This window comes from Phaeobacter sp. CC-HEC084 (genome assembly GCF_059429255.1).
In genome coordinates this window covers 731231-787435 of record NZ_JCAIJQ010000009.1, presented here as the reverse complement: position 1 = coordinate 787435, position 56205 = coordinate 731231, and the positions used below count along the sequence as shown (strand labels likewise).

Genomic DNA, 56205 nt, shown 5'->3' with positions numbered 1-56205 from the left:
GATTTTGGTCAGTCATTTCTGAGATTCCTTCAGTGCGTGATAGAGTGATTCGGCGAGCCCGATGCCGCCGGCTTTTGCAATTTGTTCTGCCTGGGCACGGACCAGAAAGCTGGAAAACTGTTCTTCTCCAGCACCGCCGCCGCCAAGTCCTTCGCGTGATTCACCAAGCCCCGCAGATTTCAACATTTCCGCCAAAAATGAAGCTTCTAGCTCGAGCGCGGCCTTGCGCAGAGGGTCATCTTGCGGGGGCTGTTGCACGGGCTGGGGCTTGGCCTGCGGCAGGGCCTGTGACAGGGGGGATATGGTTGCATTCGGCATTTTGGCCTCGGTCTGACAGAAACTACGAATTGCTTCGATTTTTCTGAGACTGCGACATAACCGGTTAAAATTGCCGTAACCGCTTTGAGGTAGAAGGGGGTATCGAGATAGAACGTCTGGAAACCCATGCATACCACATCACTCATAGGTCAGGCCCTTGGCGGAGCCACAGGCAGCAAGACCTCCCCAGCGCAGGATGCTCCGAAAAAGACTCAGGATCGTTCGTTCGCAGATCATGTAAATGACGCAGCCTCCAAGCAGGAGGCGGCACAGTCCCAAACATCAGAAACAATCGATAGCGGCATAGCGGATCAGGCTGATTCTCAGGCTGCTGTTGAGGCGGATAGCGCGTCCGCCAGCTCAGAGGACGCGGTTGCCGATCAGGCGACGGGAGAATCGACCGGGAGCGCAGCGGGAGAGGATGTTGAAACGCCGAGCGAAGCGGCCATTTCGGCAGGACATGCGGCTCTGGATGCGGAAAAACGGTCTGCCAGGTCTGCAGATCTGCCTGAAGGTGCGCGCGTGGGGCAGAAGATAGGTCAGGGAGCTGTCGCCGGATCGGCGGTGGCAGAAGACGGCGAAGCAGCCGGTAACACGACAGCTCAGACGGCAGGCGAGGAAAAAGCGCAAGGTCCGGCTGCCGCAGGCGCAGCCTTTGCCGGACGAGAGACGATTGAAAACCAGGCCCCGGCGCGGGCGGCACAGTCAGGTGGTAAAGCCACCGCGGGCGGTGGCGATGTGAAGGTTGGCGAACAGTCGGCCATGACGGTCAATACCGAAGCGGCCCAGGAAGAGGGAGCAAGCCCCGCCAGAACGCAGACCGGAGCCGCAGATCAGGCCGTCGCCAGAGTGGCTCAGGACAAGCCAGGCGCTGCGGCGGCAACCCCGGCCAGCCCTGCAACCGCGGCTGACGCGACCAAATCCGCGACACCGGCTAGTCCGGCAGAGGCGAAAGCATCGTTGAAAGCAGAAGAAAAGGCGGCTGACGCCCGGATGGCTGCAGCAGACAAGGCGACGCCCGCTGCCGCTGCCGCCGCGAGCAAGACATCTTCCGCCGACAGCCTGCCGAAGTCTGTGTTCCAGATGCAGGTCGAAAACGCAGAAGCCGGGGATTCCCGCAAGGCGCGCTATCGCACCCGCAATGGTGATGCGCAGGCAGCTGCCGAAGTGGCCAAGGCATCCACTGCTGCTGCGGGTGTCCAAACAAACGCGGCCACTGCAGTCAACGCAACCACCAATTCCGCCATTGCAATGATGCAGGCGTTGCAGGCAAACACCATGAAACTGTCGCAGGCGCCGGGGTTGCTGGGGGATTCATCCGGTAGCGGGTTGAGCATGACAGCAGATCTTCCGGGATTGCCGCAGCTTCTGACCGAAGCGGTGTTCCAGCCCGGAATCACGCACCGACCGGAAACCCCGCGTATGATCGCTTCGCAAATGGCCGAAGCATTCGTGGCGAAAGGCGACCGGAACGTGGATGTCTCACTGAACCCCGAAGAGCTGGGCAAGGTGAAGATGCGCGTTGCGACCAGTGAAAACGGCATCACCATGATCATCCAGACAGAACGCCCGGAAACCGGCGATCTGATGCGCCGCCATATCAATGAGTTGGCCGAGGAATTCCGTCGCATGGGGTTCCAGGACATCTCGTTCGAATTCAGCAGCGGTGATTCTGCGGGCGGGCAGGCTCAGCAGGGGCTGGGCGATGGCACTGGCACAGGTGCCGGGACCGGGCATGGCGGCTCGACTGGGGCCACCGATATGAGCGCGACCGATGAGGTCGCTGAAACACAGATACAGAACCTCCGGATGGGCACCACCGGCGTTGATATGAGAGTTTGAACCATGACAGATGCTGTAAGCGCGGCCAGTGCCGCGACAACGACCCAGGCCAGCGCCGCGAAAGCCACGCGTCCTACCGGACTGGCTTCGGACTTTGAAACCTTCCTGAAAATGCTGACCGCCCAGGCGCGTTATCAGGATCCGCTGGAACCGCTCGATTCGACAGAATATGCATCGCAGCTGGCGCAGTTCTCGATGGTGGAACAGCAGGTTCAGGGCAATGATCTGCTGCTGGCCATGCAGAATCAGCTGGGCCTGTCCAATATGGCGGCGATGTCCGGCTGGGTGGGCATGGAGGCCCGCGTTGCGGCGCCGGGGTATTTTGACGGCTCCTCTCCGGTGGTGGTGGCCCCCAATCCGGCGGCTGCTGCGGATCAGGTCACAATGGTCGTCACCGATGCTGAAGGTACCGAAGTCGCGCGTATCAACCTGCCTGTTTCGGCGGAGCCCTATTCCTGGGATGGCACCGATCAGGAGGGCAATACGCTCGAACCCGGCAGCTATGCCTTCACCATCGAAAGCAGCCGGGACGGTGAGGTGCTGCTAACGGATCTGGCCGAGGTTTATACCAAGGTGACGGAAACCCAGATGCAGGGCGGCGATGTGGTCTTGATCACCGAAGGCGGCTCGGCGATCTTGGCCTCCACTGTGACGGGGCTTCGCGACGCTCCGGCCGAGACCTGACAATAGGGCAGGGACCGCCGGAACATCGGGGGGCATCGTCCCCTGATACCCTCGCATTTCGCCGGGGGATGAAGACTGGAGTGGACCCTGTCAGCCCAATCGCCTGAATTTCACAGCAGATTTTTTGCGTATCTGAACGCCTCGGGATTTGAGGCGCGCGCCCCCCGGATCCTGACCGGGGGGCGTTCGAATCATGTCTGGCGCATGGGCGATTTGGTGGTGAAATTGTTCGAGCCGGGACGAAAAAATCCGCTGTTTGCCAATGATCCCTTGCGGGAAATTGCAGCGCTTTCGGCCTTGTCTGGGACCGGAATGGTGCCGCATCTGGTCACTTCGGGTCATTTCGAGGGGCGCCATTGGTTGGCCTATTCCCATATTGAGGGCGCTCCCTGGCAGCGCGGTGCTGCCGAAGTGGCCCGGCTGCTTGGCCGGTTGCATGATCAGCCGGTTTTCGCAGGCGTTCCCGCAGGCGTGAATGGCAGCGCGATGCTGACGGCGCAGACCGAAAGCATCCTGTCCCAAACCCAAGGTGGCGCGGATCTGCGCGCGTTGCGCCCCGCAGGACAGGTGCCGCCCGCCTACCGCACCAGCCTCATCCATGGTGATCCGGTGCCGGGCAATCTGGTGGCGCATGACGGAACACTGACCCTGATCGACTGGCAATGCCCGCAGCGAGGCGACCCGGCCGAGGATCTGGCACTTTTTCTGTCGCCCGCAATGCAATTCCTGTACCGCGGCAAAGTCTTGAGCCGCGCCGAGGAGGCCGCCTTTCTTGCGGCCTATCCGGATCGGCTGGTCGCCGAGCGTACAGAGGCCCTGAAGCCCTGGTTCCATTGGCGTATGGCAGCCTATTGTCTGTGGAAAGCGGAGCAAGGCGGGGCGCAGGACCGGGCCGCAATGCAGCTGGAGATCGCTGCGCTTCAGTCCATCATCCCCAGCACCGCATAGGCGGGCGGCATTACCACCCGGCGGGCGCGGCCAAAGGGGAATTTCCCCATGCTCTGAACAACGGGTGAATAGGGCAGGCCGGGCTGTTTGCCCTGCACCAGATCGGCCAGCAACCGACCGGAATAGCTGCCCATGGCAACCCCATTGCCGTGATAGCACAGGCCCGCGAACATCCCTTTTTCACCGGGAACCGGCCCGACAAAGGGAACCAGATTGCGCGCCATGGAGACCATGCCAGACCAGAAATGCGTGCCTTCCACTGCGCGCCATTCGGGGAACATGGTGTCAAAATGCTGACGCAGTGCACGGCGAATCGCTGCTTCGGAACGCGGCGAGGCAAAAAGCCCACCTCGCATGCCAAACAGGAACCGCCGGTCCGGCATCAGCCGGAAATAATGCAGCAGGTTGCGGGTATCAAAGGCCATCTGATCGCTGAACCAGCCCTGCGCCTGAAGCTCCTCATCGCTGAGTGGGCGGGTCACCATCACTGTGGATTGCGCCGGGATATAGCGGCCTGACAGCCAGTCCGGAAGCCCGTCCCAGGAATAGCCGTTCGTGGCCACGATCACCTGATCGGCGCGCAGATTGCCGTCCGGTGTTGTCAGGATATGCCCACCGCCTGATGCGCGGCTGAGGCGGGTGACCGGGCTGTTCTGAAACAGGCGGGCCCCGGCAGATTGTGCGGCGCGGGCGATCCCGAACAGATATTTGCGCGGGTTGAGGCCGAATCCCACCGGGGTTGTCAGAGCACCAAAAAAGCCGCCGTTCATTCCGTTCGCGGCCAGTTCACGCTGTTCCAGCAACTGCGGTGAGCCGCCCGCAGCGGCAATCTCATCGGCCTGTCGGCGCAGCGCCTTCATGGCGCGCGGGCTGTGGGCCATCTGGGTTTCGCCATCCGAGTGGGTATCGGCGTCGATCTGGTGACGGTCCAGCAGCTGGCGCACCAGATCCACGGCTGCGACCTCTCCGGCATCATAGACGTCGGTGGCCTCGGCGCCGAATTTGCGTCGCATGGCAGCGCCCGACAGCTTGGCACCGCCGATACAGCAAAAACCGCCGTTGCGCCCGGAGGCACCCCAACCGGGCGTTTCGGCCTCAAGTAGGGCGACCTTTGCGCCGGCCTCTGCCAGATGCAGGGCGGCGGACATGCCGGTGAAACCGCCGCCGATTATTGCGACATCGGCTGTCACCTCACCGGACAACCTGGGCCAGTCGGGGGCAGCGATGGTTTCATCCCACCAGCAGCCGTCCCGCGGGCCCGGGCCATAGGCGTAGTCAGAGAAGATCCGCCGCATCAGGTCCGCGCCGCCGCCTGTTCGTCCCGTTTCTGTCGCACCATCTGGTGTTTCGTCACCAACGAGGCCGAAATCACGCCGATGGTGACAATGGCAATCATGATGGTCGACAGCGCGTTGATCTCTGGGGAAACCCCAAGGCGCACTGCCGAAAAGATCTTGATCGGCAGGGTGGTGGCCGCTGGTCCCGAGGTGAAAGAGGCAATGACCAGATCATCGAGCGACAGGGTAAAGGCCAGCAGCCAGCCCGAGATCACCGCAGGTGCGATGATGGGCAGGGTCACCAGACGGAATGCCTCGGCCGGGGAACAGCCCAAATCCAGCGCGGCCTCTTCCAGCGACCGGTCGAATGTCACCAATCGCGAGGAGACCACCACCGAGACGTAGCACATGGAGAAGGTGGTATGCGCCAGAACGATGGTCAGAATCCCCCGGTCCAGCCCAATGCCGATGAACAGCAGGAGCAGCGACAGACCGGTGATTACCTCGGGCATCACGAGGGGTGCGTAGATCATCCCGGAAAACAGGGTGCGGCCAAAGAACCGGCCACCCCGCACCATCACATAGGCGGCCATGGTGCCAAGAACCGTCGCGATGGTCGAGGAGAAGACTGCGACCTTGATGGTGACCCAGGCGGCGTTGAGGAAGGCCTCGTTCTGCATCAGCTCGCCGTACCATTTGGTCGAAAAGCCCGCCCAGACGGTGACCAGCTTGCTTTCATTGAAGCTGAAGATCACCAGAATCACCATCGGCACATAAAGAAAGGCAAAGCCAAGCGTCAGCGAAACGGTATTGAACCAGCTCATCCTGTTCATTGTTCGGCCTCCTGCTGTTTCTGCTGGTTGCGTTGGAACAGCACGATGGGAACGATCAAGAGGAGCAGCAGCACCACCGCCACGGCCGAGGCAACCGGCCAGTCCCGGTTCGAGAAGAACTCTTCCCACAGAACCTTGCCGATCATCAGCGTGTCGGATCCGCCGAGCAGAGACGGGATCACGAATTCGCCCAAGGTCGGGATGAAGACGAGGAAACAGCCCGCGATAATGCCGGGTTTCGACAGCGGGATGGTCACCAACCAAAAAGCGGAGAGACGCGAACAACCCAGATCCTCGGCCGCTTCGATCAGCGATTCATCCATCCGCTCTAGCGCGGAATAGATCGGCAGGATCATGAAGGGCAGGTAGGTATAGACCACGCCGATATAGACGGCGGTATTGGTGTTGAGGATGGTCAGCGGCTCGTTGATGATCCCCAGCAACAACAGCAACTGGTTGAGGAACCCTTCGTTCGACAGGATGCCCATCCAGGCGTAGACGCGGATCAGGAAGCTGGTCCAGAACGGCAGGATCACCAGCATCATCAGCGTCGCGCGCCATTCGGACGGCGCCCGCGCCATGCCGTAGGCGATCGGATAACCCGCCAGCAGCGTCAGCACAGTCGAGAAGAAGGCGATCTGCAGCGAGCTGAGATAGGCTTTCCAGTATAGATCGTCCTGTGTCAGCCAGACAAAGTTTTCAAAGTCCAGCTCGGACAGGAAGGTCCAGATGCCCGTCGCCCAGTCGAATTGCGGCATATAGGGCGGGCGCGCCAGCGCCACATCCGAAAGCGAGATTTTCAGGACGATGGCAAAAGGCACCAGAAACAGCGCAAAGAGCCACAGGTAGGGGACAATGATCAGGGCAAAGCGGCGCATCAGTTCGCCAGCAGGACGCCTGCCGTGGCGGTCCAGGACAGCCAGACAGTGTCTTCCCATGTAAAGGCCCGGCGCGAGATGCGGCGGGTATTGGCGGCCTGCGCCTTGATCACCGCGCCAGAGGGCAGTTCAACGTGATAGGTCGAGATATTACCGAGATAGGCAATGTCGAGGATCTTGCCCTGCACCGCGTTATCGGCGCCTTCGGGACGGTCTGCGGTGATGGTGACCTTTTCCGGGCGGATGGCCAGATGTGCGGTCTGCCCGTCCGAGAACGTGTTGGGGGTTTTGACCGTCAGCGGTTCCTGCCCTTCTTTCCAGTTCAGGGCATAGCTGTCTTCGCCGGTGGGCGTGACGGTGCCGTCGATGATGTTCACATCACCGATGAAATCGGCGACGTAAACGGAATTGGGGGTCTCGTAGATGCGATCCGGGGTGGCGACCTGCATGATCTTGCCGTTGTCCATCACCGCAACGCGGCTGGCGACGGTCATCGCCTCTTCCTGGTCGTGGGTGACGATGACAAAGGTGGTGCCAGTCTTCTCCTGAATGTCCATCAGCTCGAACTGGGTGTCCTGGCGCAGCTTCTTGTCGAGCGCACCAAGGGGTTCGTCCAGCAGCAACAGTTTTGGGGCCTTGGCCAGCGACCGCGCCAGTGCCACCCGCTGCCTCTGTCCACCCGAGATCTGGTGCGGTTTGCGGCGGGCGAATTTTTCCAGCCGGGTCAGGCGCAGCATGTTCTCCACCCGCTCGGCGATGTCGTCCTTGGGCATGCCTTCGCGTTTGAGCCCGAAGGCGATATTGTCCCAGATGCTGAGATGCGGGAACAGCGCGTAGGACTGGAACATCATGTTCACCGCGCGCTTGTTCGGCGGCACCGGGGCGATATCCTGACCGGCGAGATAGATCTTACCTTCGGTCGCGGTTTCAAACCCGGCGAGCATCCGCATCAGCGTGGTCTTGCCGCAGCCCGAGGGGCCAAGAAGCGCGAAGAACTCCCGCTCGTATATACCGATTGTCAGATCGTCGATTGCGGTGAACTCACCAAAGCGTTTGGTGACATTTTGGAACTCGATCAGAGGCTTGGCCTCGGGGTCGTTCCAGGGTTCAAAAACGGGAAGTGTCAATCCGGCCCCCTGCGCGGTCCAGGTCCAAAGCGGCACTGGCCCCTTTGGAAGGTGTATTGGCATAGCCCGGCAGGGCACAGGGTGCGCCCTGCCGGATCAGGCGATATCGGATCAGGTGCCCGACTTGATCTTGGTCCACAGACGGGTCACGACGCGCTGCACCTTGGGGGCATAGGGCGTGGTGGTGAACAGGTTGGCCAGGGTGGCTTCATCCGGGTAGATCGCCGGATCGCCGATCACGTCCTCAACCAGGAATTCCTGCGATGCCTTGTTGCCGTTGGCGTAGTAGACGTAGTTTGATGCCGCCGCCATGTTCTGCGGGTCCATGATGAAGTTCAGGAACACATGCGCCGCATCCGGGTTCGGGGCGTCGACCGGAATGGCCATCTGGTCGAACCACATCTGGGCGCCTTCGACGGCCGCGTGATAGGCGATTTCGACGCCATTGTCGGCTTCGGCGGCGCGGTCGCGGGCCTGCAGCACGTCACCGGACCAGCCCACTGCCACGCAGATGTCACCATTCGCCAGCGCGTTGATGTATTCGGAGGAATGGAATTTCTGGATATAGGGGCGCACCGCCATGAAGACGCCTTCGGCCTTGGCGATCACGTCCGGGTCATGGCTGTCGGGATCTTCGCCGATGTATTTCAGTGCAGCGGGGATCATTTCTGCCGGGGCATCCAGGAAATGCACGCCGCACTCGGCCAGTTTTTCCATGTTGTCGGGGTTGAAGACCAGCTCAAGCGAGTTGATCGGGGCATCCTCGCCCAGCAGTTCCTTGACCTTGCCAACGTTCACACCGATGCCGGTGGTGCCCCACATGTAGTTGATGGAATAGGCGTTGTCCGGGTCGTATTGCTCGGTGCGGTTTTCGACCACATCCCACATGTTCTTGTGGTTGGGCAGCTTGGACATGTCCAGTTTCTGGAAAGAGCCTGCCATGATCTGGCGCTGCAGGAAGGTGCCGCTGGGCACCACCACGTCATAGCCCGACCCGCCGGCCAGCATTTTGGTTTCCAGAAGTTCGTTGCTGTCGAATACATCGTAGATCAGATCGATCCCGGTCTCTGCCTCGAACTTCTCCAGAAGGGCTTCGTCGATGTAGTCGGACCAGTTATAAACGCGCACCTCTTCCGCGATGGCGGCCGTGCTGCTAAGGGCAACGACGGCGGTCAGTGTCATCGTCTTGAGTGTCATGAGTATCTCCCTGTGCCTGCCGGTTTCATTGCCCGGCTGGGGTGGATTTGATCAAGTTTTGCCTCGTGGGGCAATACTGTTTATGTTTTCACCGGGTGGTTCTTGGTGCAAGCTGCCCAAAAACTAGGAGGATACCCCAAGGTGACAGAGATCACATCTTCGGCCCAGAATGCAGAAGACGGCGCGGCGAAAACGCCGGCCCATGAGGCCGTGTATCAAAAGCTGCGCGCGCAGATCCTGTTCGGTGAACTGGCGCCGGGGCAGGCGGTAACGATCCAAGGGCTGACCGCGGCTTTGGGGGTTGGGATGACACCGGTCCGCGAGGCGATCCGTCGACTTATCTCGGATGGGGCGCTGGTGTTTCAGGGTAACCGGCGTGTTTCCGTTCCCCTGCTGCGGACATCGGATGTCAAAGAGCTTATTTTTGCAAGAAAAACAATTGAGTGTGAGCTTGTCAGGCTCGCAACAACACAGGTTTCGGACGCCGATATCGCTGAGCTGGAGCGCATCGACACGGCGCTGGATCAGGCGATTTCCGCAGGCGATGTGCCGGGATATCTGGCGCAGAACTACAGTTTCCACACCGCATTATACAGTCGCGCCGCCGCTCCGATCCTGACCGATCTTGCGGATCGCCTGTGGCTGCGCTTTGGCCCGTCCTTGCGGGTGGTCTGTGGCCGCTTTGGCACCCAGAGTTTTCCGGACCGTCACAAGGACATCCTTGAGGCCTTGCGTCGCAGGGATCCCGAAATGGCTGCTTTGGCGATGGAGCGGGACGTTTGTCAGGGCATGGATCAGGTCAGCATGGGGTTGGATCCGGACAACTGATTCGATTGACACCGTGAAATTTGATCATATTCTGGGGCCAATCTCTTATTTTTGGAGCGACTCCCATGAATGCGATCACCAACCACATGCCGACGGCCGAATTGCAGGCCCTGGACGCCGCGCACCACATGCATCCCTTCACCGCCAACGGTGAACTGGCGGAAAAAGGCGCCCGGATCATCACCCGCGCGAGCGGTGTCACGCTGACCGATAGTGAAGGCAACGAGATCCTCGACGCGATGGCGGGCCTGTGGTGCGTCAACATCGGCTATGGCCGTGACGAGCTGGCCGATGTCGCCGCGCGCCAGATGCGCGAGCTGCCTTATTACAATACCTTCTTCCAGACCTCGCATGTGCCGGTCATCGCTCTGGCCAACAAGATTGCGGAACTGGCGCCCGGTGATCTGAACCATGTATTCTTTGCCGGGTCGGGATCTGAGGCGAATGACACCAACATCCGCATGGTGCGTCACTACTGGGCGCTGAAGGGCAAACCGACCAAATCCATCATCATCAGCCGCAAGAACGCCTATCACGGCTCTTCGGTTGGCAGCGGCAGCCTGGGCGGGATGTCGGCGATGCATGAACAGGGCGGCCTGCCGATCCCGGATATTCACCATATCAACCAGCCGCATTGGTGGGCCGAGGGTGGTGACACCTCCCCCGAAGAGTTCGGCCTGCAGCGCGCGCAGGAACTGGAACAGGCGATTCTGGAACTGGGCGAAGACCGCGTCGCAGCCTTTATCGCAGAACCAGTTCAGGGTGCGGGCGGCGTTATTGTGCCCCCGGAAACCTACTGGCCGGAAATTCAGCGCATCTGCGATAAATACGAGATCCTGCTGATCGCGGATGAGGTGATCTGTGGCTTTGGCCGCACCGGCAACTGGTTTGGCAGCCAGACCATGGGCATCCGCCCGGACATCATGACCATCGCCAAGGGGCTGAGTTCGGGCTATGCGCCGATCGGCGGCTCGGTGGTGTCAGATGAGGTCGCCGCCGTGATCGCGAGCGACGAATTCAACCACGGCTATACCTATTCCGGGCACCCGGTGTCCTCGGCGGTGGCGCTGGAAAACCTGCGCATTCTCGAAGAGGAAAACGTGGTTGGTCACGTGCAGGATGTGGCTGCGCCCTATCTGAAAGAGAAGTGGGAGGCGCTGATTGATCACCCGCTGGTGGGTGAGGCCAAGATCGTTGGCATGATGGGCTCAATCGCGCTGACACCGAACAAAGAAGCGCGGGCTGCCTTTGCTGCACCTGCCGGAACGGTGGGCTATATCTGCCGCGAACGGTGCTTTGCCAATAATTTGATCATGCGCCATGTGGGCGACCGGATGATTATCTCTCCTCCGCTGGTCATGACCCCGGCCGAGATCGATACCCTGATCGAACGAGCTCGCCTGTCGCTGGACGAATGCTATGCCGCACTGAAAGAGCAGGACCTGCTGCACAGCGCCTGAACTTAAGCGCAAACACCGAATTTCGGCAGGAAAGCGGTGTTTGGCATGCATTATTTGCCTGAAAAACAGGCCCTGCGCCGGAATCAAAGGATCTTCCCGGCGCAGGGCCTTTTCTTGCACATTTTCGTGAAAGGGAGCCCGTGGCAGAGGATTCTCCTGTATGATCATTTAAAATATGCCGCAAATTCTGCTTTTGCGGTCGCAATCGGTCCGATCCGCTGAAAGCTAGTCCCTAAGCTAGTTTCAAGCACTGAAAGGACGATCCGGTTGCATCCACCATGGTGGGTATGTTTACATCAGTGCAACGAGTGCAGACCAAACTGCCAAATTAACACGGGGAGCCTGTTTTGGCTGATGCGTCAAACAGTGATGCGTTCGTTGAATTCGAACGTGTCCAAAAGAGTTATGATGGCGAAACGCTCGTCGTCAAAGACCTTAACCTGGTGATGCCTAAAGGTGAGTTTCTGACAATGCTTGGGCCGTCTGGCTCTGGCAAGACAACTTGCCTTATGATGCTTGCCGGATTTGAAACCGCCACCCACGGGGATATCCGTCTGGGCGGTGTTTCGATCAACAACATTCCGCCGCACAAGCGTGGCATCGGCATGGTGTTCCAGAACTATGCGCTGTTCCCGCATATGACCATCGCCGAGAACCTCAGCTTTCCGCTGGAAGTCCGCAAGATGGGCAAGTCCGAGCGTGAAGAGAAGGTCAAGCGCGCGCTGGACATGGTGGAAATGGGCGCCTTTGGCGGCCGCCGCCCTGCGCAGCTTTCGGGTGGTCAGCAGCAGCGGGTCGCTCTGGCACGCGCGCTGGTGTTCGAACCCGAACTGGTTCTGATGGACGAACCGCTGGGCGCGTTGGACAAACAGCTGCGCGAAAAGATGCAGTTCGAGATCACCGATCTTGCCCACCGTCTGGGCATTACCGTGGTCTATGTGACCCACGACCAGACCGAAGCGCTGACCATGTCGGACCGCGTTGCTGTGTTCGACGATGGCCGTATTCAGCAGCTGGCGCCGCCGGATCAGCTTTATGAAGAGCCGGAAAACAGCTTCGTCGCGCAGTTCATCGGTGAGAACAACACCCTTGAAGGCACCGTGAAAGAGATCAACAACGGTCTTGCTCTGGTGCAGCTGGATGGTGGCGAATTGATCGACTGTAAGCCGATCAACGTGTCCCAGCCCGGCGAGCGCACCCGCGTTTCCATCCGCCCCGAGCGGGTCGAATACAACAAGGAACGCCTGCAGGAAGGCGCCCACACCCTGAAGGCCGAAGTGCTGGAATTCATCTACATGGGTGACATCTTCCGTACCCGTCTGCGGGTGGCGGGAAATGACGAATTCATTATCAAGACACGGAACGCACCGGACCAGGTTCGCCTGAAGCCGGGCCAGCAGATTGAAATCGGCTGGCTGCCCGAAGACTGCCGCGCGCTGGACGCCTGACGACGGCGCGCGCTTTGAAACCCCCGGCGGCCAAGTGACCGGGGGATCACAGTTAAATTCAAGATCAACAAGGAGAGAGTGTTTATGAAACTCACCAAACTGACAGCCCTTGCCGCCACGACGGCGCTCTGCGCGCCGATGGCGTTCGCAGAAATGGCAGACGAGATGACCATCGTGTCCTGGGGTGGCGCATATTCGAACTCCCAGCTGAAGGCTTATCACGAGCCCTATGCTGAAAAGACTGGCGTCAAGATCATCAACGACGAAAGCTCGGCCGAAGCGGTTGCGAAGCTGCGCGCGATGAACGAAGCGGGCAACGTGACCTGGGACGTGGTTGACGTGGTTGCTGCGGACGCGATGCGTCTGTGCGACGAAGGTCTGGCGATGGAAATCGACGCGGACGAGCAGTTGGCTGCGGCACCCGATGGCACCCCGGCCTCCGAAGACTTCGGCGAACTGCTGGTCTCCGACTGCTTCATCCCGCAGATCGTTTACTCGACCACCTTCGGCTACCGCACCGACATGGTAGGCGATACGCCTCCGGATGACATCTGCGACGTCTTCGACCTGGAAGCCTATCCGGGCAAGCGCGCGCTGGAGAAGCGTCCGATCAACAACATGGAATGGGCTCTGCTCTGCGACGGCGTTGCAAAGGATGAAGTCTATGACGTGCTGGAGACCGAAGAAGGTCAAGAGCAGGCTCTGGCCAAGCTCGACACCATCAAGGACAGCGTAATCTGGTGGTCTGCTGGCGCCGACACTCCGCAACTGCTGGCTGACGGCGAAGTCGTGATGGGCTCCACCTACAACGGTCGTCTGTTCTCGGTCATCGAAGAGCAGAAGCAGCCCGTCGCCATGATGTGGGACGCGCAGGTGTTCGACCTGGACGGTTGGATCATTCCGGCAGGTCTGTCCGACGAGCGTAAAGCCCGCGCGCTGGACTACATCATGTTCGCAACCGACACCCAGCGTCTGGCGGACCAGGCCAAGTACATCTCCTACGGTCCGGCCCGTGCGTCCTCCGCTCCGCTGGTTGGCAAGCACGCCGAACTGGGCATCGACATGGCGCCGCACATGCCGACCGATCCGGCAAACGCTAAGAACACGTTCCTCTACAACTACGAGTTCTGGGCTGACTACCGCGACGACATCGACGCCAAATTCCAGGCGTGGCTGGCCAAGTAAGCCGGTCTGATGATCTAGCCAGAGAGCGCCCGGCGCTCTCTGGCACCCACTCTTCGTATCAGGTCGCATCTGAACGACCGGAAGAGCAAAACCCGCGGGCGATACAGCGGGCAAAACACAGGGATAGATATGAGCGACACCACCCAATCCGGCCCGGTTCTGGCGGCTGACGGCACGCCATTGAAGCGCAGCCTGGCCCGCGCCCTGAGAATGCAAAAGATGCGTGCGCTGATGCTGATCGCACCGCTTCTGCTCTTCATCCTTCTGACCTTCATTCTCCCGATCGGCGACATGCTGTTCCGCTCGGTCGAGAACCGGATCGTTTCGGACACGCTTCCCAAGACCGTGGTCACCCTTGCCGACTGGGACGCCAAAAGCGGTGAAGCCCCCGGCGACGCGGTATATGAAGAGCTATATTACGATCTATTTGTGGCGGCAGAGGCCAAGGAGCATACCAAGCTCGGCACCCGCCTGAACTATGAACAGACCGGTATTTCCTCCCTGTTCCGCAGCAGCGGCCGCAAGGTCGACGACATTGGCAAGGACCACGTCAAAGCCATCGAACGCGCTGCCGATCGCGCCCTCAAGGATGAGGCGCTCTGGTTCGAAATCATGACCGGCGGCAGTGGCGCGGCGGGCAATTCCGATCTGCTGACCGCACAGCGCGAAAAGATGCGCAATCTCACGGATGAGGTTTTCCCGGCCGATATCGGCTTTGTGCCCGGTGCCGAGATTTCCGAACTCTTCCCGCGCATGGCGACCGCCTATACCGATTTCGCGCTGTTCACGGCGATCATCGATCAGGATGTCGTGGCCGAAGAAGATCCCTGGGAAAGCGTTTTCGTGGCCTTTGCCACCGAAGTGCAGGCCCCCGGTGGCGCAGAAAAACTGGCCAGCTACAGCGGCCCCGGCGCGGCTGAACTTCAGGCCGCGGGCGCAGCACTGGCCGATTTGGAGCCGATTTCCTTCAAGGCAGCCTTCCTCGACATCGACGAAGACTGGGGCGACGTCGACAACTGGCGCACGATCCAGACCTACAGCCCGAAATATACCAGCGGCTATTTCCTGAACTCCATCGACATGCAGAAAGGCCCGGATGGCGCCGAAGCGCGCCCCGAGAACCAGCAGATCTATATCACGCTGCTCAAGCGTACGATGTTCATGTCTCTGGTGATCACGGGTTCCTGTATTCTGCTAGGGTACCCGGTGGCCTGGATCCTTGCGAACCTGCCGACACGCTCGGCTAACTTGCTGATGATCCTGGTGCTGCTGCCTTTCTGGACCTCGCTTCTGGTGCGGACATCGGCGTGGAAGGTGATGCTGCAGCAACAGGGCGTCATCAACGACGTGCTGGTCTGGCTGGGGCTTGTGGCGGATGACGCCCGGCTGGTGATGATCAACAACCAGTTCGGTACCATCGTGGCGATGACCCACATTCTGCTGCCCTTCATGATCCTGCCGATGTATTCGGTGATGCAGACGATCAACCCATCCTACCTGCGCGCGGCGAAGTCGCTGGGCGCCACCAACTGGACAGCCTTCTGGCGGGTCTATTTCCCGCAGTCGGTGCCCGGTATCGGCGCGGGGTCGATCCTCGTCTTCATTCTGGCCATCGGCTACTACATCACCCCGGAAATCGTCGGCGGCACCAAGGGTGTCTTCATCTCGAACCGGATCGCCTATCACATCTCGTCTTCGCTGAACTGGGGCCTCGCGGCTGCACTTGGCGCGATCCTTCTGGTCGTCGTTCTGGTGCTCTACTGGGCCTATGACAAGATCGTCGGCATCGACAACGTGAAACTGGGATAATCGACATGGCATTGACTCCTGTTACAAATCAAACCCCCGGTTTCACCGCTGCCGTGGCAGCTGGCGCCGGAGCCTTCTTTGGTCTCTTCGTGGGCACCGCTCAGGCTACCGGCCTGATCGGGATCCTCGTCGGTGGCGCCATCCTGGGTGCACTTGGATTTGTCTTTGCCGGTATGACCGACAAGGAAAAACCGCTGCGCTGGGCGACCTTTGCGCTGTTCCTGGTGCTGGGCTACCTGTTCGGCGGGCTGCCCGCCGCGGTGGTGGGCGGCTTGTTCGGCTGGTTCGCGGGCTGGTTCATCTTCTGGCTGGCGACCTCGCGCTACCGGGCGCATCTGCCGCCCTATCTGACCCCCGGTCAGGTGCTGTGGCATTACAGTTTCCGGGTGATCTGCGGCGTTATCTTCGTCTTCCTGATCACGCCGATCCTGGTGGTGATGCCGCTCAGCTTCAATGCCGAGAACTTCTTCACCTTCACGCCGGAAATGCTGCGCTTTGATCCGGCTGGCTATTCGTTGAAGCACTACAAGGACTTCTTCAGCAATGATGACTGGCAGCAGGCGCTGTGGAACTCGATCAAGATCGCGCCGATGGCGACGATCCTGTCGGTCAGCTTCGGCACCCTGGCGGCGATTGGTCTAAGCCAGCCGCACGTGCCCTTCCGCCGCGCGATCATGGCGATCCTGATCTCTCCGATGATTGTGCCGCTGATCATTTCGGCTGCGGGCATGTATTTCTTCTATAGCCGCATCGGGATGCAGGGCACCTACTTCGGCGTGGTTCTGGCCCACGCGGCGCTTGGCATTCCCTTCGTGATCATCACCGTGACCGCGACACTGGTCGGCTTTGACCGCTCGCTGACGCGCGCTGCGGCGAACATGGGCGCCGATCCGGTGACCACCTTCTTCCGGGTGCAGATGCCGCTGATTTTGCCCGGTGTGATTTCCGGTGGTCTCTTTGCCTTCATCACCTCCTTTGACGAGGTGGTCGTGGTGCTCTTTGTCGGCTCCGCCGGTCAGAAGACTCTGCCGTGGCAGATGTTTACCGGCCTGCGCGAGCAGATCTCGCCCACCATTCTGGCGGTTGCGACCATCCTTGTGGGGATCTCAATCTGTCTGCTGACGGTGCTGGAACTGCTGCGTCGCCGCTCCGAACGTCTGCGCGGCATGAGCCCAGGCTGATACGCCACAGAACGCTGATATAAAGAAGGCCCCGCAGAGGATGCGGGGCCTTTTCTTTTGCTTGTCGTGAGGTGCGGCTCAGCGCAGGCGGCGCAGCAGTTTGAGCGAGGCATAACCATCCGGGATCAGACCTTTGGAGGCCTGATAGCTGCGGATCGCGGCCAGCGTCTTGGGGCCGATCTTCCCATCAACGCCGCCGGTGTTGAAACCGGCCCGCGACAGGCGCTGCTGCAGCTCCTTGCGTTCCCGGAAATTCAGCGACCGGTCCCCGCGCGGCCATTTCGCCTGGATCGCCGGTCCGCCTGCGATGCGGTCGGACAGGTGCCCCACCCCGATCACATAGGCATCGGCGGCGTTATAGCGCTCGATGACCGAGAAGTTCTTGAAGATCATGAAGGCGGCGCCATTCCCGCCGGCGGGCAGCAGGATCGAGGCTGTGCCATGGTTGGGAACGGCGCGCCCGTTGGTTCCAACGACACCCAGCCGGGCCCATTCCGCGGGAGATTTCTTCACCGACCGGCTGGCCAGACCATAGTTGAACCCGCGCGGTAGCTGCACTTCGACGCCCCAGGGCTGGCCTTTGACCCAGCCGAACCGCTTCAGATAAGCGGCGGTCGAGGCCAGCGCATCAGAGGGGTCTTCCGACCAGATGTCGCGTTTGCCATCGCCAGTGAAATCCACAGCATAGGCCAGATAGGAGGTGGGTATGAACTGGGTGTGCCCCATGGCCCCGGCCCAGCTGCCGGTCATCTTGCGCGGGGCGACGTCGCCCGATTGCAGGATCTTCAGCGCCGCGATCAGCTGCTTTTCAAAGAACCGCCCGCGGCGACCGTCATAGGCCAGCGTCGCCAGCGATTGAATCACGTTCATATTGCCGCGGTGGTTGCCATAGTTGCTTTCCATACCCCAGACGGCGACCACGACCTCCTTGTCGACGCCATAGGTGGCTTCGATCCGGTTCAGGCGCCGCCGCTGTTCACGCAGGGCCTTTTTGCCGTTCTTGACCCGAGAGTCCGAGACGGCACTGTCTAGGTATTCCCAGATCGTCTTGGTGAATTCGGATTGGTTGCGGTCACGGCGAATGACGTCGTTGTCATATTCCACGCCGCGAAAGGCGCGGTTCAGTGTTGAGGAGGAGATCCCCTGCGCCATAGCCCGGCGTCGGAAGCCGTTGATCCAGGCCTGAAAGCCACTGTTGGCGGCGACCGGTTCGACCTGATCGTCCTGGGCAATTCCCGGTGCCAGCCCGTTCGGGCGGCTCAGGGGGCGCAGTGAGATCGCGGCCGCCAGCTGGTAAGAGCCGTCGGGCGCCGTGGCGCCGCGTTCGACAGGGCGCTCAGGGGGGCGCAGCGATTCGTCGGGTCCGGCCTGTGCTGCAACTGCGCCGGTCGCGGCAAGGGCTGCCGCCTTCATCCAGATCCGCATGGGAATACTACCTTGGTTCAGTGTCTGCTCAGCTTGAATGTAATCATTGCCGGTCCATCGCAAAAGGGTGCAATCGGCAGGCGCGCAAGGCGCCGCCGAACCGGCGTAGCAGGCCGGATCTATTGGCTGTTTTACTTGCGGCGTTTGCGTTCGACCTTGCGCTTGGTCTTGGCGGCCTTGTGTTTGGATTTTGCCGCCTTGCGTTTGACGGTGCGGCCCGCCGGGCTGCGTCGTCCGCGCCCACTGCCACCTTTGGGCAGGGCCTGATCCTCAATCGACAGCAGCTCCAGCTCCAAACCGCCGGTGACCGGCGCGGCCTGTGTCAGCCTGACGGTGACGCGCTGACCGATGGCAAGCGTGAGACCGGTATCGGCCCCCATCAGCGTCCCGGCATCAGCATCGAAATGGAAGAACTCGCGTCCGATAGTGCGCACGGGCACCAGCCCGTCGGCATGGGTTTCATCCAGTTTCACGAAGGCGCCGAACCGAGCAATGCCGCTGATCCGGCCGGTAAATTCATTGCCGACCCGTTCCGACAGGTAGGCCGCCAGATAGCGGTCCGTGGTGTCACGTTCCGCGATCATCGAGCGGCGCTCGGTCTCGGAAATATGAGTAGCGGTGTCGTCCAGCCGCTCGATTTCATCGGGGGTGAGACCATCCTTGCCATTGTCCGGCCCCCAGCCATGGGCGGTAATCAGCGCCCGGTGCACGATCAGATCCGCATAACGCCGGATGGGGGATGTGAAATGCGCGTAGTTGCGAAGGGCCAACCCGAAATGGCCAAAGTTTTCAGGGTTGTAATAGGCCTGCTGCATCGATCGCAGGGTCGAGATATTGATCAGCTCTGCATCGTCCGTGCCCGCCGCCGCATTGAGCAGCGCGTTCAGATGCCGGGTTTGCAGCACCTGTCCCTTGGCGAGGTTCAGACCTGCCGCCTGCGCGGTTTCCCGCAGCGCCTCAAGTTTCTCTGGCGCTGGTTCTTCGTGGACGCGGAACACCAGCGGGGTGCGTTTCTTGATCAGGGTCTCGGCGGCGGCGACATTGGCAAGCACCATGAATTCCTCGATCAGCCGGTGCGCCTCCAGCCGGTCACGGAAATTGACCGAGGCAACCTGTCCGTCGTCATCCAACACGATGCGCCGTTCCGGCAGATCCAGATCCAGCGGCTGACGCGCGGCGCGGGCCCTGGTCAGGGCGCGATAGGCGGCATAAAGCGGTTTGATCACGTCCTCCAGAAGGGGCGCGGTCTTCTCGCTCGGGCGCCCGTCCATGGCATCCTGCACTTCCTGATAGCTGAGCGCGGCGCTGGAGTTGATCAGCGCCCGCATGAAGCGATGGCCGATCTTGTTGCCCTCCGCATCGACCTGCATGCGCACCACCACAGAGGCGCGCGGCACGTTTTCATGCAGCGAGCACAGATCGCCCGACAGCCGGTCCGGCAGCATCGGCACCACGCGGTCGGGGAAGTAGCTGGAGTTGCCCCGTTTGCGCGCCTCTCGGTCCAGCGCCGAGCCGGGGCGCACATAGGCGGCCACATCGGCAATCGCGACCCAGATCACATGGCCGCCGGGGTTCTTGGGATCGGTGTCGGCCTCGGCGAAACAGGCATCGTCGCGGTCCCGCGCATCCACCGGGTCGATGGTGATCAGCGGCAGGTCGCGCAGGTCTTCGCGTCCTTTCAGGCCAATGGGTTTGGCGGCGTCCGCCTCGGCCATCACCTGATCGGGGAATTGGTCAGGAATGCCGTGCTGGTGGATCGCGATCAGCGATACCGCCTTGGGCGCCGATGGATCGCCCAGACGTTCGACGACGCGCGCGCGGGGCAGGCCCAGACGGGTCTTGGGACCGGCCTGTTCGGCCTCGACCAGTTCACCATCCTTGGCGCCGCCCGTTGCATCCGGCGCCACGCTCCATTCGGTCGAGCTGGATTTGTCGATCGGAACGATCCGGCCCCCTTCGGCACCGGTGCGAAAGACGCCAAGCACCCGTTTGGGGTTGGTACCGATACGGCGGATCAGCCGGGCTTCGTAATTGTGATCCGCGCCTTTGACGGCGGTCAGCCGGGCCAGGATCCGGTCGCCTTCCCCCAATGCGGGATCCGAGGCGCGCGGCATCAGCAGGATAATGGGTTCCACCCCTTCGCCGTGCCATTCCATCGGGCGGCCAAACAGATCGCCGTCCCGGTCCGGACGTTTGACCGTCAGGATGGTGACGGGCGGCAATTGTTCTGGATCGCGGTAGGTTTTCCTGCGCTTCTCCAGGTGCCCTTCGGCCTCCAGTTCCTTCAATACGCGCTTGAGGTCGATACGGTCAGCCCCCTTGATGCCAAAGGCCTTGGCAATGTCGCGTTTCGAGTTCTGGGTCGGGTGGGCGGAAATCCAGTCGAGGATTTCGGCCTTGGAGGGGATACGGGTCATATCTCCCGCGTATCATGACCCGAAGACAAGGTCATGATGAAAAGATCGGGTCAGCTGCGGCTTTGGCGCAGATCTGCTGCCGTGTCCACGTCGTTCAAGATGTCTGTCTGCGCAATGCGCCATCCCGGAAGCGTCGCGACAGAATCGGCCAGCGCGTGCTCGCTGGACCAGCGCACGTTCTGAAACAGGGTTTGCGGCAGGCGGGCCGGGTGTTTTGCTCCGACCAGCCAGTAGCCGCCATCGGTGGCTGGGCCGAACACCGCATCCGAGTGCCCCAGCGCGGCAAAGGCACGGGCGATATGGGCGCGGGTGATGCCGGGAATGTCGGCGCCGATCAGGCAGACAGGACCGTGCACCGGGGCGCGGCCCAGCCTATCGACCGGGACAGAGGACGCCGCCATGAGCATCCGCTTCATGCGCTGTCCCAGATCGCCGCCGCCCTGCGCCAGACGCGGCAGATCAGCGGGCCAGACGCGGGAGGTGACGGCCCGGTCCGGGGCCACCGCCAGAACGATCTGCCAACGTGGATCGCGCAAGGATCGGATCAACCGGGCCGATTGATGCCGGAACCACCAGGTGGCGGGGATCACGCCGATCCCCTGTCCCAGCCGCGTTTTGACCCTGCCCGGGCGCGGTTCCTTGATCATGATGACAAGGGTTTGGCGTTTCATCTTAGTTCAGGTCCAGAACCATATCACGGTGGTCGATCCCGGCGTCATCATAGACGGGGCCGGTGGCTGTGAAGCCCAGCTTTTCATAAAAGCCGAGGGCGTGCAGCTGGGCGCCCAGCTTGGCGCGGGACATACCGGGTGTCTGGCGGGCGATCTCCACCGCCTTTTCGATCAGCGCCTTGCCCAGACCGGTTCCCCGGCCAGCCTGTGTGACGCAAACCCGCCCGATCTTGGCGGTGTCACCGGCAAAGACGATGCGGGCGGTGCCGATGGGCTGTCCATCCTGCGTGGCCAGAAGATGGGTTGCCACATCATCCAGCGCGTCGATCTCTTCCTCGACAGGTACGCCCTGTTCCGTGACGAAAACGTCGAACCGCAGGCGAAAACAGGCCTCGCGGTCCTCGGTGACCGCAATCTGCGCCGTCATGCGAAATAGTCTTTCAGGATGCGGGAATAGATGGCTTTCAGCTGGTGAATCTGCGCGATTTCAACGTTTTCATCCACCTGATGCATGGTCTTGCCCACGAGGCCGAACTCCACCACCGGGCAGTGCGATTTGACAAAGCGCGCGTCCGAGGTGCCGCCTGTGGTGGACAGCTCCGGCGTGACACCGGTTTCCGCCGCCACTGCGGTTGAGACCAGATCGGAGAGCGCGCCCGGCGGCGTTATGAAGCTTTCGCCGGAAATCTTGACCTGCATGTCGATGGTGGTGCCAAACTCGGCTTCGACCTTGTCGGCCTCTGCCCGCAGCCATTCCGTCAGGCTGGCGCCGCTGTGGGCATCGTTGAAGCGGATGTTCACGGTGGCGCGGCTTTGCGCCGGGATCACGTTGGTCGCCGGGTTGCCGGTGTCGATGGTGACAACCGCGAGCGTAGAGGCGTCGAAATGCTCGGTGCCCTGATCCAGCTCGTGACTGGCGAGACGATCCATCAGCCGCGCCATGGCGTTGAGCGGATTGTTGGCCCGGTGCGGATAGGCGGAATGGCCCTGTTTGCCGGTCACGGTGAACCATGCCGACAGCGATCCGCGGCGCCCGATCTTGATCATCTCGCCCATGGTCTTGGGGCAGGTGGGCTCTCCCACCAGGCAGACCGACATGGCCTCCCCCTGTTCCTGCATATAGTCCAGCAGCGCGGTGGTGCCGTCCAGCGCATCGCCTTCTTCATCGCCGGTGATGGTCAGGATGACGGCGCCGTCGGGCGGGGTGGTCTGCACAAAATCGATGGCAGCAGCGGCAAAGGCGGCAACGCCCGATTTCATGTCGGTGGCGCCCCGGCCATAAAGGATGCCGTCTTTTTCCTCGGCGCCAAAAGGATCGACGGTCCAGGCCGCTTCATCGCCCACGGGCACCACATCGGTGTGACCGTTGAAGCCAAAGGTGCGGGCGTGGCCTTTTGCACCCCAGCGGGCAAACAGATTGCTGATCCCGCCGCGGTCTGCCCGGGCGCAGTCAAAGCCTGCGGCGCTTAGAATCTGTTCCAGCAGCTCCAGCGCGCCGCCCTCTTCAGGGGTGACCGACGGGCAGCGGATCAGATCGGCGGTCAGGCGGGCGGGATCGGTCGGGGACATGCGGTGGGCTCCTGAAATTCCGGTTTGTCATGGCCTAGCGTGGATCCCGGCAAGGTGCAAACCGCCAGAAGGTCGCCAAGGGAGCAGGTCATGGGACTGTGAAGGGGCGGAGAGGGGGCGAAACGTGGCGCAAAAAAGGTCATTTTGTGTACCCCCTTCAGAGGCGGGGACAGGCAAAAAGAATCGTGTTAATAATCTATTAACCAAGAAGACCTGAGGCAGGTCACCAACGCGCAGTACAGGTCCATGTGGCCACTGCATCCCGGAAAACAGGACCCGGAAGGGTCTTTACCCCGCATGGCGCCGAAAAGGCGTTTCAATGCGCCGGATGGTCTGTCTCATCGTTATGAGTGAGGGCAGGGCAATGGTGGCAGCGTCTGAACTGAACTACAATCTGGCGGCGTCTGCCGATCAGATGGCGGAAGAGATCTTTGGCACCGGCGTCACGGTGGTCAGCGCGAGCTATTCCGGCGACAGTCGTTCCTCTGCAATCTACTCGGGCGGCGATACAATAGCCCCCGGTGCAACGCCGGGCGATACGGGGGTGATCCTGTCGACGGGCCGCGCGGATGACTACACCAATTCCAGCGGCGAGGCGAACCAGCGGGCCAACCAGTCCACCAATACCAGCGGTGAGAACGACAACGCCGACTTTAATGCGGCTGCTGGCGCGCGGACCTATGATGCCTCCTATCTGGATGTAAGTTTCATTCCGGATGGCGAAGTGATGACGATGCAGTTCATCTTTTCGTCCGAGGAATTTCCAGAATACCAGGATTCGATCTATCAAGACTCGGTCTCGGTCTGGATCAATGGCGAACAGGTACAGTTGGAGGTGGGTAGCGACACCGCCAACCCGGACACTGTCAGTTCTACCAACAATCAGAACCTCTATCTCGACAATACCGGCGATGCCTATAACACCGAAATGGACGGGCTGACGCTCACCATGACGCTGACGATGGTGGTCAACCCGGATGAGGTGAACACTCTGCGCATCGGTATCGCCGATGTGGGCGACAACAAATACGACAGTAACCTTCTGATCGCTGGGGATTCGATCCAGACAGATCTGGTGGCGCAGACGGATCTGGCGCACGTGCAGGCCGACGGCAGCAAGACGATCGATGTGCTGGCCAACGATACAAATGTGTCGGGCAGCACGCTGACCATTACCCATCTGAATGGTGTCGCGGTCACAGCAGGATCGCTGGTGACGCTGAGCACTGGACAGACGGTCGAGCTGAACGGTGATGGCACGCTGACCTTGGTCGGGGATGGCGACGTGGAGGATTTCACCTTCACCTATACCGTCAGCAATGGGACCAATTCAGATACCGGGGTGGTGAATGCGACTTCGATCCCCTGCTTTGTGGCAGGGACGCTGATCCGCACCCCGCGCGGCGAAGTGCCGGTCGAGAGCCTGATGCCCGGGGATCTGGTCATGACCCGCGATGACGGGCCGCAGCCGGTGCGCTGGACCGGATCGCGCCGGGTTGCCGGGACCGGGGAATTGGCACCGGTACGGATTGCTGCGGGCAGCTTTGGCGCGCACCGGACATTGTCCGTCTCTCCGCAGCACCGGGTGCTGGTGCGCGGCGCTGCGGCGGAACTGCTGTTTGGCGAACCCGAGGTTCTGGTGACGGCGCGGGATCTGATCAATGACAGAACGGTCCGGCCCTCTCCCTGCCGCGAGGTGGAGTATGTCCACCTGATGTTCGACCGCCATCAGGTGATCTATTCTGAGGACCTGCCCAGCGAAAGCTTCCTGCCCGGTCCGGAAACCCCGAACCTGTTCGAACGGAGGGTGCTGGATGAAATCTGCGCCCTGTTCCCCGAGCTGGACCCGGAAACCGGCACCGGTTATGGACCTGCGGCCCGGCGGGCCCTGTCCGGGGCTGAGGGGCGTTTGTTGTCGGCTATGCAGATCGGCTGAGCAAGTAGTCTGCGTCCTATGCCGCGCCATTGGGCAGGGCAGAGCATGACCCGAGGGGAGCGCGCGGCATCACGCTTGCGTGATGCTATTATACGGCCTAAGACATTTCTGATTTCCTTAATCCAGGGTCGTGATTTCGACGTGTCTTTCTTCCGTCTTCTTCCATTGATGATGTTTGCCCTCTGGGGACAGGTTAGCCTGGCCCAGATGCTGACGGTCAACACCGTGACGCGGCCGCCGTTTTCAATGGTGGAAAATGGGGTCGATACCGGATTCTCGATCGAGCTGGTGGAGGCGATGGCTGATCGCCTTGGCTGGAACTACGAGATCAACCGGACCGAGACCTTTGCCGAGATGCTGGAGGGCGTGCGCAACGGCACGGTGGATATGGCGGCGGCCAATATCTCGATCACGGCGGCGCGCGAAACCGAAATGGATTTCAGCCAGCCAGTGTTCGAAAGCGGGCTGCAGATCATGGTGCATGCCGAGGACGTGCGGGCGCCGTCGCTGTGGCGGGCCATGCTGTCCTGGGATCTTGCGATTGCCATCGGTCTGGCGTTCCTACTGCTGTTCGGGGGTGGCATGCTGATGTGGACATTCGAACGCCGCGCCCAGCCCTATTTCGACCGACCGCTGAAAGAGGCCTGGTTTCCGTCCTTCTGGTGGGCGCTGAATCTGGTGGTGAATGGCGGTTTTGAAGAGCGCGTCCCCCGCACCCCCATCGGTCGCCTGTTCGGGGTGCTGCTGGTGATTTCATCGCTGTTCGTGGTGTCGGTCTTTGTCGCAAAGATCACCACAGCGATGACGGTCGAGGCGATCACCGGCAAGGTGAATTCCGTCAATGACCTTTATGGCCAGCGGGTCGGCACCATCGAGGGGTCGACGGCGTCGGGTTTCCTGCAGCGGCGGGATATCGATTTCTATGGCTACCCGGGGCTGGAAGAGCTGATCGAAGCCTTCGAGGGGCGCAAGATCGACGCGGTGGTCTTTGACGCGCCGGTGCTGAATTACTACGTCACACACGAAGGCGAGGCCCACGGGCGCACCATCGGGTCTGCTTTCCTGCGGGAGAATTACGGTCTTCTGTTCCCGCAGGGCTCAGAGCACACGGAAGAAGCCAACCGCGCGCTCTTGGCGCTGCAAGAAGACGGCACTTATGATCAGCTTTATAAACGCTGGTTCGGCGGATCGAGGTGATCTGGATCCCCGGGTACGCGTTCAGTGGATGGTGGGTTCTTCCCCGTCAAAGAACGGCGTCATCTGAGCGACGATAACGGCGTTCTCCGCCAGTGCGCGGTCCATCAGCTCGCGCTCTTCCTCTCCGATCTCGTGACCTTCGGCTTCGCGCTCGGCCAGGGTGCCATATCCGGTCACATCCAGCGGCGCGGTGTCGGCCTGTTTCAGGATCGCCACCGTTTCACGCACGGCTTCGGCTTCATCCACGCCGGAGGCGTAGACCATCAGCGCAGCGCCCGAGGCGCCATCGGGCAGCCCGTCGCCTTCTTTGCGGCCAATCTGAACCAGCAGCGTATAGACCTGCTGGCGGGAGGGTTTCTTCTTTTCCATGGCGCAGGCCATACGCGGGGCGCGCTGCGCGGTCAATCGTCTTAGAGCCTGCAGAAGTGGTCTGCGAGGTGGTCATTTGCGCTGGTTTACCGATCCTCAACTCCGGGTCTGCTAAGGGAGGCGGGGCCGGTTCTCACGCGCCGGGCCGATTTTCTGTTTTGCTCATGCTTTTTCAGGACCGATCTTATGCCCATTGCATCCGAGTTGCCCGTCGATACCTCAGCCTCTGCGGCGCAGATGGCGGATGCGATGTTCGGCAGCGGAATTACCGTTCTCAATGCCAGCTACACAGGCGCCAAAGACGCCTCAGGCATCTATTCGGATGGCGACACGGTTGCCTCCGAGATCACCCCCTCGGACACCGGCGTGATCCTGTCGACTGGCAATGCGGCGGATTTGACCAACAGCAGCGGTGACGTGAACACGAGCTCGCGGACCACGACGCGCCACGGAGAAGCGGGCGATTCCGACCTGACCGATCTGGCGGGTATGCAGACCTATGATGCGGCGGTGTTCGAGGCGAATTTTATTCCGGCGGGCTCGACGCTGACCATGCAGTTCGTGTTCTCCTCGGAAGAGTATTTGGAGTACGTCAACAAGGGGTTCAACGACGCGGTCGGGGTCTGGGTCAACGGCGAGCAGGCCGAGCTGACGATCGGCAGCGGTGACATTTCCATCGACAATATCAACGATGGGTCGAACCAGGATCTTTATGTCGACAACAACCAGCATGACGACACCTACAATACCGAAATGGATGGCTTCACCATCACGTTGACGCTGACCGCGCCGGTCAAGCCGGGGCAGGTGAACTCGATCAAGATCGGCATCGCGGATGCGGGTGATGATAAATACGATTCCAACCTGCTGATCGCTGGGGATTCCATCCAGACCGCGCTGGTGGCAGGGGATGACGCAATCACGCTGGATGAGGGCAGTTCGGACACGCTGGATGTGCTGGCCAATGACAGCCACACGCCCGGCACGACGCTGACCATCACCCATATCAACGGCCAGCCGGTGGTGGCGGGCAGCACCGTCACCCTGTCGGGCGGCCAGCGCATCACCCTGAATGACGATGGCACCTTTGACATTGCCGCGCAGGATGATGTCGACGATCCCGAGACCGCGACTTTTACCTATACGGTTGCCGATGGGCTGGGGAATACCGACACGGGTCTGGTGAAAATGACCACGGTCCCCTGTTTCGTGGCCGGGACGTTGATTGATACCGCCGCGGGGCCGCAGCCGGTGGAGAAGCTGGAGCCGGGTACTCTGGTTCATACCCGTGACAATGGATTGCAGCCGCTGCGCTGGATCGGCCGCAGCCACCGCCGCGCAGAGGGCGCCGATGCGCCGGTGGTTCTGGCCGCAGGCGCGCTGGGCGATCACGCTGCGCTAGAGCTGTCGCCCTGCCACCGGGTTCTTGTGTCCTCGGATCGGGCAGAGCTGTTGTTTGGTGCGCCGCAGGTTCTGGTCAAGGCCAAGGATCTGGTCAACGGCGACAGCATCCGCATGCGCCGTGATGGCGGCCCCGTGACCTATGTGCACCTGCTGTTTGACCGGCATGAGATCATCCGGGGCAACGGGTTGGAGAGCGAAAGCTATCATCCCGGCCTTGAAACCGCTGCCAGTTTTGATGGTGAAACGCGGGCCGAGATCCTGAACCTCATCGGCGGCGACTGGTCCGCCTACGGCCCTTGTGCCCGTCCGGCGCTGAAAGGATACGAAAGCCAGCTGCTTTTGAAGGCTGGCTGAGGGTCAGGTGCGGGGTCAGTACTGGGTGCGCATCCGGTAGCCCGGGTGAAAATGCATCCTAACAAAGGTCACCGGCTGCTCCTGAAACCAGGTTGCCCGTTCCATCAGGAACAGCGGCGTGCCCTCTTGCGTGCCAAGGAACCCGGCCAGCGCCGCATCCGCCGCCACCGAAGACAGGGTGATTTCGGCATTGGAGAAGGGCACGCGTGACAACAGCCATTCGTTGGGTCCGGTCTGCGAAAAATCAGCCTCCGCGACATCCGGCACCGCGTCGATATTGATCCAGCGGTCTTCGAACTGAAACGGGCTGTTGTCGGCGTAATGCATGCATTGCAGATGCAGGACCTCCGCCCCCGCCGTCAGCCCCATCTGCGAGGACAGCCACCCCGGCGCAGGCAGGGCGGCACGGCTGACCAGCCGGTAGCGATACACCGCATTCATGTCTTCAACTTGCTGGCGGGTTACGGTGATTTCCAGCCGCGCCTGTTTCACCGGCGCGATGGCAACGCGCGTGCCGCTCTTGCGCTTGCGGTCGATTATGCCACGTTCGGCCAGTTCGCGCAGCGCGCGGTTCACTGTGGCGCGGGCGCAGCCGAATTCCTCGGACAACTCCTGTTCAGTGGGGAGTAGGGCACCCTGATCCCAAACCCGGTCCTGAATGCGGCGCAGCACCTCGTCCCGGATATCCTGAAAACTGGTTTTCTTTTGTGGCTGCACCGGCTGTCCTGCTGCTGGTTGTGGCGAAAGGGTCGATCCGTTCTCGGCGCCCGTGCGCGTTTTGTAAAGTCGCGCGGTCAGAGTGCGGCGCGCAAGGACTGCACTGTGTCGCGGAAGGCGGCCAAAATCTGCTCCCGGCCCACGTGGCGCCCTTGTTTCACCTGATGACGTCCGGCGCTCCAGACATCGGTGATGGCGCCGTCACCTGCGGCGAAGCACAGACCGTCCAGCAGTTGTTCGGGCGTCAGCGCACAGAGAGCAGGCAGAGAGGTGTCGACGGCAATAAGATCGGCCAGCGCCTCGGTTTCGATCTGTCCGGCGGCGCGGCCCAGCGCCTGCGCCCCGCCCCGAGCGGCGCCCAGATACAGGGTGTCGCCGACGGATCCCGGTCCCGGGGGCATCACGTTGCGGGCCAGATCGCGCAAGCGCTGGGAATACTCCAGCTGGCGCAGTTCTTCGGGCAGGGCGATGCGGATATTGGAATCCGATCCGATCCCGAAGCGCCCGCCCTGCGCCAGATACTCCGCCCCATTAAACGGGCCATCGCCCAGATTTGCTTCGGTGATCGGGCACAGCCCCGCGACCGCGCCTGATGTGGCCAATACTCGGGTTTCCGCCTCGGTCATATGGGTGGCGTGGATCAGGCACCAGTCCTTGCCCACCGGCGCGTTGCTCAGCAGCCATTCGACAGGACGAGAGCCCAGCCAGTCTTGGATGTCCTTCACCTCGGCGGGTTGTTCGGCGATATGGATATGGACCGGCGCGCCGTTTTGGATCTTCAGGACCTCTGCTAGATCTTCAGGGCTGGTGGCGCGCAGGGAGTGCGGAGCGATGCCAATGCGGGTGTCGGCGGGCAGGTCTCGGTCAGCATTTTTGCGAACCTGCGCCACAAGATCGGCAAACCCGTCCACCGAATTGCCGAACCGCAATTGCCCACCTGTCAGAGGCTGCTGCCCAGCCCCGCCATAGGAATACAAAACCGGCAGATGCGTCAGGCCGATACCGGTCTCGCCAGCGGCGGCAAAGACCCGGTTGCTCAACTCGGCTGGGTCGTCATAGAGGGCGCCGCCGGGTTGGTGGTGGACATAGTGGAATTCCCCCACGGCGGTGTACCCGGCCTCAAGCATCTCCATGAAAGTCAGCGCAGCGATGGCCTGATACTGCTCAGGGCTGAGGTGGTCGAGAAAGCGATACATCAACTGCCGCCATGTCCAGAAACTGTCCTGCCCGGCGGCGCGGTATTCGCTCATCCCCGCCATCGCCCGCTGAAAACTATGCGAGTGCAGGTTGGCCAGCCCCGGCAGCAGCGTGTCGACGCAGGTATCCCCATCGCCGGGCGTCGCATTGGCGGTGATCTTTGCAATGGCTCCATTCTCAATCCTCAGCCGGATGTTCTGGACCCATCCCGATGGGGTGCGGGCCTGCCGTGAAAAAATTGTCTGCATCTGATCACCTTATGTATAGACATAATATGAATATGCTCATATCAATCTTGCATCAAGAACTTTGTGAGGGGCTGATGACTGACGCATCCCGATATGTGCTGATCGGAGGACCTGCTGCCACGCTGGTGCAGGGGGACGCGCCTTACGGGCTGATTTCCGCAGCGGCTGTCGCCATCAAGGATGGCCTGATCGAATGGGCCGGGGCCGAGGCTGACCTGCCTGAGACCTACGCAGACTGGGACCGGCAGGATCTAGAAGGGCGGCTGCTGACGCCCGCGTTGATCGACTGCCACACCCATCTGGTGTTCGGCGGAGACCGGGCGCAGGAATTTGAAATGCGTCTGAACGGCGCCTCTTATGAAGAACTCGCCCGTGCCGGGGGCGGCATCGTCTCGACCGTTTCGGCCACCCGCGCCGCGTCAGAACAGGAACTGGTTGCGAGCGCCCTGCCGCGTCTGGATGCGCTGATCGCCGAAGGGATCACCACGGTCGAAATCAAATCCGGCTATGGGCTGGACCGCGAGGCTGAGCTGACAATGCTGCGCGCCGCCCGTCGGTTGGGGCAGATGCGCCCGGTGACAGTCATCACGACCTTTCTGGGCGCCCACGCCGTGCCGCCGGAATACACCGGCCGCGCTGGGGCCTATCTGCAGGAGGTCTGCCTGCCCACCCTGCGCGCGGCCCATGATGAAGGGCTGGTCGATGCGGTAGATGGTTTCTGCGAAAACATCGCTTTCTCTCCGGCAGAGATCGAACAGGTCTTTGCCTGCGCGCAGGAACTGGGCCTGCCGGTCAAGCTGCACGCCGAGCAGCTGAGCCATCAGGGCGGTACCGCGCTGGCCGCGCGTTATGGGGCGCTGTCGGTCGATCACCTTGAATATGCCAATGCGGCGGATGCTGCGGCAATGGCCGGGGCAGGCAGTATCGCGACCATCCTGCCCGGTGCCTATTACACGATCCGGGAAACCCAGGCGCCGCCCATCGCGCTGTTTCGTGACCGCGGCGTGCCGATGGCGCTGGCAACGGACTGCAATCCCGGTTCCTCGCCGATGACCTCGCTTCTGATGGCGATGAACATGGGTTGCACACTGTTCCGCATGACCCCGGAAGAGACACTGGCCGGGGTGACCTCCCACGCGGCACAGGCGCTGGGCCTTTCGGACCGGGGCCGCATCGCGGCGGGCCTGCGCGCTGATCTGGCCATCTGGAACGTCAGCCGTCCGGCCGAGCTGTCCTATCGCATCGGGTTCAACCCGCTCCACGCACGTATTTTCGAAGGCAGACCATGATTGAGATGACCCCGGGCGCGGTGACGCTGCAAACGCTCGAAACCCTGTATCGCTCTGACACCCCGGTCCGGCTGGACCCGGCGGCGCGCCCCGCTGTCGAGGCAGCGGCCCGGATGGTGGCCGACGCCGCAGCGGGTGATGCGCCGATCTATGGCATCAACACAGGATTTGGCAAACTCGCCTCGACCCGGATCGCGCCGGAAGACACCGCCACGCTGCAACGCAATCTGATCCTCAGCCATTGCTGCGGTGTCGGCGATCCGCTGCCTGCAGATCGCACCCGCTTGATGATGGCGCTTAAACTGCTCTCGATGGGACGGGGCGCCTCCGGTGTGCGCTGGGCGGTGATCGCCCAGATCGAGGCTATGCTGGCATGCGGGGTCATTCCCGTTGTGCCCTCGCAAGGCTCTGTCGGCGCCTCGGGCGATTTGGCACCGCTGGCGCATATGGCGGCGGTGATGATCGGCGAAGGCGAGGCCACCTATGACGGGGCGCGCATGCCCGGCGCCAGGGCGCTGGAACTGGCGGGGCTGGAGTCGATCGTTCTGGGGCCAAAGGAAGGGCTGGGCCTGATCAACGGCACCCAGTTTTCCACCGCCTGCGCTCTTGCCGGATTGTTTGATGCCTGGCGTCTGGCAGAAGCCTCCATCGTGGTGGCGGCGCTGACAACGGATGCGATCATGGGGTCCACCGCGCCGCTGATCGCGGATATTCACGCACTCAGGGGGCATGCCGGACAGATCGACGTGGCCCGCGAGATGCGCGCCATCATGAGTGGTAGCGAGATCCGCGAAAGCCACCGTGACGGCGACAGCCGGGTGCAGGATCCCTATTGCATCCGCTGTCAGCCGCAGGTGCTGGGCGCGGCGCTCGACGTGCTGCGGATGGCCGCCGGAACGCTGGAGATCGAGGCGAACGCCGTCACCGACAATCCGCTGGTGCTGGTCGAGGCTGGAAAGATCGTGTCGGGCGGCAATTTCCACGCCGAATACGTTGGCTTCGCCGCTGATCAGATTGCCCTCGCCGTGGCGGAGATCGGTGCCATCGCGCAGCGCCGCGTGGCGCTGATGGTGGATCCGTCGCTGTCCTTTGACCTGCCGCCCTTCTTAACCCCCGATCCGGGGCTCAATTCCGGTTTCATGATTGCCGAGGTCACGACTGCGGCCCTGATGAGCGAGAACAAACATCTGGCCAATCCTTGCGTAACCGATTCCACCCCCACCTCTGCCAATCAGGAGGACCACGTGTCGATGGCCGCCCATGGTGCGCTGCGGCTGGGGCGGATGAACGCGAATCTGTCGGTGATCCTTGGCGTGGAATTGCTCTGCGCTGCGCAAGGGGTGGAGGCACGGGCGCCGTTGGAGACCTCTGACCGGTTGAAAGATGTGCTGCAGGCGCTGCGGGCTGAGATCCCGCCGCTCGCCGAAGATCGCTACCTCGCCCCCGAGATCGAAGCCGCCAGCGCGATGATCCGCAGCGGTGACATCGCCCGGGCGGCCGGAACCGAGGTGGCGCGATGATCGAGGTTACCCGTGGCTCTTCCCCTTTGGTTCTGGGACTGCCGCATACAGGCACCGACGTCCCGGAGGACATCCGGGCGGGGCTGAACGAGACGGGCCGGGCGCTGGCCGATACCGACTGGCACATTCACGACCTTTACGCTGGGCTGGTGGAGGGGGTTACCACGGTACGCACCCCGGTCCATCGCTATGTCATCGACGTGAATCGCGATCCGGCGGGTGTCAGCCTGTATCCCGGGCAGAACACCACGACGCTGGTGCCGCTGACCGATTTCGACGGCCGCCCGATCTGGACGGCAGGGGCGGAGCCGGACGAAGCAGAGATTGCCCGCCGCCGCGACGCCTATCATGCGCCCTATCACGCCGCGCTTGCGGCAGAGCTGGAGCGGGTCAGGGCACAGCACGGCTTTGCCATTCTCTATGATTGCCATTCGATCCGGGGCGAAATTCCCTTTCTCTTTGACGGGCCGCTGCCGGATTTCAATGTGGGCACCAATATGGGCACGACCTGCGATCCGGCGATCGAGGCGCTGACCCTGGCCCATTGCGAGGCAGCAGAGGGCTACACCGCGATCCTGAACGGGCGCTTCAAAGGTGGCTGGACCACCCGCCACTATGGCCGCCCTGTAGAAGGCCTGCATGCGATCCAGATGGAACTGGCGCAGCGCAGCTATTGCCTTGAGCAGGCGCCCTGGACCTATGACAACGCCCGCGCCGACCGGCTGCGGGCGCATCTGAGCCGTATTCTGACCGATCTGAAAACCTGGAGGCCGACATGAGCGATCCCCGCAAGAACAACCGCGATATCTATCCCCCCACCGGCCCCGAGATCAGCGCAAAAAGCTGGCTGACAGAGGCGCCGCTGCGGATGCTGATGAACAACCTGCACCCGGATGTGGCGGAAAACCCGCACGAACTGGTGGTCTATGGCGGTATCGGGCGTGCGGCGCGGACCTGGAAGGACTTCGACCTGATCGTCGACAACCTGCGCGCGCTGGAAGAAGATCAGACCCTGCTGGTGCAATCGGGCAAACCCGTTGGCGTCTTCCAGACCCACAAGGATGCGCCGCGCGTGTTGATCGCCAACTCGAACCTCGTGCCGCATTGGGCGAATTGGGATCATTTCAACGAGCTCGATAAGAAGGGGCTGATGATGTACGGCCAGATGACCGCCGGGTCCTGGATCTACATCGGCACCCAGGGCATTGTGCAGGGCACCTATGAAACCTTTGCCGAGGCGGGCCGCCAGCACTATGGCGGCGATATGCGTGGCAAGTGGATCCTGACCGGCGGACTTGGCGGTATGGGCGGTGCGCAGCCTCTGGCGGCGGTCTTTGCGGGCGCCTGCTGTCTGGCGGTGGAATGCAACCCCGACAGCATCGATTTTCGCCTGCGCACGAAATACCTCGACGAGAAGGCCGAGACCTTGGACGAGGCCCTGGCGATGATCGACCGCTGGACTGCCGCCGGAGAGGCAAAATCCGTTGGCCTTCTGGGCAATGCGGCGGATGTCTTTGCCGAGTTGGTTGCCCGCGGCATCCGCCCCGATCTGGTGACCGACCAGACCTCGGCCCATGACCCGGTGAATGGTTACTTGCCGCAGGGCTGGACCATGGGCGAGTGGAAGCAGAAGCGAGAAACAGACCCTAAAGCGGTGGAAAAGGCCGCCCGTGCCTCGATGAAGGTGCAGGTGGAGGCGATGTGCCAGTTCCACGCGATGGGCATTCCCACAGTCGATTACGGCAACAACATCCGCCAGATGGCGCTGGAGGAGGGGCTGGAGAACGCCTTTGACTTCCCCGGTTTCGTGCCCGCCTATATCCGCCCGCTGTTCTGCCGGGGCATTGGTCCCTTCCGCTGGTGTGCCCTGTCGGGCGATCCCGAGGATATCCGCAAGACCGACGCCAAGATGAAAGAGCTGTTCCCCGAGAACGAGGGCCTGCATCGCTGGCTGGATATGGCAGAGGAACGGATCGCCTTTCAGGGCCTGCCTGCGCGGATCTGCTGGATCGGCCTTGGCGACCGGCATCGGGCGGGGCTGGCCTTCAACGAGATGGTCCGCAATGGCGAGTTGTCGGCGCCGGTCGTCATCGGCCGCGATCACCTCGATAGCGGCTCGGTCGCCTCGCCCAACCGCGAGACGGAGGCGATGATGGATGGATCCGATGCGGTGTCGGACTGGCCGCTGCTGAATGCGCTGCTCAATACCGCCTCGGGGGCGACCTGGGTATCGCTGCACCATGGCGGTGGGGTTGGGATGGGCTTTTCGCAGCACTCCGGCGTGGTGATCTGCTGTGATGGCAGCGAAGACGCCGACCGCCGTATCGCACGGGTGCTGTGGAACGATCCGGCCACCGGCGTCATGCGCCACGCAGATGCGGGATATGAGATCGCCAAGGACTGCGCGCGCGCGCACCAGCTGAACCTGCCGGGCATCCTCTAACGAAAAACGCGCCCCGGAGGGGGCGCGTTTCAAACAGTGCCAGTCAAGGCCGGGATCAGTCGCGCAGCAGCTCGTTGATGCCGGTCTTGGAGCGGGTCTGCGCATCGACGCGCTTCACGATTACCGCACAGTAAAGGTTGATGCCGTTCTTCGACGGCATGGAGCCGGAAACCACGACCGAGTAAGGCGGCACTTCGCCATACATCACTTCGCCGGTTTCGCGGTCGACGATCTTGGTCGACTTGCCGATGTAGACGCCCATGCCCAGAACCGAACCTTCGCGCACGATGCAGCCTTCGACCACTTCGGAGCGGGCACCGATGAAGCAGTTGTCCTCGATGATGGTGGGGCCGGCCTGCATGGGTTCCAGAACGCCGCCGATGCCGACGCCGCCCGACAGGTGCACGTTCTTGCCGATCTGTGCGCAGGAGCCGACGGTGGCCCAGGTGTCGACCATGGTGCCCTCATCGACGTAGGCGCCGAGGTTCACGAAGGAGGGCATCAGGACCACGCCCGGCGCGATGAAGGCGGATTTGCGCACGACGCAGTTCGGCACGGCGCGGAAGCCTGCGGCCTTCCACTGGTTTTCACCCCAGCTCAGGAACTTGCTGTCGACCTTATCCCACCAGCCAGAGCCCTGCGGGCCGCCGGACTGGATTTCCATGTCCTTGATGCGGAAGCCCAGCAGCACGGCCTTCTTGGCCCATTGGTTCACATGCCAGTCGCCATTCTCCAGCTTTTCGGCCACGCGCAGGCTGCCGCTGTCGAGCGCGTTAAGCGTATCTTCGATTGCTTCGCGCTGCTCGCCGGTGGTGGCGGGGGTGATGGTGTCACGAGCCTCCCAAGCGGCTTCGATTGCGGTTTCCAGCTGTGCGTTGGACATGCGTGTATCTCCGGCAAGAATGTCGTTTCGCGCTTTCATAGCGGTATTCGGGGGGAAGGTCATGTGCGGATTGCGGTGAAACAGCGGCTTTGAGCGTCCTCAGACGATCTATCGCACCCGGCGCAGGTGGCGGCGCAGGATTTCACAGGCTGCTGCCGCATCGCGGCGCATCATGGCCTGTATGATGGCGGCGTGGTCCTTGTCGGCGCGCTGCCGCCACTGGTGCTGCCAGTTGGCAAACAGGTGCCGGGCCGCTGCGATGTGCAAATCGTCGATCGAGGCCAGCAGCCGCGGCATTGCGCAGGGCGCCAAGATGATGCGGTGGAACTGGCGGTTGAGCCGTTCCCAGCTGGCCATGTCCTCGGCCTCGTCGCAGGCGATACGGGCCGCGTCGGCGGCCGCGATGTCGGCGTCGCTGAGCCGGGGGAAGGCATGGGTCAGCGCCAGTACCTCCAGCGCCACCCGCATTTCGATCACCTCGCGGATCTCGGCTGGATCCAGCGCGCTGACGCGGGTGCCCCGGCGTGGCTCTGACCGCGCCAGCCCGTGCGCCTCAAGCCGCAACAGCGCTTCGCGCACTGGCACATGGCTGGTGTCGAATTCGCGGGCGATGTGGTCCTGACGCAGCTTTTCGCCCGCGGGCAAATGCCCGGTGACGATGCGCTCGCTCAGCGCACTATAGATCCTGTCTGCGATCGTGGCGGTCATGGCCCTGCGATAGGGTGCCTTTGGCCCTGCCGCAAGCCTTAGCCCTGCGGCTGAAGCGGATCTGGGGCGATATTGCCACCACAGACCAGCACAGCCACACGTTCGCCGGGGTCAGGTTGGTAGGCGCCGGACATCAGCGCCGCCAGTGCGGTTGCGCCTGCCGGTTCGGTCAGGATGCGCCGCTCGCGCCACAGGGCATGCTGCGCGCGGGTGATGGCCTCGTCCGGAACCGTGACCGATGTGACGCCGCGCGCCTGCGCCAGATCATAGCAGATCGACCCAATGCGTTTGGCGCCAAGCGCGTTTGCCGCGACGCCTGAAACCTCAACATCGATTGGTGCCCCGGCGGCAAGGGCGGCATTGAGCGCGCAGGAGGTGTCGGGTTCGACCGCGACGACTTTCTTGCTGCCATTGAACCAGGCCAGTGCGCCGGCGATCAGCCCGCCACCGCCGACCGCGACCACCACGGTGTCGGCTTCCAGTCCCTGATCCTGCCATTCGGCGAAACAGGTGCCCTGACCCGCCACGGTGCCGGGCGCATCATAGGCATGCACCTGCATGGCGCCTGTTTCCTGTTCATAGGCCTGCGCCAGTTCCAGCGCGTTGGCATAGGCGCCGGGCACCACCTGAAGATCGGCGCCGGTGTCGCGGATCAGTGAAATTTTCGCGGGGCCTGCCATCTCGGGCACGTAGATGCGGGCGCGATGACCCAGTTTGCTGGCGGCATAGGCCACTGCCGCGCCGTGGTTCCCGCCCGAGGCTGCGACGATGCCTGCATCTGGCACATCACAGCTGAGCAGGGTGTTGAAGGCGCCACGCGCCTTAAAGCTGCCGGTGTGCTGCATGTGTTCAAGCTTCAGCTCGATCGGCCGACCCAGATCAAACCCTTTCGTCTGCAACACGGGGGTCACCTGCACGTGGTCCCGAATGCGCTCTGCCGCTGCTGCGATATCGCCTGTCCAATCCATATCGTCCGCCTTTTCTTGTCTTTCGGCGGGAGACTACGCCAGTTCGCTCCGGGTGCAAGGGGCGAGCGGTGTGTGCGGGCTGGCGCCTGAGGCAGGGCAACGATAGACAGGGCAGCAGTTGAGCATAACATGCAGGTCTTTTCACATGAGCGACGATCGCAAAAGCCGGTTTCCCGACGCCCAATCCGACCGGAGCCGGGCCGAACATCTGCCGCATACGCCGCAGACCCGGTCCCCGTCCTATCGGCTGGCCTTTGACGACAATGAATTCATGCTGCGGGACGAGTTGCGCCCTGTGCGGTTGCAGCTGGAACTTTTGAAACCGCAGTTGCTGCTGGATGAAAAGGGGATCGAAAGCACCATCGTCATGTTCGGCGGCGCGCGCATTCCCAGCCCGCAAAACAAGGAGCAGGCCCGCACGCAGACCCTTGCGGAGCTTTCTCATTTCTACGATGAGGCGCGGGAATTTGCCCGGCTGATGACGCTGACATCCCTGGAGACTGTTGGACAGCACAATGTCATCGTGACGGGCGGCGGGCCGGGCGTGATGGAGGCAGGTAACCTCGGTGCCAGCGATGCCGGGGGGCATTCGATCGGCCTTGGCATCGTTCTGCCGCATGAGCAGGCGCCGAACCTCTATGTCACGCCGGATCTCAGCTTTAACTTCCACTATTTCGCGGTGCGCAAGATGCACTTTTTGATGCGGGCCCGGGCGATCACCGTCTTTCCGGGTGGCTTTGGTACCCTGGATGAGCTGTTCGAGAGCCTCACCCTGATCCAGACCGGCCGCATGGAACGGGTGCCCTTCATTCTATTCGGGCGCGCGTTCTGGGAAAAGATCATCAACTGGGAGGCCCTGGCGGATGCCGGGACCATTTCCGATCAGGATCTTGATCTGTTCCGGTTCGTCGAAACGGCACAAGAGGCCGTGGAGATTATCGATAACTGGGAGCCTGCTCCGGCGCGCGGCGCTTTGCCGGACCGCGATCTGTAGTCAGGCTGTCGAGCCAAATTTGGCTGCACCGCATCCGTCACCAATGCGTGGGGGATGCGGGCTGCTCAGAAAAACTCCGGCGGCAACACGCCAACCGCGATGCCCTGGGGCAGACGGGTCAGGATCTGTTCGCCTTCGATCGTTTTGATGCCATAGCCATAGCCACGCAGGCGAAACTGCCATTCACGGGTGCTCAGCGCCTTTTCACGCTCATCACGGATCATGGTCAGAACGCCCGGTTCAATGGCGCCAACAGTGCGGGTTTCGATGGGTTCCTGTTGCATTGCGATTCCCTTTTCAACAGCATTGTTTTCAGAATCGAAACTGTTCTAGCCAAATGGCGAAATTGCACCGGAATATAGGAAAAAATGGGGCAGCATTTTTCGTAAAATGGCGGTATCCGGCCCTCACACATCCCCGTTTAACCTCTGAAATTATTAAAAATTTCTTAAAGATAAGGTTAACCGCGCGGTTTCCGCCAATCTCAAGCCGCATGGCAGCCACATTCCCTGACGAAACGTTGATGCGTGGAATTGGTGTGTGGAGATTGTGATGTCTGAGGTATCCGATTATTCGGCCCTATTATATTATCTGGACGATGACGTCTTTCGCTGGAACGGACAGACATCCGTGGGCACGCAGGTCGTTGTCACCTACAGTTTTGTCGAAACGCAGGATCTGGCACCGGTATCGACAGATCCCTATGGCGCGAGCTCTTACTGGTCCTTCAGTGAGGTGCAGCGCGGTTATTTCCGGCAGGTGACAGAAGAGTTTGAGGCCACAGCCGGGATACGGTTCGTCGAGGTGGACGGCCCGGCCATGGTCAATGTCTTCGGTTTCAACGGTGGCAGCGCGGGCGGCTGGGCCGATATCGCGCTATCTCAGGACGGTCACACCAGTCAAGGCGACCTTGCGATCGGGACCAGCGCACTCAGCCCCGGTAGCTATGGATACGAAACCATGCTGCACGAGTTGGGGCATTCGATGGGGCTGAAGCATCCGCATGACGGGGATCTGACCCTGAAAGAGAGCTTGGATAATCAGGAAAACACCGTGATGACCTACAGCTATGATGGCTACAGCGTCACGGATCTCGGAACAATGGACGCCCAGGCTCTGCAGAACATCTATGGTGACGCCAGCGCCTTTGAAGGTTGGAATGTCGGGCTCAATCGCGTGGGCAAGGTCAAGATCCGCGCGACGGGCGAGGACGATGTGATGGTCTCCACCGATCAGGCCACCGTGCTGGTGGGGCGCGGGGGAGACGACCAGCTCATCGGCCGCGAAGCAAAAGACGTGATGCGCGGCGGCGCAGGACAGGACACGCTGATCGGTGGGCTCGGCAATGACAAGCTGAATGGTGGTGGGGGCAGCGATGTACTTTATGGCGGCATCGGAGAGGACGACTACTCGGGCGGCGAGGACGATTCCGATGTGCTCCACGGACGCGGCGGACGTGACCAGATCTTCGGTGGCGGCGGTGACGATCGGTTGACCGGTGCGCGGGGCGCGGACACTCTTGAAGGTGGCAACGGAAACGACCGCTTGCTGGGAGGCGGCGGCAGCGACATTTTGAACGGTGGCGACGGAGATGACGTCCTGACCGGTGACGGCGGCGCGGATGTCTTCGTCTTTACGGACGATGATTTCTACGATGTGAACACCATCACCGATTTCATATCCGGCGTCGATGTAATCGATGTTTCGCAGGTCGATCCCGCATACTTTGGAGAAATGAACGCGCAGCAGGATGGCGGAGACACAGTGCTCAGTTACGGTTCCTGGTTCGAGATACGGCTGGAAGGCTTTACCGGGTCTCTGACTGAAGGCGATATTCTGTACCTATAGAAATACCGTCTCGCGCGTTTCGGCAGACCGGTGTGGCGGTCTGCCTGTTCTTAGTCGGTCTATCACGAGCCTCAGGACGATGTGCCTGTCTCGGCCTCGATCTGCTTGCGGCTCTTGCGGGCGCGTTCGGTGGCCGATTTCAGCTGACCGCAGGCCGCCAGAATATCCTCGCCACGCGGGGTGCGGATCGGCGAGGCATAGCCTGCCTGGTAGATGATATTGGCAAAGGCGTGGATGCGATTGTTCGACGACCGTTTGTAGGGCGCGCCGGGCCATTCGTTGAACGGGATCAGGTTCACCTTGGCCGGAATGCCCTTGATCAGCTCTACCAGACGATGCGCGTCTTCGTCGCTGTCATTCACATCCTTCAGCATCACATATTCAAAGGTGATGCGTTCGGAATTTGTCAGCCGCGGATAGTCGCGCAGCGCGTTCAAGAGCGCCTCGATATTCCAGCGCTTGTTGATCGGCACCAGCTTGTTGCGCACCTCATCCGTGGTGGCGTGGAAGGACACGGCCAGAAGGCAGCCGATTTCTTCGGCGGTGCGGGCGATTTCCGGCACCACGCCCGAAGTGGACAGGGTGATCCGGCGGCGCGACAGGGAAATCCCCTCGGGGTCCATGGCGATCTTCATCGCATCGCGCACGTTCTCGAAATTATAAAGCGGCTCACCCATGCCCATCAGAACGATGTTCGACAAAAGACGGGTTTCGTCCTTGGGGGCGCCGGGCACCGGCCATTCCTCCAGATCGTCGCGCGCCATCATCACCTGTCCAACGATTTCACCTGCGGTCAGGTTGCGCACCAGTTTCTGGGTGCCGGTGTGGCAGAAGGAGCAAGTCAGGGTGCAGCCCACCTGGCTGGAAATGCACAGGGTGCCGCGGCCTTCCTCGGGGATATAGACCACCTCGACCTCGTGCCCGCCGGCGATACGCACCAGATACTTGCGGGTGCCGTCGCTCGACACCTGCTTGCTGACCATCTCGGGGATGGCGATTTCGAAATGCTCGTCCAGCTGGGCGCGGTAGGCCTTGGCGAGATTGGTCATCTCGGCAAAGTCGCGTTTGCCCCATTGGTAGATCCATTGCCAGATCTGCCCGACCCGCATCTTGGCCTGCTTTTCCGGCGTGCCGTGCTCGATCAGCGCCGCGCGCATCTGCTCGCGGGTGAGACCCACAAGGTTGATCTTGCCGCCCTCGGGCTGTTTGCGGGGCAGGGTCAGAACGTCTTGGGTGATCGGCGCGTTGGCGGTCATGGCAGGGCGACTCGGATTTATGGGCTGGATGCGGCTCTATATAGGAGTTTGACCAAAGATCAAAAGATTTCCTCCCCAGATACCACTGCAGAGGGGCTTGGGGTGGGGCGATAGCAAAAGCCCCGACTGCTGTCGCGGCCGGGGCAAAACGGTACTTTTATGCGAAAGGCCCGGCTTAATTACTGGGTGCAGCGCTTTTCCGCATCCTCGACTGCGGCAGTAAACCCAAGCAAGGAGAACCGGTCCTTGGTTTGGGTGCCGCGAGCCGAACGGGCGGTCAGCACCGCGTCTGATCCCCGTTTCATCGCGGTGATGATTTTAGCATCATCCGCTGGGGTCGCGGGCCAGGCCCATTCACCTTCGGTGAAGAGTTCGAATTCGGAATCCCCGATCACCATGTTGACGGTCGATCCGGGCGCGAAGGGGTATCCACCGGTAAAGCTGACCTGACCTTTGTCACTGTCATCCGGGCGATAGAGCACGAACAGCTGAATGTCGCTGCGGCGCACGGCGACAACCCGACCATCACGTGTGTTGACGGTTTCCTTGGGGGCGGAAACGCCCCAGCATTCGGTTGGGTTTTCGCCCTGAAAAACGCTCCAATCCACGTTGGCGCCAACGCGGTTATCCGTTTTTGCTTGCTGTGCGTTCGCGCTGGTGGCCAATGCGGCCACACACAGGCCCGCGGCCAAGCGGGCGAGTTTCGATGCCATTTGTCCCGACTCCAAGACTGTCATAACCTCAATTTCAGGGAAATCGTACCGGGGCTGGCAGCGTTGTGACCGCCGTCTTCGCCCGTTTCCCCTGCTTGCCTTACTGAAGCACACTAACGTAACAATCACCACGAGCGAAAGTGCGTTTTGGCAGGATTTCGCCAAGAAGCGAGGCAGATATCATGAATAAACCCGTACCTATGGCCGAGATCTGGCGTGGCTCCCTTTTGGAAAGCCTGCATCTGGGGCATGCGGTCATCTGTGACGCCAGCGGCCAGATCGTGCGCAGCTGGGGTGACCCGGAGGCGGTGATCTATCCGCGCAGCTCGGCCAAGATGATCCAGGCGCTGCCGCTGATGACCTCCGGCGCCGCTGCAAAATACGGGCTGACATCCGAGCAGCTGGCGCTGTCCTGTGCCTCGCACAATGGCGCCCATATCCACACCGACCGGGTCAATGCCTGGCTCGGTCAGCTGGGGCTGGCGGATAGTGATTTCCGCTGCGGCCCGCAGGAACCGGCCGACATCCCGGCGCGCAATGAGCTGATCATGACCGATCAAAGCCCCTGCCAGGTGCACAACAACTGCTCGGGCAAACACGCGGGCTTCCTGACCCTGAACCAGCATCTTGGCGGTGGGGCGGATTATGTCGAGATTGATCACCCGGTGCAGCAGGCCTGCCTGTCTGCCTTTGAAGAGGTGACCGGGCTGGAGAGCCCCGGATATGGTATCGATGGCTGCTCGGCGCCGAATTTTGCCACCACCGTGCACGGTTTGGCGCGGGCGATGGGCTGGTTTGCCTCGGCGCATACACGGTCCGACCGGGCCTCTGAAGGGGCGGCGCAGCTGGTGGCGGCGATGGCGAAACACCCCGAGCTGGTCGCCGGGGAAACCCGCGCCTGCACCAACCTGATGCGCGCCATGGGCGGCCGGGTGGCGATCAAGACCGGGGCAGAGGCGGTGTTCGTCGCCATCCTGCCTGAGCAGCAGCTGGGCGTTGCGCTGAAGATCACCGATGGCGCAACCCGGGCCAGCGAATGCGCCATTGCGGCCATTCTTGTAGGGCTTGGCGTTCTGGAGGCGGATCACCCGGAAACCCGCAAATATCTGAATACGCCGCTTCTGAACCGGCGTAATATCAATTGCGGCGCCATTCGTCCCGCTGCCGAACTGGCATTCTGACCCGCAAGGGCGGGCTCCCGCCCGTCGGTCAGCTATTGAAAAGCCGCCCTCCCGTTGGGCGTGGCGCCGCGCGATGCGCGGCGCTGGGCCCAAGGCCGCCATGGGGTGACGGCCCCAGGGCCGTTGCACCTGCGGGCGCGGGAGAGGCCCGGACGCTACATGGCGCGCCTTCTCGTCGGCCCGGGGTTCTGCCTTTAGAGCATGTCGAAGATCAGTTTCATCGCCAGCGCCACCGAAGTCAGAACCAGCAGCGGTTTGATCAACCGAGCGCCAATCTTCTGCGCCAGCCCGGCGCCCAGCCGCGCCCCTGCGATCTGCGCAAGACCCATGGCCAGTCCGGTCATCCACCAGGGCGTCGCAACAAAGGCAAAGGCGACCAGCGCCCCGGCGTTCGAGGAGAGGTTCAGCAGCTTGGTATGGGCCGTCGCCTTGAGAATGCCGTAGCCCGCCAGCGATACGAAGGCGAGCATGTAGAAGCTGCCCGCACCCGGTCCCAGCAGCCCATCGTAGGCTGCGCAGAGCGGCACCATGGTACCTGCGAACAAGGCAGGTGACAGGCGGCGCGCGCGGTCGAGATCGCCAAGCCCCTTCTTGGTGGCAAAGAAGACTGCGATTCCGATCAGCAGCAGTGGCAGGATCATCCGGATCCACTCTGTCGGCAGAACCGAGACCAGAAGCGCCCCGGCGATCGCTGCGACAAAGGCGATCAGCGCTGATCCCCCCTGCCGACGCAGGTCCACATGGCCGCCGCGGGCATAGGACAGGGCGGCGGTAGCGGCGCCGAACAGGCCCTGAATTTTGTTGGTGGCCAGGGCTGTGACCGGGTTGGCTCCCGCGATCAGCAGCACGGGAACCGTGATCAGTCCGCCGCCCCCGGCGACGGCATCGATGAACCCGGCAAGAAACCCGGCTGTCATCAACAGCAGAAGGGTTTCGATCCCGACCTCAAAGCCGGGCAATAGGTCGAGCACGTCTATCAGGCCTGGAAATCGCTGCGGGCATAGCCCTGCACATAAAGCAGCGCAGTGAGATCCCCGTGATTGATCCGGATATCACATTCCGCCGCCACCGACGGCTTGGCGTGCAGTGCAACGCCTGCGCCCGCACGGCTGAGCATGCCAAGATCATTAGCACCATCCCCGACGGCGATCACCTCCGCCTCAGTCAGACCCAGCTGGGCGGTGATCTCTTCCAGCGCGTTGACCTTGGCCTCGCGTCCCAGGATCGGGCGGGCCACATCCCCGGTCAGTGTGCCCTCTGCCGTCAGCAAGGTATTGGCGCGGTTTTCGTCAAAGCCCAGCTGGCCCGCGACCAGCGCGGTAAAGGCGGTGAACCCGCCCGAGACCAGCGCCGTATAGGCGCCATTTGCCTTCATCGTGGCGACGAGCTCTGCCCCGCCCGGCATCAGGGTAATGCGGGTGTTCAGAACCTCGGTGATCATGCCTTCGGGCAGGCCCTTCAGCAGGCCGACCCGTTCGGTCAGGGCGCCTTCGAAATCAAGCTCGCCGTTCATCGCGCGGGCGGTGATGTCCTTTACCCGTTCCCCGACGCCAGCGACCTCTGCCAGCTCGTCGATGCATTCCTGCTGGATCATGGTGGAATCCATATCCGCCAGCAGCATGCGTTTGCGGCGTCCCTCGGTCGGCTGGATGACCAGATCAACGGCCATGTTCTGCAGGTCCTGCCAGACGTCCCATTGGTTATCCGGCAGTGTCTCCAGCACAAACTCGGCGGCCACGTCGGGGGCCAGCCACTGGGCCTCGCCGCCGCCCCAGGCATTGCGCAGGGACTCGACCAGGGTCGCCTCAAGGCAGGGCGCCGCAGGATTGCAAAGCAGGGTGACGGTATACATGGGCAGGCTCCGGAGCGGGGGAGAGACAGGAACAGGGTGAATTGCGGCATGTCATAGCGAGGCGGGATCGCCGGGGCCAGCCCCTGCGGCCAATCGCGCATGTGTGCCCGCGCCAGTGGTCAGACCTTGCCGTTCTGCGACATCAGCACCGCCAACCAGCGGGTGGTCGGGATTTCGGCCAGGATGATCATCACCATCGCGGTTAGTGGTACCGCAAGAATGGCGCCGGTCATGCCCCAAAGCTCGGTCCAGAGCGCCAGCGCCAGCAGAACCGAAAACGGGCTGAGGTTGACCGAATGCCCAAGGTATTTCGGCTCAACGTAATAACCGATGATCATCTGCGGCGTCATCAGCGTCACCAGCGCCAGCGCCGCGTGGCCGAAGGAGCCGAATTGGATCAGGCTGATGGTGACCGGAAAGAACACCGCGATGATCGAGCCGATATAGGGAATGTAATTGAGCAGCCCGATCAGGATCGCCCAGAAGGCTGGGTGGGCAATCCCCAGCATTAGAAGGATCGCATAGGACACCAGCCCCAGAATGACGTTCACCAGCGTCTTTGCTGCCAGATACCCGCCGATCTTGTCGTTGATCTTGCGGGCCAGCTCCAGTGTGCGCTCGGCATCTTCCGGCTCCCGCATCGCCATCAGGGTCTTTTCCGGCAACCGGTCCAGTTCCGTCAGGATGAACACGGCGTATAGCGCGGCGCTGACGATCAGGGTGCCGCCGTTGCTGATGGTGGCAAGCATCGCGGGCATCAGCGTGGTGGCGTCGATCAGGTCCAGCAGGCTTTCGCCCAGGTTGGCCCAGCTGGGCACCTCGTCGACGCCGAGATAGGTCAGGAAATCGTGCTGCAGCTTATCGAGATTGGCGGCGTATTGCGGCAGGGCGGCAGAGATCGCCGTGGCGCTGGCCGTAATGAAGGAGGCCAGCACCATGAAGGCGGCAAGGATTGCCAGCAGCACCAGCAGCCGCCGCGCAGTACGGGGCAGGCGGCTGAAACCCGGCACATCGGCCAGAACCTCGGCGGCGGTGGTCAGGATGTAGACGGCGATCACGGCCACGAGGATCGGCAACAGCACGGCCTGACCGGCGGTCAGCAGCCAGCCCACCATCAGCAGCAGCGCAAAGGAATAGGTCACCAGCGCCAGTTTGCTCATCTGCGAAATCCGATTCGAAACACCATGGAGACAGACAACAGCATCCCATACCTCGCCGCAATGACAGAGCCTGTACGGGGCAGATCGGGTGCCGATCCGGGGTGAAAAGTTTCCGAAAGGCGTCAGGAGGGGTCGCAATTGCGCGCCAAATCGCCGCAATCTGTCGTTTTGCGTATTGCGCGGCCGCTCGGCAGGCCTTAGCTCCGTCCGTGGGACACCCCTCCCCAACGAGGGGCATTTATCTGGAAGGATAGCATCAATGGCTAACCAGCAACCGGCTACGCGGCCGGCCAATCCGCGTTTTTCCTCTGGCCCCTGTGCCAAACCCCCCACATTCGATCTTACCAAACTCGCAGATGCGCCTCTGGGCCGCTCGCACCGTGCCGCTGTCGGCAAGGACAAGCTGAAGGCCGCCATCGAAGGCACCCGCGAAGTTCTGGGGATCCCCGCTGACTACAAGATCGGCATCGTGCCCGCCTCGGACACCGGTGCCATGGAAATGGCCATGTGGAGCCTTCTGGGCGCCCGCGGCGTCGAGATGCTCGCTTGGGAGAGCTTCGGCTCCGGCTGGATCACCGATGTGGTCAAGCAGCTGAAACTGGATGCCGTCGCCAAGACCGCAGATTACGGCGAGATCGTCGATCTGGCCTCGGTCGATTTTGCCAATGACGTCGTCTTTACCTGGAACGGCACCACCTCGGGTGTTCGCGTCCCGAATGGCGACTGGATCCCGGCGGATCGCGAAGGTCTGACCCTTTGCGATGCCACCTCGGCCGCCTTTGCGCAGGACCTGCCCTGGGACAAGCTGGATGTGACCACCTTCTCTTGGCAAAAGGTGCTGGGCGGCGAAGCGGCCCACGGCATGCTGATCCTCTCCCCGCGCGCGGTTGAGCGCCTGGAAAGCTACACGCCCGCATGGCCGCTGCCGAAAATCTTCCGCCTGACCAAGGGTGGCAAGCTGATCGACGGTATCTTCTCTGGTGCGACCATCAACACGCCCTCCATGCTGGCGGTCGAAGACTACCTCTTCGCGCTGGACTGGGCGCGTTCGGTTGGCGGTCTTGAAGGGCTGCAGAACCGCGCCAATGCAAACACCAAGGCGGTTGCCGATTTTGTCGAGCTACACGATTGGATCGATTTCCTGGCCAAGGATCCGGCGACCCTATCGAACACCTCGGTCTGCCTGAAGTTCACCGATGACCGCATCAAGGATGGCGCCGCCTTTGCCAAGGCCGTGGCCAAACGTCTGGAAGCGGAAAACATCGCGCTGGACATCGGCGCCTATCGGGACGCGCCTGCCGGTCTGCGGATCTGGTGCGGTGGCACGGTCGAAACCTCGGATATCGAGGCCATGCTGCCCTGGCTCGAATGGGCTTTTGAGGCCGAGATCGCCGCGCAAGGCTGATCAAGCGACTTCGCCCGGCGGCACCGCCGGGCAGCGCCCGACCCTCCCCAAGGAGGGCGCTTTGCACCCACCAGGGTCGGACGCTTCCCTCGTTCAAAATTGACGGCCTTTCCACAGGCCCCCGCACAAAGGACCACCAGACATGGCCCCCAAAGTACTCATTTCCGACAAACTCTCCGAAGCCGCCGTTCAGATCTTCCGTGATCGCGGCATCGAGGTCGACTTCCAGCCCGACCTTGGCAAGGACAAGGACAAGCTGGCCGAGGTGATCGGCAACTACGATGGTCTTGCCATCCGCTCGGCCACCAAGGTCACCGAGAAGATCCTCGAGAACGCCACCAACCTCAAGGTGATCGGCCGCGCCGGTATCGGCACCGACAACATCGACAAGGAAGCCGCGTCGAAAAAAGGCGTGATCGTGATGAACACGCCCTTTGGCAACATGATCACCACCGCCGAACACGCCATCGCGATGATGTTCGCCGTTGCTCGCCAGATCCCCGAAGCCTCCGCCTCTACCCACGCGGGCAAATGGGAAAAATCCAAGTTCATGGGTGTTGAACTCACCGGCAAGACCCTGGGCGTCATCGGTGCGGGCAACATCGGCGGCATCGTCTGTGACCGTGCCCGTGGCCTGAAGATGAAAGTCGTTGCCTATGACCCCTTCCTCGGTCAGGAGAAGGCCGACAAGATGGGCGTCGAAAAGGTCGAACTGGACGAGCTTCTGTCCCGCGCCGACTTCATCACCTTGCATGTGCCGCTGACCGATCAGACCAAGAATATCCTGTCGGCTGAAAACCTCGCCAAGACCAAGAAGGGCGTGCGGATCATCAACTGTGCCCGCGGTGGCCTGGTCGATGAAGAGGCACTGGCGGAAGCACTGAAATCCGGTCACGTTGCCGGTGCGGCCTTTGACGTCTTCTCGGAAGAGCCAGCCAAGGACAACGTGCTGTTCAATCTGCCCAACGTGGTCTGCACCCCGCACCTGGGCGCCGCCACCACCGAAGCCCAGGAAAACGTCGCCCTGCAGGTGGCCGAGCAGATGGCCAACTACCTGCTGACCGGCGCCGTAGAGAACGCGCTCAACATGCCTTCGGTCACGGCGGAAGAAGCCAAGGTCATGGGGCCCTGGATCAAGCTGTCCGAGCATCTGGGCGCCTTCATCGGCCAGATGACCGATGACGAGCCGATCAAGGCGATCAACATCCTCTATGATGGCTGCGCGTCCGAGATGAACCTTGAGGCCCTGAACTGCTCGCTGATTGCCGGGATCATGAAGTCGATCAACCCGGATGTGAACATGGTCTCGGCCCCGATGATCGCCAAGGAGCGCGGTATCAAGGTCTCGACCACCAACCAGGAACAGTCCGGTGCCTTTGAAGGCTACGTGAAGGTGACCGTGGCGACCCCGACGCGTGAACGCTCCATCGCGGGCACCGTGTTCTCGGATGGCAAGCCGCGCTTCATCCAGATCAAGGGCATCAACATCGACGCCGAAGTGGGTGAGCACATGCTCTACACCACCAACAACGACGTGCCGGGCATCATCGGTACCCTGGGTAAGACCATGGGCGATCACGGCGTCAACATCGCGAACTTTACCCTGGGCCGCGCTGTGGCTGGCGGTGAAGCGATCGCGCTCTTGTATGTCGATGGTGTGGTCCCGGCCGAGGCCCGCGCCAAACTGGCCGAAACCGGCCTGTTCAACCAGATCAAGCCGCTGCAATTCGACGTCAAGTAAACTGCCGCAGGCCAGAAATCGGAAAAGCCGCCCCATGATCCGGGGCGGCTTTTTCATGTGCGCCTGCGCCGCGCGCCGCTTATTTCCGGATCGACCGCAGCACGACCACAAAAAACACCAACATCCCCGCCAGGGTCAGCACCGAGCCGAGCTTGGCCAGCATTTCATTGTGACTGGCAATGGCCATGGCAATGCCCGGCACGATCAGGCCCAGCCCGGCGGCAGACAGCGCAAAATGCAGCTTTGGCAGCAGTCCCTGATCCGCGGCTGGCACCAGATGATAGTAAAAGCCGAAGATCGCGAAGCTGACCCAGCCGATCAGGTTGAGATGCCCATGCGCGGGCGACAGGACGTGATCGCCCGTCGCGGCCATCTGGATGCCCCAAACCATACCCCCAAGCGCCGCGCTGACCGCGACAATGAAAAATGCGGATGAAATACCTTTCATCTGATCGTCCCCCTTGAACTCACCAAAAACGCCTGCCGTATCATCCCATGCCCGCCTTGAATGGCGGATCGGTTGCGGCAGGTGGCGACAACTGTGACCGGTTTCCGGTTTTCGTTCCACATATTTCCCGCGCTGCGCCACCGGGCAGGGGGGCGTCATTCGCGGCTAACCTTCGGCGTCCCACAGGCTGCCCCTTGTGATAGGGCGGTGCATCGGCCATCTATTCCGTATCGCAGCCAAGGAGATGCCCATGCCCGCGCCGATCTACGCCATAGGAGACATTCACGGACAGCGCGAGATGCTGGAAGAGGCGCTGGAGCGGATCGCGGCGGATGGTGGTCCCGATGCTCAGGTGGTGTTTCTTGGCGATTACGTGGATCGCGGGCCGGATTGCCGGGGTGTCTTGGATCTGCTGATCGAAGGGCAGGCAGCGGGCAAGAACTGGACCTGCCTGATGGGCAACCACGACCGCATGTTCTCGATGTTCATGGAGGACTATCCGCGTAACGATGCCCGACTGCTGGTCGGCTATCACTGGCTGCACGAGAAGATCGGCGGGGTGCAGACGTTGGCCTCTTACGGGGTCGATGTTCCGGAACGGGCGCGTATCCACGAGGTGCACGAAGAAGCGCGCGCCGCCGTGCCGGAGCGCCACCGGGATTTTCTGGCGGCCCTGCCCAGCCACCATGAACAGGGCGAGCTGCTGTTCGTCCATGCGGGCATCCGTCCCGGCGTGCCGCTGCAGGCGCAGACCGAGGATGACAAGATCTGGATCCGGCATGAATTCCTCGACGACACCCGCCCACACCCCTGGCTGGTGGTGCATGGCCATACCCATGTGCCAAGCGCCCAGCACCGCGGCAATCGTGTCAATCTGGACAGCGGCGCAGGCTTTGGCCGCCCGCTGAGTGCTGCCGTCTTCGAAGGAAAGGACTGCTGGCTGCTAAGCGATCGGGGGCGCAAAAGCATAGGCTCCGCCTAACCAAAAGAACCGCGTTTTTTACGCAGAATCCCAGCGCTTTTCGTCGCAAATCACAGAGAAGTGTGCTAATAGTGAACTGTGGCTGGACGCTGCTTTACGAGTTTTATTCTGTTTTTCTTCTCGGTTCTGGGATGACATGTTTTAGCGCCAGTCACGCCAATTTATCGCGCTTGACCAGATTGCAAACCGCCCCTTGATAGGGCGGTTTTTTGTTGTTTTATTGGGTATTGCGCGTGATTTTGGGCGTTGTTCTGTCCGCGCCGTTTGGTCAGGTCCAGTCTAGAATTACCTTGCCGCACCGACCGGATTTCATGGTGGAAAATCCATCTTTGAACGAATCTATTCCGAATCGGTTTGTGATGATTTCCGAGATATCGAGGCCGTTCTGCAGCATGGCGATCATCTTGTACCAGGTCTCGAAAATTTCGCGCCCGTAGACCCCTTTCAGGGTGATCGCCTTGAAGACGATGCGGCTCCAGTCGACCGGGGATTTTCCGGGCGGAATGCCAAGAAGCGCGATCTTGCCGCCCATCACCAGTGCTTCGATCATCTGATCAAGCGCGGATTGGTTTCCTGACATCTCAAGCCCGACATCAAAGCCCTGGGTCATGCCCAGTTCCGCGATGACGTCTTGCAAGTCTTCCTGAGCCACGTTCACGGCACGGACATCCGCGACCTTTTCGGCAAGGGCCAGCCGCGCTGGGTTCACATCGGTGATCGCCACATGGCGCGCACCAACGTGGCGGGCAACCGCTGCGGCCATGATGCCGATAGGTCCGGCGCCGGTGATCAGCACGTCCTCCCCCACCAGATCAAAGCTGAGCGCGGTGTGAACCGCATTACCCAGAGGGTCCAGAATCGCGCCGATGTCATCCGGGATTTCATCCGGCAAAGGCACCACGTTAAAGGCGGGCAGGCGCAGATACTCGGCAAAGGCGCCCTGTTCGTTGACGCCGATGCCGCGGGTTTCGGGATCCAGATGGAACTTGCCAGCCCGCCACTGGCGCGAGTGATGACCGATCAGATGCCCTTCGCCCGAGCAGCGTTGACCAATCTTCAGATCCATCACGTTGCTGCCCAGCTCGACGATCTCCCCGGCGAACTCATGCCCGGTGATCAGCGGGACGGGCACAGTGCGTTGCGCCCAGTCGTCCCAGTTCCAGATATGCAGATCGGTGCCGCAGATACCGGTCTTGTTGATCTTGATCAGCACATCATCCGCGCCGATCTCGGGCACCGGGGCCTCGACCATCCAGAGGCCCTCTTCGGGTCTGGATTTTTCCAGGGCCTTCATGGTGTTCGGTATCCTGTCAGGCCGTGTCATGAGATCACTCCCAGCGATTTGCCCACCTTGCCAAAGGCGGCAAGGGCGCGGGTCAGTTCTTCGCGCGTCAGGGCCGCGTTCATCTGGGTGCGGATACGCGCCTGGCCGCGCGGCACCACCGGGAAGAAGAAGCCAGAGACATAGACGCCTTCGTCAAAAAGCTGCGCCGCCATGTCCTGCGCCAGTTGCGCCTCGCCCAGCATCACCGGCACAATGGGATGCTCGCCCGGCAATAGATCAAAGCCTAGGCTTTCCAGCCCCGCGCGCCAGAACCGGGTATTCTCGAACAGGCGTGTGCGCAGGTCTGCGCCCTGTTCGACAAGGTTCAGCGCCTCGATCCCGGCAGCAACGATGGAGGGCGGCAGCGAATTGGAGAACAGATAGGGCCGCGCCCGCTGCCGCAGGAGGTCGATCACTGGCTGCGGCCCGGCGATATAACCGCCGATGGCCCCCCCAAGTGCTTTGCCCAATGTTCCCGTCAGGATGTCCACATCGACACCGAAATGATCCGGCGTCCCGGCGCCATTCGGCCCCATGAACCCCGTCGCGTGACAATCGTCCACCATGACCACGGCGTCATATTTGTCCGCCAGCGCGCGGATCTCGGGCAGTTTCGCCAGGTAGCCATCCATCGAGAAAACGCCATCGGTGGCGATCATGATGTGGCGCGCGCCGTCCGCTCGGGCCTGTTTCAGCCAGGCCTCAAGGTCGTTCATGTCGCTGTTGAGATAGCGATAGCGTTTCGCCTTGCACAGGCGCACCCCGTCGATGATCGACGCATGGTTGAGACTGTCCGAGATGATCGCATCCTCCGGTCCCAAGAGCGGTTCGAACAGCCCGCCGTTGGCATCGAAACAGGCGGCAAAGAGGATGGCGTCATCCTTTTTCAGGAACTTTGCCAGCTTCTGCTCCAGCTCGCGATGGATGTCCTGCGTGCCGCAGATGAAGCGGACCGAGGCCATGCCGAAGCCCTTGTCATCCATGACAGTGCAGGCGGCAGCGATCAGATCGGGGTGATCCGCCAATCCAAGGTAGTTGTTGGCGCAAAGGTTTATGACCTCGCGGTCGCCCACCGTGATTTCGCCCCCCTGTGGGGAGGTGATCATTCGTTCCCGCTTGGTCAGACCTTCGGCTTCGATCGCGTCCAGGGTCTTGGCGATATCTGTCAAAAAGGCATTGGACATGGGGAATCTCCTTCTACGTCGGAAGTGTGTCTACCATAACGGATGGAGTTCCTAAATAGGGGATTTCGCAATGATGGAAAAATATCCGTGAAACTGGAATTTTGGATTGAGATGGTATTGGAATCTAATGACCGGATGGCATTGATGTACTCAGCGCCCGCCGTGGGGCGGGCAGGGGCGTGCCTGCCGCATGTGCGACAGGCCAACAGGAGCGGCTCCGGATCGGGCTCAGCCGTTTTTGACGATCAGAAAGACCCGCGCAGCGCTATCTGGTGCGGTGATGTTGTGGGGAATATCGGCTGCATAGCGCGCGGTATCCCCTGTGTGCAGGCGCATATGGGCGCTGCCAGATGTGACAGTGATGTCGCCCTCCAGCACCGTCAGATGCTCGGCCGTTCCGCGTCCGTGCGGCTGGCTGTCCAGCGCGCCGCCCGCATCAAGCAGGATATCGTAAACCTCGTGCCCGCCTGCGTCCTCGGGCGGGGAGAGGATGCGGATCCGGCAGCCTTGGCCCATATTGTCGATTGTGGGCACATCTCCGTCGCGCAGCACCTCGATCCGGTCCGCCTTGTCAGCGGCGTCCAGCAGCCCGGCAAAATCCACCTGCAAGGCGCGCGTCAGGTTCCATAAGGTGGCAATCGTGGGGCTGGATTCACCGCGCTCAATCTGGCTGACCATGGAGCGCGAGACGCCCGACAGGTTCGCCACGGCTTCTAGGCTTAGGCCCTTGGCGCGGCGGGCCTCTTTCAGGCGCGATGGCAGTAATGTCAGGATATCGTCTGTGTTTTCCGGCATAACGGAACCGTGCGGTTTGCGTCTTGATTTGTCAATGACGGTACGTTTGACAAGACAGCGGATGCTGCATCTGCATAATGCGCGCAACTGACTCGTGAGGAGAGAAAAATGACCGATATCGTGATCCTGGACGGCGCCCGGACCGCCATTGGCACCTTTGGTGGCGCTTTGGCCAACACCGCCCCTATCGACCTTGCCACCGTGGCCTCCAAGGCGGCGCTGGAGCGTTCGGGCGTGGCCCCGGAACAGATCGGCCACGTGGTCTTTGGCCATGTGATCAACACTGAACCGCGCGATATGTACCTGTCCCGTGTCGCAGCAATGCAGGCAGGCATTCCCAACGGCACCCCGGCGATGAACGTGAACCGCCTGTGCGGATCGGGTGCGCAGGCCATCGTGTCGGGTATCCAGTCGCTGATGCTGGGGGATGCGGATTACGCCCTGACCGGCGGCGCCGAGAACATGTCGCGCAGCCCCTTCATCACGCCGTCGGCGCGCTGGGGTCAGAAGATGGGCGATGTGAAATCGCTGGACATGATGCTGGGCGCGCTGAGCTGCCCCTTTGGCACCGGCCACATGGGGGTCACGGCGGAAAACGTGGCGGATGAACACGGCGTCACCCGCGAACAGATGGATGAATTCGCGCTGACCAGCCAGACCCGCGCGGCAGCAGCGATCGAGGCGGGATATTTCGCCAGCCAGATCGTGCCGGTTGAGGTCAAGGTCAAGCGCGACATGGTGCCGTTCGAGGTGGACGAACACCCCAAGGCAACCTCGATGGAGGCGCTGGCCGGTCTGCGTCCGGTGTTCCAGAAGGATGGACGTGTGACCGCGGGCAACGCCTCGGGCATCAACGACGGTGCAGCGGCGCTGGTTCTGGCGCGGGCCGAGGCGGCTGAAAAAGCCGGTCTCACGCCCAAGGCGCGGGTCGTCGGATACGCCCATGCCGGGGTGCGCCCCGAGGTGATGGGCATCGGCCCGGTCCCTGCGGT

The 56205-nt window shown here is 61.8% G+C and carries 51 protein-coding genes (2 of these 51 only partly in view); 23 read left to right on the top strand and 28 right to left on the bottom strand.

The features are described 5' to 3' along the window. Both AC5SSZ_RS20940 and AC5SSZ_RS20935 read right to left on the bottom strand, forming a co-directional pair. Positions 1-16 carry the 5' portion of a flagellar export chaperone FlgN gene (locus AC5SSZ_RS20940; protein ID WP_065272151.1) on the bottom strand. The gene continues 344 nt to the left of window position 1, outside the view, so 16 of the gene's 360 nt are visible here — the first part of the coding sequence; its start codon is at positions 14-16; its stop codon lies off the left edge, out of view. After that, positions 13-318, bottom strand: a complete 306-nt coding sequence (locus AC5SSZ_RS20935) for a rod-binding protein (RefSeq protein WP_274831681.1) — start codon at positions 316-318, stop codon at positions 13-15. Before AC5SSZ_RS20935 ends, AC5SSZ_RS20940 begins: the two co-directional genes overlap by 4 nt. Before the next feature lie 522 nt (positions 319-840). Between AC5SSZ_RS20935 and fliK the strand changes: the two genes are divergently transcribed. From fliK to AC5SSZ_RS20920, 3 genes are all read left to right on the top strand, one after another. Further along, the gene (gene fliK, locus AC5SSZ_RS20930; protein WP_495439890.1) at positions 841-2160 is read left to right on the top strand and encodes a flagellar hook-length control protein FliK; all 1320 of its coding nucleotides are present in this window, start codon (positions 841-843) and stop codon (positions 2158-2160) included. 3 nt (positions 2161-2163) lie between these two features. Beyond that, positions 2164-2844 carry a FlgD immunoglobulin-like domain containing protein gene (locus AC5SSZ_RS20925; RefSeq protein WP_495439888.1) on the top strand — a complete coding sequence of 227 codons (681 nt, stop codon included), beginning with the start codon at positions 2164-2166 and terminating at the stop codon, positions 2842-2844. Between the two features lie 132 nt (positions 2845-2976). After that, a complete protein-coding gene (locus tag AC5SSZ_RS20920) occupies positions 2977-3792 on the top strand; it encodes a phosphotransferase family protein (protein ID WP_495440348.1) in 816 nt (271 codons plus the stop codon). Here the strand turns inward: AC5SSZ_RS20920 and AC5SSZ_RS20915 are convergent. The 5 genes from AC5SSZ_RS20915 to AC5SSZ_RS20895 all read right to left on the bottom strand — a co-directional run bounded on the left by AC5SSZ_RS20915 (position 3765) and on the right by AC5SSZ_RS20895 (position 9104). Beyond that, entirely contained in the window at positions 3765-5087 is a 1323-nt protein-coding gene (locus AC5SSZ_RS20915; RefSeq protein WP_495439887.1) for an NAD(P)/FAD-dependent oxidoreductase, read from the bottom strand. The genes AC5SSZ_RS20920 and AC5SSZ_RS20915 overlap by 28 nt on opposite strands. Then, a complete protein-coding gene (locus AC5SSZ_RS20910) occupies positions 5087-5902 on the bottom strand; it encodes an ABC transporter permease (RefSeq protein WP_274829388.1) in 816 nt (271 codons plus the stop codon). The genes AC5SSZ_RS20915 and AC5SSZ_RS20910 overlap by 1 nt, the downstream gene beginning before the upstream one ends. Beyond that, complete coding sequence (locus AC5SSZ_RS20905) at positions 5899-6780, bottom strand: ABC transporter permease subunit (protein ID WP_495439885.1); 882 nt, start codon at positions 6778-6780, stop codon at positions 5899-5901. The genes AC5SSZ_RS20910 and AC5SSZ_RS20905 overlap by 4 nt, the downstream gene beginning before the upstream one ends. Beyond that, positions 6780-7907 carry an ABC transporter ATP-binding protein gene (locus tag AC5SSZ_RS20900; RefSeq protein ID WP_274829389.1) on the bottom strand — a complete coding sequence of 376 codons (1128 nt, stop codon included), beginning with the start codon at positions 7905-7907 and terminating at the stop codon, positions 6780-6782. The genes AC5SSZ_RS20905 and AC5SSZ_RS20900 overlap by 1 nt, the downstream gene beginning before the upstream one ends. A 111-nt stretch (positions 7908-8018) precedes the next feature. Further along, a complete protein-coding gene (locus tag AC5SSZ_RS20895) occupies positions 8019-9104 on the bottom strand; it encodes a polyamine ABC transporter substrate-binding protein (protein ID WP_274829390.1) in 1086 nt (361 codons plus the stop codon). A gap of 141 nt (positions 9105-9245) precedes the next feature. Here AC5SSZ_RS20895 and AC5SSZ_RS20890 point away from each other — a divergent pair, with 141 nt between their 5' ends. The 6 genes from AC5SSZ_RS20890 to AC5SSZ_RS20865 all read left to right on the top strand — a co-directional run bounded on the left by AC5SSZ_RS20890 (position 9246) and on the right by AC5SSZ_RS20865 (position 17015). After that, positions 9246-9932 carry a GntR family transcriptional regulator gene (locus AC5SSZ_RS20890; RefSeq protein ID WP_274829391.1) on the top strand — a complete coding sequence of 229 codons (687 nt, stop codon included), beginning with the start codon at positions 9246-9248 and terminating at the stop codon, positions 9930-9932. 65 nt (positions 9933-9997) lie between these two features. Next, positions 9998-11392, top strand: a complete 1395-nt coding sequence (locus AC5SSZ_RS20885; protein ID WP_274835466.1) for an aspartate aminotransferase family protein — start codon at positions 9998-10000, stop codon at positions 11390-11392. Between the two features lie 347 nt (positions 11393-11739). Next, on the top strand, positions 11740-12840 hold the full coding sequence (locus AC5SSZ_RS20880; RefSeq protein WP_274829392.1) for an ABC transporter ATP-binding protein: 1101 nt from the start codon (positions 11740-11742) through the stop codon (positions 12838-12840). Between the two features lie 84 nt (positions 12841-12924). Next, positions 12925-14025, top strand: coding sequence for an extracellular solute-binding protein (locus tag AC5SSZ_RS20875; RefSeq protein WP_065272162.1), 1101 nt, complete (start codon positions 12925-12927; stop codon positions 14023-14025). 129 nt (positions 14026-14154) lie between these two features. After that, positions 14155-15834 carry an ABC transporter permease gene (locus tag AC5SSZ_RS20870; protein WP_274829393.1) on the top strand — a complete coding sequence of 560 codons (1680 nt, stop codon included), beginning with the start codon at positions 14155-14157 and terminating at the stop codon, positions 15832-15834. A 5-nt stretch (positions 15835-15839) separates the two neighbouring features. Next, positions 15840-17015, top strand: a complete 1176-nt coding sequence (locus AC5SSZ_RS20865; RefSeq protein ID WP_495439884.1) for an ABC transporter permease — start codon at positions 15840-15842, stop codon at positions 17013-17015. A gap of 78 nt (positions 17016-17093) precedes the next feature. Here AC5SSZ_RS20865 and AC5SSZ_RS20860 read toward each other — a convergent pair whose 3' ends face one another. The 5 genes from AC5SSZ_RS20860 to dapE form a co-directional block, all read right to left on the bottom strand. Continuing rightward, positions 17094-18440 carry a lytic murein transglycosylase gene (locus tag AC5SSZ_RS20860; RefSeq protein WP_495439882.1) on the bottom strand — a complete coding sequence of 449 codons (1347 nt, stop codon included), beginning with the start codon at positions 18438-18440 and terminating at the stop codon, positions 17094-17096. A gap of 131 nt (positions 18441-18571) precedes the next feature. Further along, entirely contained in the window at positions 18572-20857 is a 2286-nt protein-coding gene (gene rnr, locus AC5SSZ_RS20855) for a ribonuclease R (protein WP_495439878.1), read from the bottom strand. A 50-nt stretch (positions 20858-20907) separates the two neighbouring features. Further along, the gene (locus AC5SSZ_RS20850; protein ID WP_368948527.1) at positions 20908-21528 is read right to left on the bottom strand and encodes a TIGR04282 family arsenosugar biosynthesis glycosyltransferase; all 621 of its coding nucleotides are present in this window, start codon (positions 21526-21528) and stop codon (positions 20908-20910) included. Position 21529: 1 nt separating this feature from the next. Further along, complete coding sequence (locus AC5SSZ_RS20845) at positions 21530-21955, bottom strand: GNAT family N-acetyltransferase (protein WP_065272168.1); 426 nt, start codon at positions 21953-21955, stop codon at positions 21530-21532. Next, positions 21952-23097, bottom strand: a complete 1146-nt coding sequence (dapE, locus tag AC5SSZ_RS20840) for a succinyl-diaminopimelate desuccinylase (protein ID WP_495439875.1) — start codon at positions 23095-23097, stop codon at positions 21952-21954. The genes AC5SSZ_RS20845 and dapE overlap by 4 nt, the downstream gene beginning before the upstream one ends. A gap of 364 nt (positions 23098-23461) precedes the next feature. Between dapE and AC5SSZ_RS20835 the strand changes: the two genes are divergently transcribed. Both AC5SSZ_RS20835 and AC5SSZ_RS20830 read left to right on the top strand, forming a co-directional pair. After that, positions 23462-25033, top strand: a complete 1572-nt coding sequence (locus AC5SSZ_RS20835; protein WP_369001194.1) for a Hint domain-containing protein — start codon at positions 23462-23464, stop codon at positions 25031-25033. Positions 25034-25201: 168 nt separating this feature from the next. Further along, a complete protein-coding gene (locus AC5SSZ_RS20830) occupies positions 25202-26230 on the top strand; it encodes a transporter substrate-binding domain-containing protein (RefSeq protein ID WP_065272171.1) in 1029 nt (342 codons plus the stop codon). Positions 26231-26251: 21 nt separating this feature from the next. On the opposite strand, the gene AC5SSZ_RS20825 is transcribed toward AC5SSZ_RS20830, so the two are convergent. Continuing rightward, a complete protein-coding gene (locus AC5SSZ_RS20825; RefSeq protein ID WP_065273666.1) occupies positions 26252-26599 on the bottom strand; it encodes a DUF8846 family protein in 348 nt (115 codons plus the stop codon). A 186-nt stretch (positions 26600-26785) separates the two neighbouring features. On the opposite strand from AC5SSZ_RS20825, the gene AC5SSZ_RS20820 reads away from it, so the two are divergent. Further along, positions 26786-28357, top strand: coding sequence for a choice-of-anchor L domain-containing protein (locus AC5SSZ_RS20820; protein ID WP_495439872.1), 1572 nt, complete (start codon positions 26786-26788; stop codon positions 28355-28357). Between the two features lie 15 nt (positions 28358-28372). On the opposite strand, the gene hutC is transcribed toward AC5SSZ_RS20820, so the two are convergent. Together hutC and AC5SSZ_RS20810 are read right to left on the bottom strand one after the other, a co-directional pair. After that, positions 28373-29074, bottom strand: a complete 702-nt coding sequence (gene hutC, locus AC5SSZ_RS20815; protein ID WP_495439870.1) for a histidine utilization transcriptional repressor HutC — start codon at positions 29072-29074, stop codon at positions 28373-28375. A gap of 77 nt (positions 29075-29151) precedes the next feature. Beyond that, the gene (locus tag AC5SSZ_RS20810; protein WP_495439868.1) at positions 29152-30519 is read right to left on the bottom strand and encodes a formimidoylglutamate deiminase; all 1368 of its coding nucleotides are present in this window, start codon (positions 30517-30519) and stop codon (positions 29152-29154) included. A gap of 74 nt (positions 30520-30593) precedes the next feature. On the opposite strand from AC5SSZ_RS20810, the gene hutI reads away from it, so the two are divergent. Genes hutI through hutU form a run of 4 tightly spaced genes read left to right on the top strand, consistent with a single transcriptional unit; the run spans position 30594 to position 35771 of the window. Continuing rightward, on the top strand, positions 30594-31808 hold the full coding sequence (gene hutI / locus AC5SSZ_RS20805) for an imidazolonepropionase (RefSeq protein WP_495439866.1): 1215 nt from the start codon (positions 30594-30596) through the stop codon (positions 31806-31808). Next, positions 31805-33328 (top strand): histidine ammonia-lyase, encoded by a 1524-nt coding sequence (gene hutH, locus AC5SSZ_RS20800; protein WP_495439864.1) that lies wholly within the window; start codon positions 31805-31807, stop codon positions 33326-33328. The genes hutI and hutH overlap by 4 nt, the downstream gene beginning before the upstream one ends. Then, entirely contained in the window at positions 33325-34107 is a 783-nt protein-coding gene (gene hutG, locus AC5SSZ_RS20795) for an N-formylglutamate deformylase (protein WP_495439862.1), read from the top strand. Before hutH ends, hutG begins: the two co-directional genes overlap by 4 nt. After that, a complete protein-coding gene (hutU, locus tag AC5SSZ_RS20790; RefSeq protein ID WP_495439861.1) occupies positions 34104-35771 on the top strand; it encodes a urocanate hydratase in 1668 nt (555 codons plus the stop codon). Before hutG ends, hutU begins: the two co-directional genes overlap by 4 nt. Positions 35772-35826: 55 nt before the next feature. Here hutU and dapD read toward each other — a convergent pair whose 3' ends face one another. The 3 genes from dapD to AC5SSZ_RS20775 all read right to left on the bottom strand — a co-directional run bounded on the left by dapD (position 35827) and on the right by AC5SSZ_RS20775 (position 38330). Beyond that, positions 35827-36654 (bottom strand): 2,3,4,5-tetrahydropyridine-2,6-dicarboxylate N-succinyltransferase, encoded by an 828-nt coding sequence (gene dapD / locus AC5SSZ_RS20785; RefSeq protein WP_495439859.1) that lies wholly within the window; start codon positions 36652-36654, stop codon positions 35827-35829. Positions 36655-36762: 108 nt separating this feature from the next. Further along, positions 36763-37362 carry a GntR family transcriptional regulator gene (locus AC5SSZ_RS20780; protein ID WP_495439857.1) on the bottom strand — a complete coding sequence of 200 codons (600 nt, stop codon included), beginning with the start codon at positions 37360-37362 and terminating at the stop codon, positions 36763-36765. Positions 37363-37400: 38 nt separating this feature from the next. Continuing rightward, positions 37401-38330 carry a threonine/serine dehydratase gene (locus AC5SSZ_RS20775; RefSeq protein ID WP_495439855.1) on the bottom strand — a complete coding sequence of 310 codons (930 nt, stop codon included), beginning with the start codon at positions 38328-38330 and terminating at the stop codon, positions 37401-37403. Between the two features lie 145 nt (positions 38331-38475). Between AC5SSZ_RS20775 and AC5SSZ_RS20770 the strand changes: the two genes are divergently transcribed. Then, positions 38476-39324: an LOG family protein gene (locus tag AC5SSZ_RS20770; RefSeq protein ID WP_274867811.1), complete on the top strand. Its 849-nt coding sequence runs from the start codon at positions 38476-38478 to the stop codon at positions 39322-39324. 65 nt (positions 39325-39389) lie between these two features. Here AC5SSZ_RS20770 and AC5SSZ_RS20765 read toward each other — a convergent pair whose 3' ends face one another. Continuing rightward, positions 39390-39608 (bottom strand): hypothetical protein, encoded by a 219-nt coding sequence (locus tag AC5SSZ_RS20765; protein WP_065272181.1) that lies wholly within the window; start codon positions 39606-39608, stop codon positions 39390-39392. A gap of 268 nt (positions 39609-39876) precedes the next feature. Between AC5SSZ_RS20765 and AC5SSZ_RS20760 the strand changes: the two genes are divergently transcribed. Further along, positions 39877-41172 carry a type I secretion protein gene (locus tag AC5SSZ_RS20760; protein WP_495439854.1) on the top strand — a complete coding sequence of 432 codons (1296 nt, stop codon included), beginning with the start codon at positions 39877-39879 and terminating at the stop codon, positions 41170-41172. A 71-nt stretch (positions 41173-41243) separates the two neighbouring features. On the opposite strand, the gene rlmN is transcribed toward AC5SSZ_RS20760, so the two are convergent. Together rlmN and AC5SSZ_RS20750 are read right to left on the bottom strand one after the other, a co-directional pair. Continuing rightward, a complete protein-coding gene (rlmN, locus tag AC5SSZ_RS20755; protein WP_495439851.1) occupies positions 41244-42428 on the bottom strand; it encodes a dual-specificity RNA methyltransferase RlmN in 1185 nt (394 codons plus the stop codon). A 179-nt stretch (positions 42429-42607) separates the two neighbouring features. Continuing rightward, positions 42608-43141: an invasion associated locus B family protein gene (locus tag AC5SSZ_RS20750; RefSeq protein WP_274829412.1), complete on the bottom strand. Its 534-nt coding sequence runs from the start codon at positions 43139-43141 to the stop codon at positions 42608-42610. A 182-nt stretch (positions 43142-43323) separates the two neighbouring features. Between AC5SSZ_RS20750 and AC5SSZ_RS20745 the strand changes: the two genes are divergently transcribed. Then, positions 43324-44322 (top strand): asparaginase, encoded by a 999-nt coding sequence (locus AC5SSZ_RS20745; RefSeq protein ID WP_495439849.1) that lies wholly within the window; start codon positions 43324-43326, stop codon positions 44320-44322. Between the two features lie 194 nt (positions 44323-44516). Here the strand turns inward: AC5SSZ_RS20745 and AC5SSZ_RS20740 are convergent, their stop codons facing one another. From AC5SSZ_RS20740 to AC5SSZ_RS20730, 3 genes are all read right to left on the bottom strand, one after another. Next, positions 44517-45239, bottom strand: coding sequence for a TSUP family transporter (locus tag AC5SSZ_RS20740; protein WP_274831759.1), 723 nt, complete (start codon positions 45237-45239; stop codon positions 44517-44519). 59 nt (positions 45240-45298) lie between these two features. Next, entirely contained in the window at positions 45299-46174 is an 876-nt protein-coding gene (gene serB / locus AC5SSZ_RS20735; protein WP_495439847.1) for a phosphoserine phosphatase SerB, read from the bottom strand. Positions 46175-46293: 119 nt separating this feature from the next. Continuing rightward, positions 46294-47334 carry an AI-2E family transporter gene (locus tag AC5SSZ_RS20730; RefSeq protein ID WP_274839660.1) on the bottom strand — a complete coding sequence of 347 codons (1041 nt, stop codon included), beginning with the start codon at positions 47332-47334 and terminating at the stop codon, positions 46294-46296. Between the two features lie 259 nt (positions 47335-47593). Between AC5SSZ_RS20730 and AC5SSZ_RS20725 the strand changes: the two genes are divergently transcribed. Together AC5SSZ_RS20725 and serA are read left to right on the top strand one after the other, a co-directional pair. Beyond that, positions 47594-48739, top strand: coding sequence for a phosphoserine transaminase (locus AC5SSZ_RS20725; RefSeq protein ID WP_274829416.1), 1146 nt, complete (start codon positions 47594-47596; stop codon positions 48737-48739). A gap of 142 nt (positions 48740-48881) precedes the next feature. Beyond that, entirely contained in the window at positions 48882-50480 is a 1599-nt protein-coding gene (gene serA / locus AC5SSZ_RS20720) for a phosphoglycerate dehydrogenase (RefSeq protein ID WP_274837916.1), read from the top strand. A 79-nt stretch (positions 50481-50559) separates the two neighbouring features. Here serA and AC5SSZ_RS20715 read toward each other — a convergent pair whose 3' ends face one another. Then, on the bottom strand, positions 50560-51087 hold the full coding sequence (locus AC5SSZ_RS20715) for a hypothetical protein (RefSeq protein WP_495439844.1): 528 nt from the start codon (positions 51085-51087) through the stop codon (positions 50560-50562). 91 nt (positions 51088-51178) lie between these two features. Here AC5SSZ_RS20715 and AC5SSZ_RS20710 point away from each other — a divergent pair, with 91 nt between their 5' ends. Beyond that, complete coding sequence (locus AC5SSZ_RS20710) at positions 51179-51910, top strand: metallophosphoesterase family protein (RefSeq protein ID WP_495439842.1); 732 nt, start codon at positions 51179-51181, stop codon at positions 51908-51910. A 268-nt stretch (positions 51911-52178) separates the two neighbouring features. On the opposite strand, the gene tdh is transcribed toward AC5SSZ_RS20710, so the two are convergent. The 3 genes from tdh to AC5SSZ_RS20695 form a co-directional block, all read right to left on the bottom strand. After that, complete coding sequence (gene tdh, locus AC5SSZ_RS20705; protein WP_274831655.1) at positions 52179-53234, bottom strand: L-threonine 3-dehydrogenase; 1056 nt, start codon at positions 53232-53234, stop codon at positions 52179-52181. Continuing rightward, a complete protein-coding gene (locus AC5SSZ_RS20700; protein WP_495439840.1) occupies positions 53231-54418 on the bottom strand; it encodes a glycine C-acetyltransferase in 1188 nt (395 codons plus the stop codon). The genes tdh and AC5SSZ_RS20700 overlap by 4 nt, the downstream gene beginning before the upstream one ends. 228 nt (positions 54419-54646) lie before the next feature. Next, positions 54647-55213, bottom strand: a complete 567-nt coding sequence (locus AC5SSZ_RS20695) for a helix-turn-helix domain-containing protein (RefSeq protein ID WP_065272193.1) — start codon at positions 55211-55213, stop codon at positions 54647-54649. Positions 55214-55321: 108 nt separating this feature from the next. On the opposite strand from AC5SSZ_RS20695, the gene AC5SSZ_RS20690 reads away from it, so the two are divergent. After that, positions 55322-56205 carry the 5' portion of an acetyl-CoA C-acyltransferase family protein gene (locus AC5SSZ_RS20690; RefSeq protein WP_495439838.1) on the top strand. It continues 292 nt past the right edge of the window, so 884 of the gene's 1176 nt are visible here — the first part of the coding sequence; its start codon is at positions 55322-55324; its stop codon lies beyond the right edge, outside the window.

What these genes read in the sequence shown, in the direction of transcription:
- AC5SSZ_RS20935 (WP_274831681.1), bottom strand. Translation starts at nt 318, where the DNA reads ATGCCGAATGCAACCATATCCCCCCTGTCACAGGCCCTGCCGCAGGCC.
- AC5SSZ_RS20925 (WP_495439888.1), top strand. Translation starts at nt 2,164, where the DNA reads ATGACAGATGCTGTAAGCGCGGCCAGTGCCGCGACAACGACCCAGGCC.
- AC5SSZ_RS20915 (WP_495439887.1), bottom strand. Translation starts at nt 5,087, where the DNA reads ATGCGGCGGATCTTCTCTGACTACGCCTATGGCCCGGGCCCGCGGGAC.
- AC5SSZ_RS20910 (WP_274829388.1), bottom strand. Translation starts at nt 5,902, where the DNA reads ATGAACAGGATGAGCTGGTTCAATACCGTTTCGCTGACGCTTGGCTTT.
- AC5SSZ_RS20905 (WP_495439885.1), bottom strand. Translation starts at nt 6,780, where the DNA reads ATGCGCCGCTTTGCCCTGATCATTGTCCCCTACCTGTGGCTCTTTGCG.
- AC5SSZ_RS20895 (WP_274829390.1), bottom strand. Translation starts at nt 9,104, where the DNA reads ATGACACTCAAGACGATGACACTGACCGCCGTCGTTGCCCTTAGCAGC.
- AC5SSZ_RS20885 (WP_274835466.1), top strand. Translation starts at nt 9,998, where the DNA reads ATGAATGCGATCACCAACCACATGCCGACGGCCGAATTGCAGGCCCTG.
- AC5SSZ_RS20875 (WP_065272162.1), top strand. Translation starts at nt 12,925, where the DNA reads ATGAAACTCACCAAACTGACAGCCCTTGCCGCCACGACGGCGCTCTGC.
- AC5SSZ_RS20870 (WP_274829393.1), top strand. Translation starts at nt 14,155, where the DNA reads ATGAGCGACACCACCCAATCCGGCCCGGTTCTGGCGGCTGACGGCACG.
- AC5SSZ_RS20865 (WP_495439884.1), top strand. Translation starts at nt 15,840, where the DNA reads ATGGCATTGACTCCTGTTACAAATCAAACCCCCGGTTTCACCGCTGCC.
- AC5SSZ_RS20860 (WP_495439882.1), bottom strand. Translation starts at nt 18,440, where the DNA reads ATGCGGATCTGGATGAAGGCGGCAGCCCTTGCCGCGACCGGCGCAGTT.
- rnr (WP_495439878.1), bottom strand. Translation starts at nt 20,857, where the DNA reads ATGACCCGTATCCCCTCCAAGGCCGAAATCCTCGACTGGATTTCCGCC.
- AC5SSZ_RS20850 (WP_368948527.1), bottom strand. Translation starts at nt 21,528, where the DNA reads ATGAAACGCCAAACCCTTGTCATCATGATCAAGGAACCGCGCCCGGGC.
- AC5SSZ_RS20845 (WP_065272168.1), bottom strand. Translation starts at nt 21,955, where the DNA reads ATGACGGCGCAGATTGCGGTCACCGAGGACCGCGAGGCCTGTTTTCGC.
- dapE (WP_495439875.1), bottom strand. Translation starts at nt 23,097, where the DNA reads ATGTCCCCGACCGATCCCGCCCGCCTGACCGCCGATCTGATCCGCTGC.
- AC5SSZ_RS20835 (WP_369001194.1), top strand. Translation starts at nt 23,462, where the DNA reads ATGGTGGCAGCGTCTGAACTGAACTACAATCTGGCGGCGTCTGCCGAT.
- AC5SSZ_RS20830 (WP_065272171.1), top strand. Translation starts at nt 25,202, where the DNA reads ATGATGTTTGCCCTCTGGGGACAGGTTAGCCTGGCCCAGATGCTGACG.
- AC5SSZ_RS20825 (WP_065273666.1), bottom strand. Translation starts at nt 26,599, where the DNA reads ATGGAAAAGAAGAAACCCTCCCGCCAGCAGGTCTATACGCTGCTGGTT.
- AC5SSZ_RS20820 (WP_495439872.1), top strand. Translation starts at nt 26,786, where the DNA reads ATGCCCATTGCATCCGAGTTGCCCGTCGATACCTCAGCCTCTGCGGCG.
- AC5SSZ_RS20810 (WP_495439868.1), bottom strand. Translation starts at nt 30,519, where the DNA reads ATGCAGACAATTTTTTCACGGCAGGCCCGCACCCCATCGGGATGGGTC.
- hutI (WP_495439866.1), top strand. Translation starts at nt 30,594, where the DNA reads ATGACTGACGCATCCCGATATGTGCTGATCGGAGGACCTGCTGCCACG.
- hutH (WP_495439864.1), top strand. Translation starts at nt 31,805, where the DNA reads ATGATTGAGATGACCCCGGGCGCGGTGACGCTGCAAACGCTCGAAACC.
- hutG (WP_495439862.1), top strand. Translation starts at nt 33,325, where the DNA reads ATGATCGAGGTTACCCGTGGCTCTTCCCCTTTGGTTCTGGGACTGCCG.
- hutU (WP_495439861.1), top strand. Translation starts at nt 34,104, where the DNA reads ATGAGCGATCCCCGCAAGAACAACCGCGATATCTATCCCCCCACCGGC.
- dapD (WP_495439859.1), bottom strand. Translation starts at nt 36,654, where the DNA reads ATGTCCAACGCACAGCTGGAAACCGCAATCGAAGCCGCTTGGGAGGCT.
- AC5SSZ_RS20780 (WP_495439857.1), bottom strand. Translation starts at nt 37,362, where the DNA reads ATGACCGCCACGATCGCAGACAGGATCTATAGTGCGCTGAGCGAGCGC.
- AC5SSZ_RS20775 (WP_495439855.1), bottom strand. Translation starts at nt 38,330, where the DNA reads ATGGATTGGACAGGCGATATCGCAGCAGCGGCAGAGCGCATTCGGGAC.
- AC5SSZ_RS20770 (WP_274867811.1), top strand. Translation starts at nt 38,476, where the DNA reads ATGAGCGACGATCGCAAAAGCCGGTTTCCCGACGCCCAATCCGACCGG.
- AC5SSZ_RS20765 (WP_065272181.1), bottom strand. Translation starts at nt 39,608, where the DNA reads ATGCAACAGGAACCCATCGAAACCCGCACTGTTGGCGCCATTGAACCG.
- AC5SSZ_RS20760 (WP_495439854.1), top strand. Translation starts at nt 39,877, where the DNA reads ATGTCTGAGGTATCCGATTATTCGGCCCTATTATATTATCTGGACGAT.
- rlmN (WP_495439851.1), bottom strand. Translation starts at nt 42,428, where the DNA reads ATGACCGCCAACGCGCCGATCACCCAAGACGTTCTGACCCTGCCCCGC.
- AC5SSZ_RS20750 (WP_274829412.1), bottom strand. Translation starts at nt 43,141, where the DNA reads ATGGCATCGAAACTCGCCCGCTTGGCCGCGGGCCTGTGTGTGGCCGCA.
- AC5SSZ_RS20745 (WP_495439849.1), top strand. Translation starts at nt 43,324, where the DNA reads ATGAATAAACCCGTACCTATGGCCGAGATCTGGCGTGGCTCCCTTTTG.
- AC5SSZ_RS20740 (WP_274831759.1), bottom strand. Translation starts at nt 45,239, where the DNA reads ATGACAGCCGGGTTTCTTGCCGGGTTCATCGATGCCGTCGCCGGGGGC.
- serB (WP_495439847.1), bottom strand. Translation starts at nt 46,174, where the DNA reads ATGTATACCGTCACCCTGCTTTGCAATCCTGCGGCGCCCTGCCTTGAG.
- AC5SSZ_RS20730 (WP_274839660.1), bottom strand. Translation starts at nt 47,334, where the DNA reads ATGAGCAAACTGGCGCTGGTGACCTATTCCTTTGCGCTGCTGCTGATG.
- AC5SSZ_RS20725 (WP_274829416.1), top strand. Translation starts at nt 47,594, where the DNA reads ATGGCTAACCAGCAACCGGCTACGCGGCCGGCCAATCCGCGTTTTTCC.
- serA (WP_274837916.1), top strand. Translation starts at nt 48,882, where the DNA reads ATGGCCCCCAAAGTACTCATTTCCGACAAACTCTCCGAAGCCGCCGTT.
- AC5SSZ_RS20715 (WP_495439844.1), bottom strand. Translation starts at nt 51,087, where the DNA reads ATGACGCCCCCCTGCCCGGTGGCGCAGCGCGGGAAATATGTGGAACGA.
- AC5SSZ_RS20710 (WP_495439842.1), top strand. Translation starts at nt 51,179, where the DNA reads ATGCCCGCGCCGATCTACGCCATAGGAGACATTCACGGACAGCGCGAG.
- tdh (WP_274831655.1), bottom strand. Translation starts at nt 53,234, where the DNA reads ATGACACGGCCTGACAGGATACCGAACACCATGAAGGCCCTGGAAAAA.
- AC5SSZ_RS20700 (WP_495439840.1), bottom strand. Translation starts at nt 54,418, where the DNA reads ATGTCCAATGCCTTTTTGACAGATATCGCCAAGACCCTGGACGCGATC.
- AC5SSZ_RS20695 (WP_065272193.1), bottom strand. Translation starts at nt 55,213, where the DNA reads ATGCCGGAAAACACAGACGATATCCTGACATTACTGCCATCGCGCCTG.